This window comes from Thermostichus sp. MS-CIW-37 (assembly GCF_054060065.1).
Genome location: NZ_JBSSCV010000009.1, coordinates 1 through 57671, shown reverse-complemented (window position 1 = coordinate 57671; position 57671 = coordinate 1). Strand labels below are relative to the sequence as shown.

Genomic DNA, 57671 nt, shown 5'->3' with positions numbered 1-57671 from the left:
ATCTGGTGGTTCATTCAAGATGTTCGGGGGTTTTCTCGCCCAAATCTTCTACAACACAGATAGGTACGAATGAGGGCAAAGAAGAAAGGAACTTTGAGTCGAAGGAAGATGGGTCGAATGAGTCAAAGTTAAGCTGCTTCTGTCTTGTGTCCCTCTGTTAGCCATCTGGAGGAAGCCGATATGTTCAGCAGGATTTTGGTGGCAGTGGATCGGTCGGAGCTAAGCCAAGGAGTGTTTCAAAAGGCCGTCCAAGTGGCCAAGGCCATGCAGGCCAGCATGATGATTCTCCATGTTCTGTCTCAGGAAGAGCCGGGTGCCCCAGAGCCGCCGATGATCCTGGGGGTAGATTACAGCTCCACCATCAGCGCCGAGCTGTGGCAGTCCTATCGGGAGCAATGTGCCATCTTCGAGCAAAACCAGATCGACTACCTGCGCTCGCTGGTGGGGAAAGCGGCTGAGCACGGGATCCGTGCTGAGTACAGCCTCAACTACGGCAACCCCGGTCGAGTCATCTGCGATCTGGCCCGCTCTTGGGAGGCGGACTTGGTGGTGGTGGGCCGCCGCGGCCACTCCGGCCTGAGTGAGCTGTTTCTGGGCAGCGTCAGCAACTACGTGCTCCACCGCGCCCCCTGCTCGGTGCTGACGATACAAGGGGAAGCCCTGAAAAAAGAAGCCCAAACTGCGGAAGAGAAGACAGCTACCCCTGCTGGCTAAGGCTCTAGGGACTCTAGGGAGAGGGAGTGGGATCTGGTCGCTTGAGCGGGGCAGAGTCCTTGCTCTCCGGCTGGCCCTCCAAGAGGCGATTCACTTCGGTTTCCAGGCTGTTGAAGGTGCTCAGCTCGATCACGGCAATGTCCGGCTGGCGGCTGCTTTGCACATAGGCCCGCAAGCCAGAGGCGGCCAAGGTCAGGGTTAAGGGATCCTGCTCGGCGTCAGGCTTGGGCTCAAAGGTCAGCCGTAGGTCGGGCTCAGACAACACCCTTTGGGCTTCCGCGTCGGCCTGTTCCACAAACTCCTTGGCGCGGGCAGCATTCAGGCTGGAGAACAGAGAGCCGAGATCCACAGGCTGGCCCGGTCGCTCCGGGTTTTCCCAGCGCAGCTCCAAGGATCCCTTCTCTGAAGGCCGAGGGGTGAGGGTGACCTTTTCCCCTTGGGATTCTAAGGTGACTTGGCCCACTTGGTTGGCGTTGAGGCGGGCAATGCGGTGATCCCGCAGCTCTTCCAAGTCGGAGCGGAGAATATCGGCGGTGGAGGTGAGCAAGGTGGCTACTGCCGGGTGCTCAGAGGTGATGACGTACACCTGGCCATCTTTCTCCGATCCCAAAGCGACCTTCAGGGTTTTGCCCTCCTCCAGCTCTACCGTCAGCCGGGCGGAAGGCTGCTCCAGGCCATAGGGGGCGAGCTCGTCTTTGGTCTCGGCGGGGAACTCCACGGCCTGCAGGCGGGCCAGAGTATTGAGCAAGCGGTTGACGTTGATCTCATCGGCAGGCAGCTCGCGGGGCTGGACAATCTGCCAAGTAAAGTGCTCCGCACCGCTGGCGCGAACGTCTTGCCGCTGCAGGCGAACAACTTCCGGCTCCGCCTCTGCCAACTGCACTTGAAGGGCCTTCACCTCGGCAGTGTCAAACCGAAGCAAGGTTTTGTCCCGCAAAGCCAGTAGGGAGGGCAACAGGGATCCCTTCTGGGCACTGCTTAGAAGCACCACCTGTCCCCCTTCGGGCTGGGCGTAGAAGCCAGAGCCGTCGAAGTTGTCGTTGCCGATGGCCAGGCGGTAGGGGTCCCCTTCTTTGGGGAAAAGGGCGATTTGGTGTCGCGGCTGATCCAGGCCAAAAGCGGCCAGGTCAGTGACCCCCTCCAGAGTGATTTGGGGGGTAAGGCGGGAGAAGGTGTTGAGCAACTGCTCAATGGGGAAGTCCAGCGCCGCTGACTGAATGGGACTGACAATCCGCCAGCGGGATCCCTCTTCTTCCGGAGTGCGCTCCAAAAGGATTTCCAAGTGCTCCGCACCGCTGCCGCGAACGGGTTCCCCCTCTTTCTGTTGGCGGATTTCAATGCGGGCAATGGTATCGGTGGCAAAGTGGAACAGCCGCGCTCGCTCCGCCTGTTGCTCCTGGCGCAGTTGCTGGATGTTGTCCAAGAGGAAGTAGCCCAGCAAACAGGCCACCGCCAAACCTAAAAGAATCCAGGTGGTTCGCTTGAACATGCCTGCTTTCCTCCAGCTCTACCGTCTTTGCCACCACAGGGCAGCTCCGGATCCCAGGGCCGCCAAGGGCAAAAGCACCGTCGATCCCAGCACCAGCCAGCGGAAGGTTTGACCGGTCAGGGTGAGGCGGCGATCCGTGATGGATTTGGGGCGGATGGAGATCTGCTCCGTTTGCTCAGTCAGCCAGTTGAGGGTGTTCAAGAAGAGATCCCAGTTGCCCTGCTGCCGCAAGTTGCCGTTGAGGGCGAAGTTGACATTGCCGATCACCACCAGGCGGGCCTCCTGCGGGGATCCTGTGTCGGCCTGGTCGGCGTCCAAACGGCGGGTTAAAGCAACACCCAAGGTGAGGGGGCCGGGCTTGTCCTGATCCGGATCGAATTGCAAGGGGCCACGTTCCAGCTCAGGACTGGTCTCCCCCCAACTTTGCGGGCCGGTGCGCAGCAAGGGCGTGGCTTGGATCCCTTCCCGAGCTTGGGTTTCTACCGAACGAGCTAAGGGAAAGAGGGTCATCAGCCGCTGGGCGGCCAAGGGGGCGGTAATGGGGTGATCCCCGTAGTCAGTAACCAAAGCTACGGCTGGCCCTGTCCCCAGAAGCTGGCTGATGCTGCTCGCCTCCAGGATGATGTCATCCCCCAAGACCACGCCCCACTCTTCCAGCAAGGGATCCAGGCCGGCATCCACCCGTGGCCCAATCAACAACAGCAGCCGTCCTCCCTCGGCCAGGTAATCCTGCAGTTTCTCCACCTCGCCGGGGAACAAAGCCCGCTGTGGCCCCGCCAGCACCAGGACATTCGCATCCTCTGGGATCTCCGCTTGCACCAAGTTGAGGGGCTCTACCCGATAGCCTTCCTGGCCCAGGGCTGCCGCCGCCTGAGCCAGAGTTGGGGCGCCTTCCCTCGCTTGCAGCCCCACTTCCCCATGCCCTTGCACGAAATAGGCCACTAACTCCCCTCGGTTGACCACTTTGGACAAGACAGGGGTCAGTCTGCTCTCCAGGTCAGGAGCAGGGGGCTGGGGCAGTTGTTGTCGGCTTTCTCCGGCCTCCACCACCAGGGTGTTGTTTTGCGTCACCTGCAGCCGTTGAATGGTCAAGGGATCCCGATTGGGATCCACAAACTCAAACTGAAAGCGGTTGGGGTTAAGGCGGCGATAGCGCTCCAGTTGTTCCCGCAGGTTGGGATCCGGCGCAGTGGTGACCACCCAAACTTTGACCGGTTGCACCAATCCCTGCACCAATTGCCGGGTTTGGGGCGACAGGGTAAACAGACCCTCCTCGGTGAGATCCAGCCGCAGGTCGTAGCGCACCGCCACCACATTCACCAGCACCAGAATGACGGCCATCGCCGCCACCGCCACCAGGATGTTGGCGTTGGTCTGGGTGGAACGCAAACCGAGGAAGACCCCCACCTCCTGCCGGTGGGTGATGCCCCAAGCCACCAGCAGGGCCAAACCTGTTTCCAGCATGCTCAGGGGCACAGCCGTCCAACCGGTAAAGGCGGATCCCACCACCAGGCCAATGGCGATGACGCCAATGCCCAGGATCCCTGTCCAGTCCAATAGCGCGCGCCAGTCCTTCATAATGCTCCGCACCGCTGCCGCAAACACCGCACTCCTCCCATCTGACCCTAGCTCTGTTGCCAGCGCAGGCTTTCCACCGATTGCACCGTGGCAAACAGCCCCAGGACGATGATGCTCAAGAAAAGAATGAGGCTGCTGCTGCTGAGGATCCCTTGCACCCAGTTGCTATATTGCTGCAGCAAAGACACATGCCGCAGCGTTGCAGCAATCCAGTTTTCCTCCTGGCCGGCTGCCGCGTCGATCACCCAGAGCAACAAAATCAAGCCAAAGGTGGCCACTGCTGCGATGAGGGTGCTGTCTGTCAGAGAAGAGATAAACAACCCCAAGGCCATAACGCTACCCGCCAGCAGGGTTAGGCCCACATAGCCCATCAAGGTCAGGCGGTAGTCCACTGCCGGGTTGGCGCTGCTCAGCACCAGCACATGGTAGACCAGCGGCGGCAGCAGCAGCGTGATGAAAAACACCCAGACCGCCAACCATTTGCCCAGGGCCACCTCCAAGTTGGTGATGGGAGAAGTAGCCAGCAGCTCCATCGTGCCTCGCCGCCGCTCCTCGGCATAGGAGCTCATGGTGAAGATGGGCAATAGAAATAAGGAGAGGGTGCCCAAGAGGTTGAGAAACTGCTGTGACAGGATGGTGGCCGCGTCGAAATTGTTCTCCTGGCCGAACTGGGCGAAAAGATCCACCTGCTGAGAAAAGCTGATCACCCGCACCAGAATATTAAAGAAGAAAAACCCCGCCAGTCCCCAAAACACCGCGGCCACCACATAGGCAATGGGGGAGGTGAAGTAGCCGCGCAGCTCTTTGCGAAAAATGGCAACCACTCCGTTCATGCCGCTTCCTCCAATGCGCCCTCAGATCCCTCTTGCGTAGTGAGCTGCAGGAAAATCTCTTCCAAAGAAGCCTGCGGGCGGCCTATCTCGTAGAGGTCGATCCCCGCCTGCACCAGCGCTTTGGCTGCCTCCGGGATCCAGCCGTCCGCGGCAGCGTTGCTCTTGAGCTGCACCTGCCAGCGGGAGGGATCCGCCGCCAAGGGCTGTAGGCTCACCACCTCCACCTGTGGCAAAGGCTGCAGGGCCAACCGGATGGCCATTTCCTCGGTTGCCCCCACCACCAGCTTTGCCTGCTGCCGATCCTGGAGCTGGGCTGTCAGCTCAGCGGGGGTGCCGATGGCCGCCACCTGGCCGCGGTTGATGATCACCACCCGGTCGCAGGTCATGCTCACCTCGGGCAGGATGTGGGTGGAGAGGATGATGGTGTGCTCCCCCGCCAGGCTCTTGATGAGCTTGCGCACCTCGATAATCTGCTTGGGATCCAGCCCAATGGTAGGCTCATCCAGGATGATCACCGGCGGGTCGTGAACCAGAGCTTGGGCGATGCCCACCCGCTGCTTAAACCCCTTGGAGAGCTTGCGGATGAGGGTGTGGCGCTTTTCTTCCAGGCTGCACCGCCGGATCGCCTCGTCCACCCGCCTGGGCCGATCGCCAGCGCTGACCCGCTTGATCTGGGCCACAAAGTGCAGGTACGCCTCCACCGTCATGTCGGGGTAGAGGGGTGGGTTTTCCGGCAGATAGCCAATGCGCTGCCGCACCGCCATCGAGTTTTCGTGAACATCAAACCCGGCCACCCGCGCCGTCCCCTCGCTGGCAGGCAGATACCCCGCCAAAATGCGCATGGATGTGGTCTTGCCAGCCCCATTCGGCCCCAAAAAACCCATGATCTCGCCGGCGTTCACCTGGAAGGAAACATCGCGGATGGCAGTGAAGCTGCCGTAGGTTTTGCTCAGATGCTCAACTTCGATGGCACCCGCGGTTGCACGAGCAGTGGGTAAACCTGTCATCAGCAACTCCTAACCTAGAGGGTCAGCAGCGATTAGCAAACGGTCCAAGGCCGAGTTACCCCTATTCCCAAAGAGGACAAATGTCGGGAAGCAGGCTCGGGCAAGAAGGCGGGCAACAGCGCTGAGGCCACATGCCAACTTAGCATAGCGACGGCGAGGATGAGTCGAGGGAACTGGGATCCCTTTCCCCCTTTTGGTGGGGATCCATCGGTTGGCTAGTCGGCAGGGCTTGTGAGGGATCCCCACTGTTCCAGTCCCAGAACCCGGCTCTCCCCTGGACAGGCCGCCACCACCTCCCCAATGGGGAAGGCTTCGGGGAGCAGGGATCTCACCTGATTTTCCGCCTCAGGGGGGATCACCAGCACATAGCCCACCCCCAGGTTGAAGGTGCGGAACATCTCCAAGGTCTCCACCTGGCCCTGTTCTTGGAGCCAGAGAAACTCCTGTGGGATGGGCCAGCTATGGGGCTGCAGCCGTGCCGCCTGGTTCGGGGCCAAACAGCGGGGCAAATTTTCCGGGATCCCGCCGCCAGTGATGTGGGCCATGCCGTGGATGGCGATCCCTGCTGCCTGCAGCCGCTGCACCGCCTGCACGTAGATGCGGGTGGGGGTGAGGAATACTTCCGCCAAAGGCCGATCCCAGCCGGGAGGCCGGTGATCCCAGCGCCAACCCCGGTCGGCCACAATCCGCCGCACCAAGCTGTAGCCGTTGCTGTGTAGGCCGCTGCTGGGCAAAGCCAACAACCGATCCCCAAGCTGTACCCGCGACCCATCCAGAATGGCCGCCTTCTCCACAATTCCCACACAAAACCCGGCCAGGTCGTACTTCCCAGGGGGATAAAACCCCGGCATCTCCGCCGTTTCCCCGCCCAGCAGTTGGCAGCCCGCTTCCTGGCAGCCCGCCAAGATGCCATCGATCACCTGCCACAGGGCTTCCGGCTCCAGCTTGCCGGTGGCCACATAGTCCAAGAAAAACAGCGGCCGGGCCCCCACCGTCAGCACGTCGTTGACGCACATCGCCACCAGATCAACACCTACCCCCCGGTGCTGACCCCACTGCTGGGCAATGTCCAGCTTTGTCCCCACCCCATCGGTGCCCGCCACCAACACCGGCGCTTGATACCCTGTCGGCAGCTCAAACAGACCGGCAAAGCCGCCGATGCCGCCCAAGGTTCCTGAAGAACCTGAAGACGGAATTTGAATCCGTTCAACGCGCTCGCGGATCCCCCTGACAAAGGCCTGGCCCAGATCGATGTCAACCCCTGCTGAGCGGTAGTCCAAGATGCCGAAACCCCTTATGCTATCAAGACTTGAGCTCCTGTGTCCGACCGTACAAACGGGTCAACTCAGAAACCTATGGTACATTAACTTCTGTTTTAACCGTCGCCTTGGAAGTTGTACAGGATTGGAGAGGAGCGCGGCCTCATGCGAAATTGGAAACAGCTTGGACAGGGACTGGATCCCGCCCGCAAAATGGGCTTGGTCAGCTGTCTCTGTGTCACGGCTTTGGGCTTGCCGGTAGGCATGTTGGGCAGCTTCGCCCCGCGAGCACAAGCCTCGACGCGAACCGGATCCCCCAACACCCGAGCAGCGGAGCTGTCATCTGACTCCCAATTGCCCTCCCCGGCCACCGACCTCGTTCCCCCTTCCCAACCCGCCACTGCTGCCGCAGCCCCAGTCAGAACGCTGCCGAGAACCCCCCAAACCCCTATCTCCGGCCACGAGGGTCTTGCCCCTGCCAAACTGGGTACCCTGAACTTGGATCATCCCTTGAACCGATCTCGCCAGGCGATCCTGCCCCGTCGAGCAGAAGAACCCATTCTCAAGATCGGCGAACAACAGCAGCACACCAACCAGCCCATCTCCACCCTCTACGACTATCAGATGGACGGGCAACAGGTGGTTACTGTCTATGTGCGGGATCTGCCCATTGTCAGTTTTGTCGAGCACCCTGGGCTAGAACCACCGCTGATGCGGGCCAGCACCCTTGTGGCCCAGCTCAACCAAATGGCCCAGGGATCCCTGAAAGACACCACCATCACCCTAGGTTGGGCAGGTTTGGAATTGGCCGAACAAGGCTTGGGTGTTCCTCTCTACACCATTCAGGTCAACAACAAGGAATTGCTGCGCATCGACGATGGAGTGCTGTTGATCGACAACCAGCGCCCGGTGGATGTGGCTGTTTTGGCTGCCAATCGTCTGCGCCGTCTGCTGCTCGATGCCCCGCCCATTTCAGCTCCGGCCCTGCCTCAACCGGCTGCTCTGACCGCCAAAGCCGCTGTTGCAGGTTCCAAGCCGAAAACAGCCCCTCAACAGGAACCCGCCCCTGTCCGCGTGGTTGGGCCTGTGCAAGAGGGCATTGCTTCTTGGTATGACCTGCACCCAACCCGCCATGAGATGACGGCTGCCCACCCCACCCTGCCCTTTGGCACCGAGGTACGGGTGACCAACCTGAAAAATGGCCGCCAGGCCGTGGTGCGCATCAACGATCGCGGCCCTTTTATTCCCGGTCGGATCATCGACCTTTCCCTGCGGGCGGCAGAGGTGTTGGGGATGGTGCGCTCAGGGCTGGCGCCTGTGCGGGTGGAAGTGGTGCAACGCTAGCTAGGGCACGGGTGAAAAGCGCTTGGAATCGGGGGAATAGCGCCAAGAAATGCCCTCGGGATCCCGGCTGCGGCTCCACTCCGGAAACCCGGTTTTGAATTTCCAATAGGTAATGGCGGAAACCACCACCCCCAAACGTTCCGCCAACTGAGTCTGGTTGAGGGGGCGCAGCGGTGCCCGTGGCGCCGTAACGGCGGTGGGGCTGGGTGTGGGGGCAGAGCCTGCCGACTCTTGGGGGGCCGTGGCTGCAGGGGTGGGTGCTTCCTGCTCCAACCGGTGACCAGGGCTGGGCTCCTGGGGACGCAGCAGGCTGAACTGGCTCAACAGGCCGACATTTTCCAGGTTCAGGAGATTTTCCAGGTTAGAGGTCTGGTGGATCAGCTCCAGCTCACGGCGAAACTCATCCTCCAGCACCTGCAGGTAGTGCTCCCGCTTCTGCTCCGACTCGGCATCCTTGAGCAGACCCAAGGCAAAGCTGAGGTTCGAGAGGGGCTCGCTCAGATCCTGCAAGAATTTCTTGAACAGAGTGCCCTTCACCTCCGAGAACTGCTGCAGCTGCTGCAGTTTTTGCCGCAGCTCTTCGATTCTTTTTTCTTCCAGCTTGCGGTTCTCAAGGCTCTGGCGGTGGTTGTGCAGGGCAATTTCGATGGTGGTGTAGAGTTCCCGCTCTTTGAAAGGCTTGATGATGTAGCCGAAGGGCCGGGTCTCCTTGACGCGGGAGAGGGTGTCTTCGTCGGCGTAGGCCGTCAGATGCACCACCGGAATGTTGAAGCGCTCGGTGATCCGCTTGGCGGCTTCTATGCCATCGATATCGCCTTTTAGGACGATATCCATCAAGACCAAGTCCACCGGCATCTCTTCCAGCCTTCGGATCGCTTCTTCCCCGGAAGAAGCAATGGCGGGCACAGCGTAGCCAAATTTTTTCAGAACGTTGGCAATGTCCTTGGCGATGATCTTCTCGTCCTCGACGACCAGAATACTGCCTTTGACAAGGGGTGGAACTCTCTTCAAGGCTCGCTCCTCGGAAAGGTAATGATGAAGGTGGTACCCGGTTTGCTCCTCAATTGTATCTTGCCCTGTAGCTGATCGGTGAGGGTTGCAACCAGTTGTAAACCCAGAGATTGAGTTTCCTTGAAGTCAAAGTTCGGGGGCAAGCCAACGCCATTGTCGGAGACTCGCAACTGAGTATATTTGCGGGTTTGGCTGAAATGAATCTCTATCTCCCCGCTGCGGCCCTTCGGGAAGGCATACTTGAGGCTGTTGGTCACCAACTCGTTGATGATCAGGCCACACAAGACCGCATCGTCCAGGTTGAGGCGGATCCCTTCGGCGCGGATGTTGGCGCGAATGCTCTCGGGGTTTACCCCGTAAGAGTGAAAGAGGTTGGAGATCAAATTGTGTAGGTACTGCTTGAGATCCACAGCGGCCAGATTGTTGGATTGGTACAAACCTTCGTGGATCAAAGACATGGCTTGAATACGGCTGCCGGCATCCTTAAAAACGCGGGCGTACTTGCGGCTTTTGATTTGGTCAGCTTGGAGCCGCAGCAGGCTGGAGATGATTTGCAGGTTGTTTTTGACGCGGTGGTGAATCTCCCGCAGCAGGACTTCTTTTTCCTGAAGGGCAGCTTGGATCTGCAGCTTTGCCCGTTTTTCTTCGGTAATGTCTTCGCAAATGCCGATGATGAAGAGGTTTTTGCCCTCGGGATCCCGGACTGCAGAGACTGCCAGGCGGCACCAAACCACCTTTCCGCTGCGGTGGATGTAGCGTTTTTCCAGGTGGTAGCGATCCCGTTGGCCGTTCAAAACCTCCTGGAAGAGTTGCCAATCTTCCTGAATGTCCTCGGGATGGGTGAGGTCGCAGAAGCTCATGTGGGTCAGTTCGGCAGCGCTATAGCCCAAGATCTCTTCCAGAGCGGGGTTCACTTTTAGGTAATGGCCCCGATGATCGACGATGGAAATGCCCAGGGCTGACTGCTGGAAGATGCCCCGTAAACTCAGCTCACTTTGGCGAAGGGCTGCCTCGGCTTGCTTGCGCTCGGTAATGTCCAAAATCTGGCTTAGAAAGTAGCTGGGATCCCCTTGGGCCGTGCGCACCAGGGTGATGCGAAGAATGGCATAGACTATTTGGCCGTTCTTGTGGATGTAGCGTTGTTCCTGTTCGCACTGATGCACCTGGCCGGCCAGCAGGCGGTTGCTGTTTTCCAGAGTGGTGGCGATGTCGTCGGGATGGGTGATGTCGAGGACGGTTTTCCCTTTGAGATCCTCCAGGGTGTAGCCCAGGGTTTCGGTAAAAGCGGCGTTGATTTGCAAATAGGTGCCATCCACGTGGGTCATGGCCTTGGCAATGGGGGCCCATTCAAAGGATTGGCGGAAGCGTTCTTCACTTTCTTTGAGGGCAATTTCTGCCTCCACGCGGGCGCTGATGTCGATCACCTGGTTGAGAAACTGGGTGGGCTGTCCTTCCTCGTCGGTGAGCAGGGTGGCCTGAAACAGCACATGAACAACCTGGCCGGAACGGTGGGTGTAGCGAATCTGGCGCTGGCTGACAGAGACCTTCCCTGCCAGCAAAGCCTCATTGGCCCCCAGCAGTGGGTTGACATCTTCGGGGTGGAGAATGTCCAGTTGTTGCCGATGCTTCAATTCTTCGGGGGTGTAGCCGACAATCTGGGCAAAGGCATCGTTGACCTGGATAAATCGCCCCTGCAAGTCCACAAGGGCAATTCCATTGGGGGCCAGCTCAAAAATCTGCCGAAAATGGTTGGCGCTTTGTTGCCAGGCTTGCTCTATACGACGCCGTTCGGCTTCCAGTTGCTTGGACTCAGTGATGTCTTCGACGATCCCTGCCACCCGATAGATTTTGCCCTCTTTGTCGGCGATGGGAAAGGTGCGTTCTCGCAGCCAAATCAGGCGGCCATCAGTGTGATAAATGCGGAAGACAACATCGGTGGATTTGCCCTCCGATTGGGCTTTGAGGATGGTGGGGAACAACCAGCGATCGTCGGGGTGGATCTGGCGCATCCAGGCTTGGGGGTTGGCGTAGGCCTCTTCGGCGGAGCGGCCCCAAATGGCTTCACAGGCTGGGCTGACGTAGATCAGCTCTTTGCTGTAGAGTGTTGTGATCCAAAACAGTTGCTGCGTATTCTCTGCCAGTTGCAGAAAACGATGCTCGCTCTCTCGGCGGGCCTCTTCCAATTGTTGTTGTCGTTCTTTCAGTTGACGGGATGCTGTGATGTCGGTAACAAATCCTTCAAAATAGAGGGGATCCCCCTGGTCGTTGTAGATGGTGCGGGCATTTAAAGAAATCCAAATCAGTCTGCCATCTTTGCGGCAAACTTGGTGTTCAAAATTCACAACTTGACCTTCTCTCAGCATGCGCTGAATGAATTCGGCTCGTTGCTCTGGATCGCTATAGATTTGGGTGCCAATATCGGAGACGTTGTGCATCAAATCCTCAGGGGATTCGTAGCCGAAAATATGGGCCAAGGCCGGGTTGGCAACCAGATATTTGCCCTCTAGGGTGGTTTGAAAAATGCCTTCGACGGCGTTCTCGAAGATCTGCTGGTAGCGGGCAGCAGTGCTGCGGCTGTCTTGCAGTTGGGATTGGAGCTGCTCAAGGGTCTGCCGATGCTCCTGGGCCTGGAGAAGGATTTGCTTCAGGCTGAGGCCAACGAGGTCAATCTGTTCCCGTTCAGAGGAGCTCAATTGGCGAGGGTGGCAGTCAAGCAGGTGCAGATCGGCCAACCGGATCCCCTGCTCAGTTTGCAAGAGAAAGGACTCATGAAAAGGCCATTGCTCAGAGCCGACATCGGGGTTGAAAGGTTCTCCGGCTGGGATCCTTTGCGGATCCCGGTAGAGGATCCCTTTTGAAGGCGAGTGGGGATCGGATCCCGGCTGGGCCAGTTCTAGATAGACCAAAGGTACTTTCAACAGTTGACCCAACAATTGCAACAGCGGGTATAGCGCTGTACCCAGTTCGGTTTGAAGGGACTGCCCTTCCCTGGGAGCAGTCCGCGGGAAAGCAAAACCGTGCACAACGGATCTTGGCGAGCGAGAAATGGGAGGTGACATGGGAAAACCTGGCCGAGGAGCTGGCTCAACCCAGTCCATCACGACAGATCGGGGGTGCCTGGTTGGGCTGATCTCCACAGGGAAAAGGAGCAGGCGCGCCCACCCTGCACCCACTATACTTTAGCGATACTCTGGAGAAACTTTAGTGAAACATGCTGCTGACGGAGCTATCTTCATGAATGCGCCAGATCGCTTCCCCCAGCACATTGGCTACCGAGAGAACGGTTAATTCGGGAAAGTGCTGCTCTGGAGGGATGGGGATGGTGTTGGTGACGATCACCTCTTCAAACAGGCCACCCCGCAGGCGTTGAATGGCCGGCTCAGAAAAAACAGGGTGAATGGCGCAGGCGTAAACCGCCTTGGCCCCCAGCTTGCGCAGCAATTTTGCCCCTTCCGAGATGGTGCCTGCCGTATCGATCATGTCGTCCACAAGGATGGCAGTTTTCCCCCGCACATCCCCAATCAGATTCATGACTTCCACATCGTTGTGGGCTTGGCGGCGCTTGTCAATGATTGCCAGAGGGGCTTCCTTGAGTTTTTTGGCAAAGGCACGGGCACGAGCCACACCCCCCACATCGGGAGAGACGACCACAATGTCTTCGTCGAGCAAGCCCTTTTCCTTGAGGTAAGCCTGTAATACCGGCTGGGCGTAGACGTGGTCGAGGGGAATGTCGAAGTAGCCTTGAATCTGGGCCGAGTGCAGATCCATAGCCAGCACGCGGTGAGCTCCCGCCTGGGTAATCATGTTGGCCACCAGCTTGGCGGTGATCGCTTCTCGTCCTGCCGTTTTGCGGTCGGCACGAGCGTAGCCGTAGTAAGGCAAGACGGCGGTGATCTGCCGGGCAGAGGCGCGGCGACAGGCGTCAATAATGACCAGCAGTTCCATTAGGTGGTCGTTGACGGGGCGGCAGGTGGGCTGCACCAAGTAGACATCGGCACCCCGAATCGACTCCTGAATTTGGATGTACAGCTCGCCATCGGCAAAGCGCTTGCGCAACATCGGGCCCAGATCCATGCCCAAGTAACGCGCCACCTCTTGAGCCAGAGCCGGGTTAGCGCTGCCTGAGAAGATTTTGAGGCGGTTGCTATCCGAGATGGGTGGCAGGGGGGAAGGGCGGAGAAGAGGGGCAGGGCGAACCACAGATCGATGCTGAACTCGTCCGCAGCCAACGCCTAACGGCGAGCTGTCGCTATCGTAGCACCAGCACTTGCAACCTCAGCAACTGTATTCTTGGGGATTTTCTGGGGAGGCAGGTTACTATGAGCAGAATGAAGGTCGAGCTGCTGCACATCCACAAGCGTTTTGGGGCGGTACAGGCGAACCGCGATGTGTCCTTACGGGTGGAGGCGGGCACGATCCACGGCCTGCTTGGGGAAAACGGGGCCGGCAAAAGTACCTTGGTCAAAATCCTGAGCGGCTTTCTGCGCTGTGATCAGGGGGAGATTTGGATCGATGGGCAACCGGTTCGCATCGACAGCCCTGCAGCAGCCATTCGCCTGGGCATTGGCATGTTGCACCAGGATCCCTTGGATTTTCCTTCTCTGACGGTGCTGGAAAACTTTATTGCCGGGCAGCGGGGGCGCTTGGGTTTGGGGCTGCGAGAAAGCCGGAAACGTCTTGAGAAAGCCTGTGAAGAGTTTGGTTTCAACCTCAACCCCGATGGAGCCATCGGCAGCTTGACGGTGGGGGAACGGCAACAACTGGAAATGCTGCGGTTGCTTTCCCTGGGGATCAACACCTTGATTTTGGATGAGCCAACGACGGGCATTTCTGCAGCGCAAAAAGATCTTCTGTTCGCGGCTCTGAGAAGGTTGGCGGAGCAGGGCAAATCGGTGATCTTCGTCTCCCACAAGCTGGCCGATGTGGAGTGCCTTTGCGATCGGGTGACGGTGATGCGGCAGGGGGAGGTGGTGGGGGAGCTGCCTGTTAGAGGTGAGGACATTGCCCTGCTGGAACAGCGGTTGATCGATTGGATGTTCGGGCGGGAGTTGGCACCCCCGGCTCGGCCCCATTCTCCGCAAAGGAGGGCGGATCCCCTGTTGGAGTTGCGCTCCCTGGTGGTGCGGCATGAGCCGTTTGCCTTGGCTTTGCCAGATCTGGCGGTGCAGCCGGGGGAAGTGATTGGGTTGGCTGGTTTGGAGGGCAGTGGGCAACGCTCTTTCCTTCTCACCTGTGCAGGGTTGTTGCCGCCCAGGCGGGGCCAGATCTTGTTGAGGGGGCAGGAGATGACAGGCCGTCCTTACGGCGACTACCTGCGCTGTGGGGTGGGGTTTTCTCCGGCGGATCGGCTGCGGGAAGGGCTGATCCCCGGCCTAACGTTGCAGGAGCATTTTGCCCTCAAGCAGCAGGATCCCTGGATCAACTGGGCTCTGGCCCGTCAACAGGCCCAAGCGGCCATTGAACACTTCAGCATTCGCGGTCACCCCTACAGCCGGGTGGAGCAACTCTCGGGGGGCAACCAGCAGCGCAGCCAGTTGGCTCTCTTGCCCACACCCCTGACCCTGTTGCTGATGGAGCACCCAACGCGAGGGTTGGACATCGAGTCGGCGCTGTGGGTCTGGGGGCAATTGCTAGAACGCACCCAAACGGGTACAGCCATTCTTTTTGCCTCTGCAGATTTGGACGAGATCCTGCTGTACAGCAACCGGGTGATGGTGTTCAGCGGCGGACAGGTCTCGGAGCCCATTCCGGCGGCGGAGCTCACCGTTTCACGCCTGGGACAGATGATGACGCTTCCCGTCTTGCGCAGCACTCACAGCAGCGAGATCCCAGGGATCCCAACTGAGGTTTAGAGGGCTGGTCGCATCAGCAGGAACTGACACTCTGCCGGAGCAAGAGAAGGATTTGAGAACAGCATGGCAACCGGACAGAGCAAGGCTTAGAGTAGCAGTGGCCCCAAGCCTTTTTGCTCAAGGAGTCCGGCCATGGGATCCCAGGATCGCGCTCCGCCCTCAGGAACAGAGGAGCCGCAATCTGACCGTTCGCCCTCCTCGGACGACGTCCTTTTGCAGCTCACCGTTCGGGGATCCCGGCAGCAGGTGTTGCGAGGTTTGCGAGCTTGGCTGGAGCTGGGCTTACTGACCCCAAAGCACTTTCGCCTGCTGGTGGAGCAGTATCGGCTGGAGGCGGAGGAGAGAGAAGCAAGGCCAGGGGCAGTTTCCCCTGGCGACGAGATCCCGGCCCGTCTTGGCTCGGCCTACGTGCTCTGGATTTTGGGTTTGTTTGGCATCTGTGGCCTGCACCGTTTTTATCTGGGCCGCTGGCGGACGGGTTTGCTCTGGCTGTTGACCTTTGGGCTGCTGGGGATCGGACAGCTCCTGGATTTGATTTGGATCCCGGGGATGGTGCGGGAAAGAAATGCTCGCCTGGCTGGATCTGGAGTTGAGGCGGGAGAAGAGCCCCAAGCTGCCCCTCAACCTGTTCGCGCCAGCGGTGCGGAGCACTATCGCGCTACTCGGACGGAGTCCTTGTCCCCCTCTCCCCCGGCACTGGCTGTTTTGCTGCGGAACTTGCTGTCCGAGCTAAGCGTGACTTGGCTGTTGCTGCTGGGCCTGTTTTTGGTGGTGGTGTCCTCCGGGGTGCTGGCGGCCAGCCGCTGGGAGCAATTTTCCCCAACTGCCCAGTATGGGGTGCTCTTGGCCTACACGGCGGCTTTTGGGGTGGGCGCTGGGTGGGCTCAGCGGCAGGAAGGGCTGCGTCTAACCGGCCAGACTCTCGAGGCCATTGCCTTGCTGCTGGTGCCGGTGAACGTGTGGGCGCTGGATGGGCTGGGGATCCCTTGGGGGATCCGTATCCTGGCGCTGGGCTTGCTGCTGGGGATCCCGTTGGCGGCTGGGCGGCAGGTGCGCTCGCTGGGTTTGTTCGCGCCAGCGGTGCGGAGCACTAGTGCCGGATACGCCTTTTATGGAACCTTGGTGAACTTTTTGTCCCTCTCCGGCTTGCACGCTTTCTGGAGCCTGGGGCCGCAGGAGCTTCGCCCCACGGTTGCCCTGGGGATCCTGTATCTGGGGATCCTCAGCACCGTGATTTACACCTGGAGCCGCCGGTCTCTAGAATTACGGGGCTCCAGGCTCTGGCTAATCGGGGCTGCCGGATCCCTGTTGATCCTGCGGGGGCTGCTGTCTGGGCATGTCCAAGTGTCGCAGTTGGGGTTGGCGGTGGCCCTGTTGGGTTGGCTGGCAGCGGAATGGCCCCAGGGATCCCCGTACATCGTAGCAGAAGGCGCTCAGGAGGGGATGCTCTCCCGCTGGTGGGATGGAAGCTGGGTGCTGTTGGTGGTGGGCTGGCTGCTGGCCGCCATTGGCTTGGCGGAGAGCCGTTTCAGCGGCTGGCAGTTGCCGGGCATTAGCCTGCTGGGGATCCATGTTCTAACCGGGCGTCTGCGCCGACACACCCAGTCGCGTCAGCAGGACGAGATCCTCAGGGTGCATTTGACGTTGCTATTCTTGCTGGGCCTGGAAACTTGCTGGGCTTTTTGGCAGGTGTGGCCCCCAAGCTGGCGGCAAGCAGTTGTGGCTACAGTGATCAACTGGTTTCAGCCCCTTGATTCCCCCTGGGGATTGCTGGGGTTGGTGCTACTGCCCTACGAGGTGCTGTGGTTGGGGTTGGCGGCCCGCTGGCAGAGGAGCACTCCAGAAGCCGGCGAGACAGACTTTTCTGGGCTGGTGGAACCAACAGAGCGCTTGGTTTTGGGGCTAGGGGGATCCCTGCTGCTCTTGAGCCTTCCCTATCCGGCCATTCGCTTTTGGCACTTGCTTTTGAGCGCCGGGATCCTGGCCTGGTGGCTACAACAAAAGTCCAGATCAGGAGAAACTCCCAACTTTCTTTGGGTACTCCTGACCCACGCCTACGGAGTGGGGGCACTGCTAGCCGGGATCCGCTGGCTTTTGCCCGACTTGTTCGCGCCAGCGGTGCGGAGCACTAGCTTGTCCGCTTGGGGAGTGGTTCTGCTGTTGGTGGGTCTATTGGAATGGGCAGGGCGGGTGGCTCTGGGTGGGTCAGGGCGCTTTTGGGGATTGCCCGTGGGGCTGTGGCAGCGAAGTGCAGATGGCATAGGGTCGGTGTTGGTGGGATCCAGCTACTTGGCGTTTTTGCTGCAACGGCTCCCCGAGTTGTCTGCGACGGGTGAACAATCCTTTGGCTGGCTGTGGCTGCTGGTGCCTCTTGTTTTGACGGCAGCTCAGGTATTGGCCCTGCCCCCCCTGGAGTTCATGCCCCGCTGGCTGCAGATCCCAGAGCAAGGGGAGGTGGGATCCCTTTCCTGGCAGCAGGGGATCCCGGAGCGCGGGTCTTTGCGTTTCCCGGCAGTTCTCTCCCTTTTGCTGGCCCAGTTACTCACCTTTGGAAGGCCGGGGGTTGAGTTTCTGGGTCTGGGCTTGGGGTTGCTGCTGATGGCCACTCAGGTGTGGGTGTGGGCCTCTTTCCCCTCCGCCGACCATGAGCTCCACACCGCCAACGCAGTTGTTCCAGCAGAGGTGCTGTTGACAGTGACGTTTGGCTGGGGGTTCGGTCTGGTGGGAATCCATCGGCTGTTCCCCGCTTTAACGGAGTCAGAATGGCTGACGGCCTTGGGGGTGCTGCTGTTGTTCGCGACAGCGGTGCGGAGCACTAGCGGCTGTCGCTACAGCCTAGGGACTCCGTTCCACTACCTCTCTCCCCGCCTTCGGGCAGCTTACCGACCGGTGCTGGATGGCTTTGGCTTTCTGCTGGGGATCGTACTTTTACTTTCCCTAACGTTGCAGACATTGCAGCCAGAAGCAGGTCGCATCGGTGGTGGAAAGTACCTGGATTCCCCAGTGGCTCTGACCCTGGCCTCTGGGACTGTCCTGGTGGCCATTGTTTTGCGGCTTTGGGTGGAAGTGGCTCCCGCTTTTTATCGCGACGGCGGTGTCCATCCTGCTGGCTTGGAGAGCGAAAGCCCGTCTCCTTCCAGGGCGGAGGATGTCTCAACTGGCGGCAGCGGTCAGGAGGCTTCGTCGGCCATCTCATGGTCTGTAATGGAGGGGCTGTCCTATGGGCTGATCTGGGCTTTGGAGCTGTTGGTGGCCAGCAGCCTCTTGTGGGTGGTACAGGGATCCCGTCCTGTTGCCCCTCTGCTTGCCGTCATCAATCTAAGCCTGGGGATCCTCTTTTGGATTGGGCCGGAGAAACTCCTCTTTGAGCGGCCCGATCGCGCTGGTGGGACGGAGTCCTCAGGGGGACAACTCCTGCAGCGGGTCAAGGCTCTGAGTTGCTGGGGGACAGCGCCGCTGATCTATGCCGGCTTGGGCTGGCTGGGATCCCATCTCGAACTCGAATGGAGCGAGCTGACAGGTCTGGGCAGCTTAGGTCTCTCCATCGTGCTGCTGGGCGTGGGGCGCCGACAGTCACCGGAGCAGCACCCCTGTCGCGAACAGGAAGGCCCTCCTCCTACCAACCGGAAGGGGATCCTGGGAGCTTTCGGAATATCGCTGGCGGCCTACGAGAGCTGGGTCTACTTTCTCGGCCAGCAAACTGGGGAATTCTGGGAGGACGAAGCGGCGGTGCTGACAGCTTTGCTAGGGCTGCTCTTGGCAGTGGGCTACTGCCTCTGTCCATCTTGGCTGGTGGCGACCCTGCGGCTGAAAGCGGCCTGGCTGCAGCGGATAGGTGCCGGCAACTGGGGCTTGGCCAGCCTCGCCCTTTGGAGTTTCGCTCTCAGCCCTTGGGGGAAGGGGCTCTGGGTGCTGACGGGATCCGGCCTGGTGGCCTATGCCGCCGGACAGGCGAGAACCTCAACTTCAGAATCTCCGACAGAGCGAAATTGGGCGCCAACGGTCTGGGGTTACCTCAGTGCTTGGCAGGGGGCTGGGGTTCTGCTGGGCAGTGTGTTCCTGGGGCTGCCGCAGCTATCCATAGCGCGATGGGCTGGATCCCTGCTCTGTGGGCTGGGGCTGGTTTACCATGGCTTGCCCTGGCGAGGGTGGGGCTGGCCGTCGGATCCCTGGCACAATACGGCCTTGGTGCTACCCCTGACTGCGTTTCTGGTAACCGGGGGAGGAAACAACACCCTTAATCTGCTGTTGGGGGCAACCTACTATGCTCTGCTGTCCGTCTGGAGATCCCAGGTGCGCCTGGGCTACATCAGCTTGTTTTTGAGCAACTGGATCCTCTGGGATTACATCCAGCAACAGGACTGGTCTTCTCTCACGTTCTCCGCCCTACCCTTGGTGGGATCCCTGCTCTATGTGGCTCAGGTGGATCCGGGATTACAGGAAGCCAGCGGGCGACAGGGGCGACATTGGCTGCGGCTGGTTTCCTTGGGCACATGGCTGCTGGTGGTGATGGTGGAAACCCACGGGCAACTGTGGGCGGGATTTTGGCCGGTGGGGCTTGGCTTAGCTTTGGGTCTGCTGGGCTTGGCCTTGCGGGTAAGAGCTTATCTCTTCGTGGGCACGCTGGCTTTTGGGCTGGGGATCCTGCGGCAGGGATGGCTACTGGTGACAGCTTATTCGCTGCTGTTCTGGGCCACTGGGATCCTGCTGGGCCTGCTCCTCATTTGGACGGCAGCCAATTTTGAACGGCGTCGAGAAGAAGTGGGATCCCACATCTCCGCTTGGCTAGGGCAACTGCAGAGCTGGGAATGAAAGAATCCTGAGTCCAGCCAATCTGAGCAGGATCAACTTGAGGAGGGCTGACCTGTTCGCGACAGCGGTGCGGAGCACTACTGAGGCCCTATCAGAGGAGGCGAACACGCCAGAAAATGGATCGACGAGGAATCGACACTCAACGCGAGTGATGAGAAAACAAGTCGGTAGGGCAGGGGGTATGTCAAACTGAGGCTGGCCTTGCTTTGGAGGATCGGGTCTATTGCTGGGCAACGCTGACCCAAAGGTATCTTCTCAGCCTGGGTGGAAAAAGCTCCTGCGGCAGATCTTGGCTCCTTGGCGGGAGTTCGATGGCATTTTGCTGGCCACAGTGCTGGCCTTGACGGGCATCGGTATTGTTGCTATCCGCAGTGCGGTCTGGGAGCGGCCCATCAGCCACTACTGGGTACAGCAGTTGATCATGGCCGGGATCAGCCTGGCGTTTTTGGGAGTGGTGGCCCGGATTCCATATGAGCGGCTGTTGCGCTGGCACTGGTTCACCTACTTCTTGACCTTGGCGAGTTTAATTGCAGTGCTCTTTTTCGGCACAGCAGGCGGAGGAGCGGAGCGCTGGCTCTCCATCGCCGGCTTTCAGGTGCAGCCTTCTGAGTTTGCCAAGCTGGGGGTAATCATCACCCTGGCCGCTCTCCTGCACCACTGGCCGATCAAATACTTCAGCCAGATTTGGGTGGCCGTTGCCGTCATTGCTCCTCCCTGGATCTTGATTTTCCTGCAGCCCAACCTGGGCACTGCCCTGGTGTTTGTGGTGATTGTCCTGGTCATGCTCTACTGGGCCGGAGCCAAGGGCAGTTGGATCCTCTTGCTCCTGTCGCCGGGGGTGGGAGCCATTCTCTATGGCTTACACACTCGCCCAGAGCTGAGCTGGATGCTTTGGGTTTGGCTGCTCTGGTGTCTGGGAATGGCGGGGTTGGCCGCTTGGCGTCTCCCCTGGCAGTGGACGGGGGCCGTAACTTTTGGGGTAATCAACCTGCTCTCGGGGCAGTTGGGTCAGCTAGCTTGGCACCTTCTCAAGCCCTATCAGCGGCGGCGGCTGGAGATTTTCATCGATCCCATGCAAGAGCCTTGGGGATCCGGCTATCACCTCATTCAATCCCGCATTGCCATCGGGGCCGGTGGCCTCTGGGGACAGGGCATCCAGCAGGGCACCCAAACCCAACTGGACTTTATCCCCGAACAGCACACGGATTTCATTTTCTCCGCCATTGGGGAAGAGATGGGCTTTGTGGGCACCCTGACGGTGCTGATCCTGTTCTGGATCCTGTGTGCGCGGCTGATCTGGATTGCCCAAGGGGCCAAGGACAATTTTGGATCCCTGATCACCATTGGGGTGCTGGCAATGATCCTGTTTCAGGCAGTGGTCAACATCGGCATGACCATCGGCCTGGCCCCCATTACCGGTTTGCCTTTGCCTTTTTTGAGCTATGGCCGCTCGGCTCTGCTGACCAATTTTCTGGCCATCGGCTTGGTGGAGTCGGTGGTGATGCACCGCCAACGTGCCACCTTTTTCACCTGAGCCCTGCCTGGGAATACCCCTGAACCACTTCTCATTCAAAAAATCTTCAGAATCTTTACAATCAATTGAGATTGCCTGCCCATCCCTTGCCCTACCCTCGCCGGGATTTGTATTCTACTGCAATTCCATCCCCTCGCCCTTCTGTGGGCGTTGCAGAACTTCTTTTCCTCACTCATCTTTGACCATGTCTCAACCCGCCCTCGAATCCATCCTGCAGGAAAAGCGCCTTTTCCCCCCGCCCCCTTCGTTTGTGCAACAGGCCCGCATCACCCCCAGTCGCTACCAACAGCTTTGTCAGGAAGCCGAGGCGGATCCCTTAGGTTTTTGGGAACGGCTGGCTCGGCAGGAGTTGCACTGGTTTCAGCCTTGGCAGCAGGTGTTGCACTGGGATCCTCCCCAGGCGCAGTGGTTTGTGGGAGGACAGCTCAACCTCAGCTACAACTGCTTGGATCGCCACCTGGAAAATGGCCGCCGCCAAAAACTGGCCCTGATCTGGGAGGGAGAACCGGGGGACATTCGCACCTTGACCTATGAGCAGCTCCATCGCGAGGTCTGCCGTTGGGCCAACGGCCTGAAGGCCCTGGGCATTCAAAAAGGGGATCGGGTGGGGATCTACATGCCGATGATCCCGGAAGCCGTCATGGCCATGCTGGCCTGTGCTCGGCTCGGGGCAGCCCATACGGTGGTGTTTGGGGGCTTTAGCGCGGAGGCTCTCAAGGAGCGGCTGCGGGATGCGGAAGCCAAAGCCGTGATCACCGCCGATGGGGGCTGGCGCAAAGATGCGATTGTCCCCCTCAAGCCGCAGGTGGACTTGGCGCTGGCAGAGGGAGTGCCCACTGTCGAAAACGTCTTGGTGGTGCGGCGGACGGGGCAAGCCGTGCCGATGACCCCAGGCCGAGATGTTTGGTGGCATGAGCTGGCTCCTGGCTTGGAGGAAGCGTGCCCTGCCGAGCCGATGGACTCGGAGGCGATGCTGTTTATCCTCTACACCTCCGGCACCACCGGCAAGCCCAAAGGCGTTGTCCACACCAGCGGCGGCTACAACCTCTACACCCACATCACCTGCCAGTGGATCTTCGATTTGCACGAAGAAGACATCTACTGGTGTACTGCCGATATCGGTTGGATCACGGGACACAGCTACATCGTCTATGGCCCCCTCTCCAACGGGGCAACGGTGTTTATGTACGAAGGGGCGCCGCGACCGTCCAAGCCCGATTGCTTCTGGGAGTTAATCGCCCGTCACCGCATCTCCATTTTTTACACTGCTCCAACGGCCATCCGGGCCTTTATGAGAAGTGGCGACGCCCTGCCCCGTCGGCATGATCTCTCTTCGCTGCGCCTGTTGGGCACGGTTGGCGAGCCGATCAATCCCGAAGCTTGGATGTGGTACCACACCGTCATCGGCAACGAGCGCTGCCCCATTGTGGATACCTGGTGGCAGACCGAAACCGGCGGCATTATGATTTCGCCCTTGCCGGGGGTTACCGCCACCAAGCCGGGATCGGCTACCCGTCCTTTTCCGGGCATTCAAGCAGATGTTGTCGATATGGAGGGGAACCCGGCACCCGAAGGGGGGTATTTGGTGATCCGTCGCCCCTGGCCGGGCATGATGCGCACTATCTATAGAGATCCGCAGCGGTTCCGCACCAGCTACTGGGAGCGGATCCCTCCCCAAGATGGGCAGTATTTCTACTTTGCCGGGGATGGGGCCCGCCGGGATGAAGACGGTTATTTTTGGGTGATGGGCCGGGTGGACGATGTCATCAATGTGGCAGGACATCGCCTCGGCACGATGGAACTTGAATCGGCCTTGGTGTCTCATCCTGCAGTTGCCGAAGCGGCTGTGGTCGGTCGCCCAGATGACCTCAAAGGCGAGGTGATCGTGGCCTTTGTCATCCTGTCGGAGGGCTATGAGCCCAGCGAAGCGCTGCGCCAAGCGTTGATGCAACATGTGGTCTCCGAAATCGGGGCCATTGCCCGCCCCAGCGAAATTCGCTTCACCGAGGCCCTGCCCAAAACCCGCTCCGGCAAGATCATGCGCCGTTTGCTGCGGGATTTGGCGGCTGGCGCCGGCATCAGTGGCGATACCTCCACCCTCGAAGATCGCGGGGTGCTAGAACGGCTGCGCCAAGGGGTATGAGCCGACCACAACCCCGCACTAAGATGAGGACATTGAGTCCTGGGTTGTGAAGTCTTCATGTTGCCTCTGGATCCCACCCTGTACTTCGACCACAGCGCCACCACTCCCCCCCGGCCCGAGGTCATTGAGGCCATGCGGATGGCGATGCAGGAAAGCTGGGGCAATCCCTCTAGCTTGCATGGGTGGGGAGAACGGGCCGCCATGGTCATGGAGCGGGCGCGGCAGCAGGTGGCCGAGCTGCTTAACTGTGAGCCGGAGGCGCTGCTGTTTACCTCGGGGGGGACAGAATCCAACAACTTGGCCCTCTTTGGGGTGGCCCAGCGCTACTCTACTCCCCAACATCTCATCATCTCCAGCGTCGAGCACGCCTCGGTGGAAAATGCTGCCCGCCAGTTGCAGTCCCAGGGTTGGCAGGTCACCCGTCTGCCGGTGAACGCCGCCGGCCAGGTGGATCCCCGGACTTTAATCCGAGCCTTGCAGCCCAACACCGTTTTGGTCTCCATCGTCCACGGGCAAAATGAGGTGGGATCCCTGCAACCCATTGCCGAGCTGGGCCACATCTGCCGCCAAGCTGGGGTACTGTTCCACAGCGATGCTGTGCAGACGGTGGGGCGGATCCCGTTGGATCTGACACAACTGCCGGTGGATCTGCTCTCCCTTTCCGGGCACAAGCTCTACGGGCCGCAGGGGGTGGGGGCACTGTACGTGCGCCCAGGGGTGGAGCTGCGACCGCTGCTGCGGGGGGGCGGGCAAGAACGGCGGCTGCGCGCCGGTACCCAAGGGATCCCGGGAATTGTCGGCTTGGGAGTGGCGGCGGCTCTGGCGGCCCAGGAGCTGTCCCAAGAAACGGCCCGCCTACGGCAATTGCAACGGCATTTGGCCCAGTTGCTGGCGGAGGTGCCCGGTTTGCGGCTGACCGGCCCTGTGGATTTGGAGCAGCGTCTGCCCCACCACCTCAGCTACTGCACCGCAGGGATCCCCGGGAATGTGCTGGTCAGGGCTCTGAGCCGCCAGGGGATCGCCATTAGCGCCGGCTCCGCCTGTAGCAGCGGCCAACTGATCCCCAGCCGCATCCTCTTGGCCATGGGCTATTCGGAAGCCGAGGCACTGGGATCCATTCGCCTTAGCCTTGGCAAAGCCACCACCTACGCTGCGGTCGAGTATGTAGCCCGATGTCTACAAACGGAGCTTGCCTCCATCTCCAAATCCGTAGCCTTGGGGAATGCGGCAACTCAATCCCCGTTGTCGATCCCCGTCACGTAGCCGGATCGAAGGTTGGGCAGGCTGGGTTAAGGTGATAGAGAGTTAAAGGGCTGGTCGCTATGGCTGAGATGAGTCCGTATCAGGTGTTGGGAATTAGCGAAGAAGCCTCTTTTGAAGAGATTCAATCGGCGCGGGCTCGGCTCCTGGCCAGCTTGGGCGCCGATGAACAGCAGCAAGAGCGGGTGGAGCAAGCCTACGATGCCATCCTGATGCAGCGCCTGCGCCTGCGCAAAGAGGGCAAAATCGCCGTTCCCGATCGCATTCGCTACGCCGAACAACGGGCTGCCCATCCTGAGCCGGAGCTGAGTTTGCCTCGCCCTGCTGCCCAAAATCCCCCCTGGGTCAGCCGCTGGTTGGATACCCCCTCTACCGCCGATGCCCTCTGGCCTGCGGCGCTGCTGGGTGGGCTGGGGGGTTGGGTTATCCTGGCTCCCGATGAGTACCCCTCGCTGCAACTGGCCTTGGGGCTGATGGCTTGTATCTATTTCCTGTACCGCAAAGAGCGCCGCTTCATTCGCGCTTTTCTCTTGGCCCTGGCGGGCCTGAGCCTGGGGCTGATGTTGGCCTACGGCATTGCCCTTCCTCTCACCGGTGGCGATGCTCCTGGCGCGCTGTTGGTGGGGATCACGTTTACGGTGATGTGGTTGGTGACCAGCTTTTTGCGCTAGCTGCCGGTTTGCGACAGATATTCAACCTGGAACCTCACCTGCCAAACCGCCGCTGCCGCGACTGATAGCTAAGCAAGGCTTGGTGAAAAGCGGCTCGGTCAAAATCCGGCCAGAGAATGGGGGTGAAATACTGCTCGGTGTAGGCCATCTGCCAGAGCAGGAAGTTGCTGATGCGCATCTCGCCGCTGGTACGGATCAGCAGATCAGGATCCGATAAGCCGGTGGTGTAGAGAAATTGGGAAAAGAGGGCCTCGTCAATCTGATCCGGCTGCAGCAGCCCCTGCTGCACCAAGGTGGCAATGGAGCGGCAGGCCTGCAGGATCTCCTGTCTTCCCCCGTAGTTGAGGGCCACCGTCAGGCAAATGCCCTTGTTGTGCTGGGTGCATTCCACCGCATGCACGATGGTTTCCTGCAGAGAGTGGGGCAGAGCCGACAACTGGCCGGCAAACTGGATGCGCACCCCCTGCTGCACCATTTCCCCCAACTCCCGCCACAGCACCTGTTCGAACAACGTCATGAGGAAATCCACTTCCTCGCGGGCACGGCCCCAGTTCTCGGTGGAGAAGGCATAGGCGGTAAGGGCCGGGATCCCCCAATCATTGCAACAGCGCAGCAGCTCCTTCAGGGCCGCTACCCCTCGCTGATGCCCAACGCTGCGGGGTAAACCCCGTTTTTGCGCCCAACGCCTGTTGCCATCCATCACCACCGCCACATGGCGGGGCAACAACTGGGGATCCAGGTCGGCAGGCAAGTGCAGAAGATGGGCAGGAGAAAGGGTCATGGGGATCAGTCTTTCGGGAGGGTTTTCTCAGGTTTGCGAAAGAGTTTAGTTAGATCGGAGAGGGATCCCCACCAGCGCAGCGGCCCATTGCGAAACCAGGGGTGGGCCCACAATCCCTTTAGCGGAGCATCTCGTTTTTTGGCATCGCGGGGATTGCGCAACCGCTGTACCAGCAGTTCGTGTAACTTGGCACTGGTCAGAGGTCGCTCGATGCGCCCACCCTCCGCCAGCGAGATGCAGCCCGTTTCTTCTGAGACCACAATACACAAGCAATTGGTCTGTTCTGTGATCCCCATCGCAGCACGGTGCCGTGTGCCCAGTTGCCGAGAGGCGGCCCGCTCCGAAACCGGTAGGATTACCCCCGCTGCGCGAATGCGATCCCGATGGATGACCACAGCCCCATCATGCAACAAAGTTGAAGTCTGGAAAATGGTCTGCAGGATCTCCCGCGACACCCGCGCCTGCAGAGGTACCCCTTTGTCGGTAAAGACCCGCGAGTCAATCGGCTGCTCTGGCTCGATGACAATCAGCGCTCCTGTGCGGTTTTGGGAAAGTTCTCGCACCGCTTGCACCAGTTCTTCCACCAAATCTTCCTCAGGATCCTCCTCGTCGTCGCCTGCGTTGCTTGGCCACTCCATGCGGATAGCTCTTGCCAGTTGCTCCAGCAGCCGGCGAAACTCCGGTTGAAAGAGCACGCCCATGGCTACGGCTGCGCCCAGGAGCAGGCGATCCAAGATCAGGTGAACCAAGGGCAGAGAGGCTGTGGCCAGGTACAGCACCAACAGCACTATAAATCCCCGCACCAGCACCCCAGCACGACTCTCGCGGGTGTAATAGAGAGCCAAGGCCAACAGAAAGACGGCCAGAGCCCAGTCCAAGAGGCTGAGAAAGTTAAACTGCTGTAGCCAAGCCCATAAGGCCGCCAGCATGGCGAAAAACCCCGTTCACGCTCCCCTCATTGCGGGCCTTCTGACTGTGCCGTTCTGCACCTCAGAACCCCTGTTGGACTGCGGCCCCCAGACCAGCCTACCACTCACCTCCTGGCTGTCTTCCAGTCTTTCTCGCATGAGGTGCGTTGGCTGCGGTCGGCGCTGCCAGGAAAGGCTGTGCCTCTAGTAAACTACCCGGCTCCGACCGCTAAGCGGTACGGAGCGGGCTTTCAGTAGCCCTGAGCCTGTTCTGCTCTACCAGAGAACAAAACAAGCCCGGACCTCTAGGCTGGTTTACGGCAGCCCCCAAGAGCGCAATCACATTCGCACCATTCAAATCCGCATCCCCTTCCCATCCACAGTGCCCACACTTGAACGACTTGCCACTGCGATAGGATTGCGCAGGATCGGGATGGATATGCAAACACTTGTGGCAGGTCTGCGACGTGTAGGCGGGCGGCACAAGAATCAGAGAAACCCCTGCAACCCTCGCCTTGTACTCCAGAAACTGACGTAGTTGGTAGAACGCCCAACTGTTGGTCCTACGCCGCTCGGCTTTGCTGCGTGGCTGTTGATTGACCCTTTCCCGGATCCCTGTCAGGTCTTCCAGAGCAATAGCGCTGTTGGTAGCTTTTGCCCTAGAGACAATAGCTTTGGAGATGCGATGATTGACCCACACTTGAAAGCGTCTCTCCTTGCCAGACAGCCGTTGCAACAGTGCTCTGCATCTGCGCCGCGAACTGCGGGTGCCCTTACTGGCTTTGCGTTGGAGTACCGCCCTCAACCGGGAGTAGTGGTCGCGGACTCTGTTCAACTGCTGTCCATTCCAGTTGTCCCCCTCTGACGTATGGGCAATATCTGTCCTTCCAAAGTCCACCCCGATCACCTTGTCGGTATCTTGTTGCTTGGGCGGGTTTTTCTCTACGCAAATCTGGATGTAGTAGGAGCCGTCCTTCCGCTGGACTAGGGTGGCCGATTTGGGGTTAGAACCAGCCAGCATCCCACGCTGGTAGTTGCCAATGGCTAGCTCAAAGCGTTCTCTCCCTTCCACCGTGGTCAGCGACACCGTCCAGTCTTTCTCGCGGAATGAAAAGATACGTGCGTCGTAGGTAACGAACCTACGCTTGAACTCTTTAACCGGACGGTTGCGCTGTCTCGCCACTTTGCGAGCGCCTGCCACCCGTCTGCACACCTGTTGAGCCGAGTTACTGGACAAGCCGAACCGGGCTCGAATCTCGTAGTAGCAAAGGGATTGCAGTTTGACCGCGTTGACGATCTTCTCCGGCGTGTTCTGGTTGACCCAGTTCAAGGCTTGGCCAAAAGCCTCCATCGTCGCGTCCAATTTGGCGGCTTGCGACTGGGACGCCTTGAGCTTACAGGAGACGGTCAGGACTTGGCCCATAAGTTCATTGTACTTCATCAAAGCGCATTCCTCCCGGCACTGACCCTACGGGTACAGTGCGGGGCTCCTGCGATTTCTAGCTGACCAGATGGGTATGGGCAAACTTCCCCTTCAACGCAGCAACCGCTCTGGCAGAACATCCTGACGGATTAGGTCGGCATAAGTTTCTCGCCGCACAATCAACTGGGCCTCTCCCTCGTTGACCAGCACCGCGGCTGGCCGAGGGAAGCGATTGTAATTGGAAGCCATGCTGTAGTTGTAGGCTCCCGTCGCCAAAACCACCAACACTTCTCCTGCCATTGGAGCGGGCAGAAGCACATCCTTCAACAGCACATCCCCCGACTCGCAGTGCTTGCCGGCCACCGTTACCCGCTGCGTGGCCTCTGCCTCTGGTCGGTTGGCCAGAAGGGCGGTATAGCGGGCTTGATAGGTGATCGGGCGCGGGTTGTCGGACATACCACCGTCGATGGTGATGTAGGTGCGTCCCTGGGGCAGGTCATCGCTGGGAGGGATCCGCTTTTGCCCCCCCAGGGTGTAGGCGGTCACGGCAGCCGGCCCAATCACAGATCGTCCGGGCTCACAGAGCACTTTCGGCAAAGGGATCCCAGCCTGGGCAAAGGCTTGTTGCACCGCCGTCGCCACAGTTTCCACCCACTCCGGGATGGAGGGGGGATCATCGGATTCGACATAGCGGATCCCCAGGCCCCCACCCACATTGAGCTCTTGTAGGGGCAGCCCTCTGTCCAGCCCTTGCCGCCAGATCTGGGCCAGCACCCCCGCCAGGTCTCGGTGGCCCTGCAGATCAAAAATCTGCGACCCAATGTGGGCGTGGAGCCCGACGCACTGCAACTGAGGATGGGCGGCCAAAAAATCCAGCACTTCCGGCAATTGCCATCGCCCGATGCCGAATTTGCTGTCGGTTTGCCCGGTACGAATGTACTCGTGGGTGTGGACGTCGATACCGGGGTTAACCCGCAGGAGCAGCCGCGCTGGCCGTTCGGGTGTGGCCAGGGCCGAGACCTGCTGCAGCTCGTACAGGCTATCCGCCACCACAGTACAGCCTGTCTCCAGGGCTAAGTTCAGCTCCTCAAGAGACTTGGCGTTGCCGTGCAGATAGAGATCTTCACCTTTGGCCCCCGCCTGCAGGGCTGTGTACAGCTCCCCGCCGGAAGCCACATCCAACCCCAGCCCTTCTTGCAGAGCCAGAGCACAAATGGCCAGGCAGTTCCAGGCTTTCGTGGCGTACAAAACCCGGGATCCCCCGGCGTAGCAGCGGGCCCAGGTGTCGCGGTAAAGCTGGCAGGCGCGGCGCAGCGTCCACTCGTCCAGGATGTAGAGAGGGGATCCGAACTGGCGCACCAGCTCCACCACGTCGCACCCCCCAATTTCCAAGTGCCCCCGGCTGTTGATACGGCTGGTCAAGGGGCGCAAAGACTGGTTGGGAGAAAGGGTCTGCTCTGGATGGGTAGGAGTGCCGAGGGTAGAAATCATGGTCAGGGGCCGAAGGACTGTTTTCAACGATATCAAGTTCCGCGTTCAGCTTGTCTTGAAAAATGTCCAGCCCCGACCCGATCCGGCTTTTTCCGGCAGCTTCCCTCTGTAGCTAGCTCTGGCGCCACCTCATTGTCTGCACGAGGATCCGATGGCTTCCCAGCTCTGGCCTCTCGATTAAGGCGGCTGATGATGGGAGCAGGTCTGATTTGGGCAACACCTTCTGCTATGATGAAAGACCGGTGTCAATGGGTCGATGCCCGAGGGGTTAAAGGGGGCGGACTGTAAATCCGCTGGCTTACGCCTACGTTGGTTCGAATCCAACTCGGCCCACCATCGGGTTTGCCCACGTGGCTCAGTGGTAGAGCACCCCCTTGGTAAGGGGGAGGTCACGAGTTCGATCCTCGTCGTGGGCTTGGCAATTTAGAGATAATCTTCAGCCGATAGTGCCAACGGCAACTGCCTCGCCGGTCAACGAAAAAGCCCGCGTGGCGGTAATGCGCACCGGCACCAGGGATCCCTTCAGTTGCTCTGGATCCCCTTCGAAGAACACCAAGCGATTGCCGCGGGTACGCCCCATCGCCTGGCGGGGGTTTTTCGGGTTGGGGCCTTCCACCAGCACCTCTTGCACCTGGCCTAAGAGTCGGGCGCTGCGAGCGGCAGCCACCTCGGCCACCAGTCGGTTCAGCCGTTGCAGGCGGTCGCTTTTTTCCTCTTCAGGCACCTGGTCGGGCCACTCGGCGGCAGGGGTGCCGGGACGGGGGGAGTAGGCAGCAGTGTTCACTTGGTCAAAGCCGATATCCTGCACCAGTTGCAGGGTTTCTTGGAACTGGGCTTCTGTTTCTCCCGGAAAGCCGACAATGGCATCGGCGCTGATGGCCGCTTCGGGCATGTATTGGCGGATGAGCTGGATGATCTGGCGATAGCGCTCGTGGGTGTAGCCGCGCCGCATCCGCTTGAGCACTTCGTTGCTGCCCGCCTGGAAGGGAATGTGGAAGTGCTCGCAGACTTTGGGCAGCTCGGCGCAGGTGGCGATCAGCTCCTCGGTAAAGTAGCGCGGGTGGCTGGTGGCAAAGCGAATCCGTTCAATACCTTCCACCGAATGGACGAAGCGCAACAAGCTGGCCAGGTTGGTTTTCGGATCCAGATCCCGTCCGTAGGCGTCGATGTTCTGCCCCAGCAACGTCACCTCGCGGTAGCCCGCTCTGGCCACGTCTTCGATTTCGGCGCGAATGGCCTGGGGCTGTCGGGACTGCTCTTGCCCTCGCACCCGCGGCACGATGCAGTAGGTACAACGCTCGTTGCAACCGTAGATGACATTGATCCAAGCAGTGACCTGGCTGTCGCGGCGGGGCTTGGTGATGTCTTCTGGGATCTCAACCGGATCGGTGGCCACCACCTGGTTTCCGGCTTCCACCTGCGCCAGCAAATCCCCAAGGCGGTTCACGTACTGGGGGCCCATGACCAGATCCAGCTCAGGGACGCGGCGCAACAATTTCTCCCCCTCTTGCTGGGCCACACAGCCGGCCACGATCAGCTTGATGGCCGGGTTCTTGCGCTTGCGCTGTGCCTGGATGCCCAGGTAGGAATAGACCTTCTGCTCAGCGTTGTCGCGGATGGTGCAGGTGTTGTAGAGAACTAAGTCCGCCTGCAACTCATCTTCGGTGGCCACATACCCCAGGGACTCCAGGATCCCGGCCATGCGCTCGGTATCGGCGCGGTTCATTTGGCAGCCGAAGGTGATGGTGTGGTAGGTGGGAGCAGCCATGGGAAGTAACAGCACAAAGAACCACCATCTTCGAGCTTAGCGGATCCTTAAAATGGCTGCGGGGCTTGAGACTCCAACAGTTAGTCTAGATAAAAGTTCCTACACCGGAAAAGGTTATGTTGCCGAAGCATCGCCCCAAGCAACTATCGCTGGGCCCTCTGGAATCGGAAATCTTGGAGATCCTCTGGGATCTGGGCAGCGCCAGCACCCGTCAAATCCACGAGCGCATCTTGGCCGATCCGGATCGGGAGCTGGCCTATGCCTCTGTGACTACAGTTTTGCAGCGCTTGAGCCAGAAGGGCTGGGTGAGCTGTGAGCGCCGCACCGATCCCCAAGGGCGGCATTTGCCGATGCTGTGGCGGCCTCGTCTTTCTCGTCAGGAAGCGGCCAGCCTCAGGGCCTTCACCCACCTGCAGCAATTTTTGGCCGTGGGGGATCCCGATACGGTGGCAGCCTTTGCCGATAGCCTGGATCAGGCCAGCGTGTCCCAGTTGCGGGCGATTGCCGAACGGCTGCGGGCGGCCCGTCAAGCCAGGAGGGATCCGCGATGAGCCACTTGGGCATGTTATTGCTGGGCTTGGGCCTCAGTTGCCTGTGGCGAGCCCAGGTGCGCCTGGACAGGAGTGGGGGATGGGGCCGACGTTGGCAGCGGGCTTGGATCCACTTCTTGCTGCCCCCGCTGCTGTTGCTGACCACTGCTTTGGCCTTGGCCTGGATGGGGCCGTGGGGACAAATGGCCGGGGTGGGGGGCTGGTTCTGCTACGGCTGTGCTCTGCTGTTGCTGGCCGTGGCCGGCGGCGTGGCCTTGCACTGGATTTGGGAATACTGGCGCTCCTATCGACGTGCCCATCTGCAAGCTTTAGCCCATGTGGATTTGCATGGCTCTCCGGCCTATGTGCTGGATTTGGAGATCCCTTTTGCTGCCCAAGTGGGGGTGTGGAATGCCCAGTTGGTGGTCAGCCGCGGCCTGCTGGAGCAGTTGGATGATGAGCACTTGCGGGCTGTAATCGCCCACGAAGAGGCCCATCGCCACTACCGCGATACCCTCTGGATGTTTGGAGTGGGCTGGCTGCGACGCCTCACCGGCTGGCTGCCCAACACCGAGGCCCTCTGGCAGGAATTGCTCACCCTACGGGAGCTGCGGGCGGATCGCTGGGCGGCCCAACGGGTGGATCCCTTGCTGTTGGGAGAGGCCCTGCTGCAGGTGGTGGGCTATGGCGTGGTGGAGCAACCGGCGGCGGCCTGGGTTGGCTTTGCAATGGCCGTGAGTTCAGACTCAGGGCAACGGCTGCAGGAGCGTATCGATGCCCTGCTGCAGCAGGCAGAGTCAGGGCCCGTCGATCCCCTACCCCATTCTTCTTCCATTCGGGGTTGGGCCTGGTTGGGGTTGTCCCTATTGCCTTTGCTGGCGATCCCGTTCCATACCTGAAGATTGACGGCGATTCCTCAACCAAATTGTCCTTGGGTTGGGGAAGCGAGCTTGAAAAAAAACCACCAGTTGACGCCCAAAGCCTGAGATCTGCTTTGCAAGCAGAATGGGATACTCTAGGTCAGGTTTTCTGGACTTCTAGGGACTTACAGCAGTGCAAACCAACTCTTCCCTTTCTGAGGCGACCGGGTCGGCGTGTGATCCCCTTACGCGGGCGCAGATCCTCATCGAGGCTTTACCCTACATTCAGCAGTACCAGGGCCGCGTTATTGTCATCAAATATGGCGGCGCAGCCATGGTGCACCAAGAGCGACGGGCCGAGGTGCTCCGAGACATCGTCTTTCTGGCCTGTGTGGGGATCCGCCCGGTGTTGGTGCATGGGGGGGGGCCGGAGATCAACAGTTGGCTACAAAAACTGGACATTCCCTTCAAGTTTGTGGATGGCTTGCGGGTTACCGATGCCGCCACCATGGAAGTGGTGGAGATGGTGTTGGTGGGCAAGGTTAATAAGCAGATCGTCCAGCTCATCAGCTTGGCCGGCGGATCGGCGGTGGGGCTGTGCGGGCGGGATGGCAACTTGATCAAAGCGCGATCCCAGGGCCGGGCGGAGATTGGCTTTGTTGGGGAAGTGAGCAGCATCAACCCCCAGTTGCTGCAAACCCTGTTGGAAGGTGGACAGATTCCGGTGATCTCCAGTGTGGCTGCCGATGAGACGGGCCAAGCCTACAACATCAACGCCGATACGGTGGCGGGAGAACTGGCGGCCTCTCTGGGGGCAGAAAAGCTGATTTTGCTCACCGACACCCCTGGCATTCTCCGGGATCCCCAGGATCCCAGCTCCCTGATTACCCTGCTGGACATCGAGATGGCCCGCCAGCTTATCCAAACAGGTGTGGTCAGGGGCGGCATGATCCCTAAGGTGCAGTGTTGCATTCGCGCCCTGGCACAAGGGGTGCGGGCGGCCCACATTCTGGATGGGGGATCCCCTCATTCCCTATTGCTGGAGCTGCTGACCGATGCCGGCGTGGGCACCAAGCTGGTTCCTTCTCAATTTGCCGCCCAGTTGGAAGGGCTGAACAACGGATCCCGCTAGGCTTCCTTGATGAAGCGCAGGATCTCCCGCACATGGCCGAGAAATTGGCTATCCACACTGAGCTGAGTCACAGCTTGGCGGGTCTCTTGGCGCAGTTGGCTGTGGTCTAGCTCGTTGCTGGCCCGCAACTGTTCCAGTTGGGCCTTGAGCGTAGCCAGCTCCTGCCGTAGGTAGCGCCGGGTTTCTTCCTCTTGTTGGGCCCAAGAGCCAGGTTTGCCGGGATCCCATTGCTCCTGCAACTGCTCGACTTGGCGTGTCAACTGCTTTATCCGCTCGGCCAACTCGATGGCATCTTCGCGAGGGATCTGGATTTGCCCTTGCAACTGGGCCAAGCGGTCGGCCAAATACTCGTAGCCCCGGATGGCCGGGCGCAGAGCTGTTAACAACAGGGCAGCCACAGCGCTGGGGTAGCCGAGGGGGGTCACCTGCCCAGCCGCCAGGCCGTAGAAAACCAGAGCCGACAGCCCATGCAGGGCAATGGCTATGCGCAACGACCAGCGGCTGAGCTTTTGTAGGAAAGCCAAGGTTGAATCTTCCACCGGGATCCCTCGTTCCTGAGACACAACCGCCTCCTGCTGAACGGCCTTGGCCTGAAAGTAGAGGTTCCAGGGAAGGGTGACGATCACCACCAGCCACCAAAAGCTGGCGATCCCAATGGCCCAATCGGCCAGCTCCCCAATAGGTAGCCCAAAAGCCCGCAACAGGCCAAACAGGATCCCGCCGCCGATCAACAACAGCAGCCCCGCCACCCAAACTGGGAAAAAGATTTTCGAGTAAGACACGGAGTAAGAGGTTGAGTAAGACATTGCCGGTTTCTCCTCATCAAGCTGCCTACAGCCTGCCCGAACCGAGCGGCCAGAAGCTCCTGAAGCGGCCAGTTTTCCGTCCGTCCCAGAGCCATTAGGGGTGCAGCTATAGCCATTCCCAATGGCGAGGAAACCCTTGCGGATCCCAAACTCCCTCTCCCTCAGGGAGAGCGCTTAGAGTAGATCAGTGCTCTCTATGAGTTGTCTTTGTTGTTCTCGGGTGTAAGCCTGTGAGCCTTGCCGCCTCTCCCCCCGATACCGATTTAAGTAGGGATCCCCGCCCTCGGCGAGAAAGCGATTGGCGGCTGCTGCGGCTGCTCTGGCCCTATGCCCGTCGGCACCTCAGGCTGGTGTTGGCGGCCTTGGCCTTTCTGCCCCCTTTGGCCTTGGCGGATGCGGTGCAGCCTCTGATCCTACAGCGGGCTCTGGATGGCCCCATTGCCCGAGCGCTGGAACGAGGTGAGGCCGGGATCCTCTCCGACCTTTGGCCCTATGTGGGGCTGTTGATCCTAACGGTACTGGTTCGCTGGCTCTTCCAAGCCCTGGAAGGGTATGTCAGCCAAAAGCTGGGGCAGTTGATGACCCGCGACATCCGCGACGATCTCTTCGCCCACATTCTGGCCTTGCCGGCTCAGTTTTTCGACCGCACCCCGGTGGGCAAGTTGATCACCCGCATCACCAGCGACGTGGAAGCCTTGGGGGATGTCTTTTCCACCGGTGCCGTCGGCATTGTCAGCGACCTGTTTACTCTGGGGGTGATCGCGGTGGTCATGCTCAGCCAACGCTGGGATCTGGGCTTGCTGCTAATCCTCATCGTCCTGCCCATCAGCGCTGTTGTCCTCGAGTTGCAGCGCCGCTTTCGGGATGCCAACTTTCGCGTGCGCGAAGAACTCTCCAAGCTGAACTCCTGGATCCAGGAGAACATCTTGGGCATTACCGTGGTGCAACTGTTTCGGCGGGAGCGGCTCAATAGCGAGATTTTTCAAACCATGAACCGCCGCTACATCCGGGAAGTGGATCAAACCATCCTTTATGATTCTGCCCTTTCTGCCGTTTTGGAGTGGGTGTCTTGGCTGGCCGTGGCGGCTTTGCTCTGGGTGGGCGGGCAGCAGGTGATGTCAGCCGGTAGGGGCTCACTTGGAGGGGGATGGACGGGATCCCTGCCCCTGCCCAGGGAACCCCTCACCTTCGGTAGCCTCTACGCCTTTATTCTCTTTTCACAACGGTTTTTTAACCCGCTGCGGCAGTTGGCCGAAAAGTTTACGGCCCTACAGGCGGGGTTCACCGCCGTCGAGCGCATCGACGCCATCCTCAGCCTGCCGGTTGCCATCCGGGATCCCGCTCAGCCCCGCCACCTACCCCCCGATGCTAAGGGAGAGGTGCAGTTTGAGCACGTCTGGTTTGCCTACAACCCCGGGGAGTGGGTGCTGAAAGACCTCACCTTCACCATCCGCCCCGGAGAGAAAGTTGCCCTGGTGGGGCCCACGGGAGCCGGGAAAAGCTCCATCATTCGCTTGCTCTGCCGTCTCTACGACGTAACCCAGGGATCTATTCGCATTGACGGTGTCGATATTCGCGATCTCCCCCAAGCTGAGCTGCACCGCCACCTAGGGGTAATCCTGCAGGATGGATTTTTGTTTTCCGGGGATATCCAGCAAAACATCACCCTAGGAGAGAAGGCAGATCTAGCGGCAGTGGAGCAGGTCGCCCGCCAACTCAACCTGCATGACTTCCTCCGCAATTTGCCCCAAGGCTACGCCACCCCTGTGCGAGAGCGGGGCAGCAACCTCTCCAGCGGCCAGAAACAGCTTATCAGCTTTGTGCGGGCCATGTGGCGGGATCCCAAAATCTTGGTTTTGGACGAAGCCACCGCCAGCCTGGATGTGGGCACCGAAGCCCTCCTGCAATCGGCTCTAGACACCCTGCTGCGGGATCGCACCGCCCTGATCATCGCCCACCGCCTTTCCACCATCCGCGATGTGGATCGCATCTTGGTTCTGCAGCGGGGGGAACTCAAAGAGCAGGGATCCCATGCCGAGCTCATGGCCCTCAGCGGGCTCTATGCCAGCCTCTATCGGCTGCAAGATCTGGGCGGCTAGCAGGGTGCTTCTGCCCAACCGTCAGCGACTGGCGCCAAAGCGAGACCGAATTGCCTTTAGGGTGGTGAAGCTGGCATCCGCGAACGCGATGCGAGCCTTGCAGAGTAACAGATTGCCGTTATCCACGGCAGTGTCTCTCAAGCTGGCCAAACCATCGCTGGCCTGCACCAGGGCACGGCGGCCCCAGCTAGAGAAATTTTTGCTGAGGGTGTTGATCAAGCGTTCCATAGGGATTGGACATTCCGCTCCTTGTCTTCCACCTAGCCTACTCCCCCAGCCGCAGGTATCCACAGAGGGCCATCAAGAAAATTGTTTGTTACAGATTGTTAAAAACTTGCCGTCAAGCCGGCAGACTGGCTATGATAGTCCCCAAGTTTGGCAAGCAATTCAAAGAAAGCGGTTAGCCATGAATCATCGGCCAGAGGTAGTGGAAGGCACAGAGTCCAAGCAGAAGGTGACCCTGTATCTCTCACCTGAGCTGCACCGGAATCTGAAGATTCGGGCTGCCGTGGAGCGGGAGCCGATGTCGGCAGTGGCAGAGAAGGCCATTACCTTCTATCTGCTTCACCCAGAGGTCATTGAAGGGGTACAAGGTAGCGCCTATCGTGTCCATCAATGTCCCAAGTGTAGTCACCCATTTGTTATCCGCGATGGAGAGGTGGTTTCCCTGCACCAGACATCGGCTGCCGAAGCCATCCTTGAAGAGGTGGAGCCAGAATACTGGGGATCGGCTGCTGGCTCGGAAGAGCAACGGCAGGATGCTCTGGTACCCTGCTAGAACGCTCCCAAGCGGGCCCCCTTCAGGAACTTGAGCTGATAGGAGCAGACAGCAACACAGAAGGCTTCTAAAATCCTCTCAAAATCCATCCAACAAGGGCGTACTCCCAAGTGCAATCCAATACCTAGACAACTCGAACCCCATTTTTCAACCGTCCTGGCGGCTCCTGAAATTTCCCCTCTGCAGTTGGTGTTTCCCATGCAAGAGCTAAGCATCCTCATTCAAGCTCAATACCCACTGCTGTACCTGCTGACTCCAGAGGAGGAACGGGCAGAAGCGGCTCTGGCAGCAATTGCCCGCACCCTTAAGCCTCAGCGTCGCCTATTCATTTGGACAGTTACCCACGGCATCGTCGAATACGGCAACCCCCGCAGCCTCACCCAGCACAACACCCAATCCCCCCAGCCCGCCATCCAGTGGGTCATGGAGCAAAAGGATCCCGCCATCTGCGTCTTCAAAGACCTACATGACTTCTTGGACAACACCGAGGTGAAGCGCTGGCTGCGGGATGCTATTGCCAGCCTGAAGGGATCCCACAAAACCATCCTGCTCATGTCGCCGGTGCAGGTGATCCCGGTCGAGCTGGAGAAAGACATTTGCGTAGTGGACTTCCCCCTGCCGGACATGGCCACATTGGAGCGCGCCCTCAACCGCCAGCTGGAGCAGATCCCGCGCTCCCTGCCTTTGGCTCCTGATACCCGCGAAAAGTTGCTCAAGGCGGCCCTGGGCCTAACGCAGGACGAGGCAGAAAAAGTCTACCGCAAGGCCGTGGTGATGCATGGTCGCCTCACCGAGGCAGAAGTAGACATCATCCTCTCTGAGAAGAAGCAACTGATCCGGCGCAACGGCATTCTCGAGTTTATCGAAGAGGACGAGACCATCGACGCCGTGGGCGGTCTGGAAGAGCTGAAGCGCTGGCTGCTGCAACGCTCTGAAGCTTTTACCGAGCGAGCTCGCGCCTATGGACTGCCCCAGCCTAAGGGGATGCTGATCCTGGGCGTACCTGGCTGTGGCAAGTCGCTGATCGCCAAAACCACGGCTCGTCTCTGGGGCTTGCCTCTGCTGCGTCTGGACATGGGCCGCGTTTATGATGGCTCCATGGTGGGCAAATCGGAAGCAAATCTGCGTAGTGCCCTGCGGACTGCTGAATCTCTTGCCCCTGCTATCCTTTTCATCGACGAGCTGGACAAAGCCTTTGCCGGGTCAGCAGGCTCCAGCGATTCCGACGGGGGCACCTCTAGCCGCATCTTTGGCTCCTTCCTGACCTGGATGCAGGAGAAACGCTCGCCGGTTTTTGTCATGGCCACGGCCAACCGTGTGGATCGTCTGCCGGGTGAATTCCTGCGCAAGGGCCGTTTTGACGAAATCTTCTTCGTGGACTTGCCCAACATCAACGAGCGCATCGAGATCTTTCGGATCCACCTGAAGAAGCGGCGGCGCGACATCAGCCGCTTTGATCTGCGCCAGTTGGCCGCAGCCTGTGAAGGCTTCTCCGGCGCGGAGATCGAACAAGTTTTGATTGCTGCCATGTACGAAGCGTTTGCCCAGAACCGCGAATTTACCCAACTGGACATTTTGGCAGCAACGAAAGCAACTCAACCGCTATCTCGCACCATGACGGAGCAAGTGGTAGCGTTGAGGGAATGGGCCCAGCAGCGGGCTCGGCCTGCAGCGGCCTCTGTAGCCGAGTACCAGCGGCTGGAGTTCTAGGAGGAGGTGAGGATCCAAAGCTACCTTGACAGAAGCAGGGACGGCAGGGCCCAAACCTTCCCCAAAGAACAGTGCCCATTGTTTGTGTCGATGTTCCAACCCCTACACACAGGAGAGAAACACCATGTCTCATTTTAGCACCTTGCGTACCAAGATCACCGATAGCCAAATCCTGATCAACTCTCTGCGCGATCTCGGCTACACCGTTAAGCTGAACGCCGACGTGCGTGGCTACAACGGCCAGCGTGTTCGCGCTGACATCGTGGCTCAGTTGGAAGGCGACTACGATCTGGGCTGGTCGAAGAATCCCGACGGTTCCTACGACCTGATTGCCGATTTGTGGGGCGTGGCCAAGAAGCACAACCAGACCGAGTTGATCAACTCCATCAACCAGAAGTACGCCGTCAACAAGACCTTGGCCGAGGTGAAGCGTCCTGGCTTGAACAACGCCAACGTTAAAGTGGTGATGCACTAAGCCGGATCCTGTCTCGCCATCGCTGCAGCGATCTACACCGACTAAAGTTAGGAGGGGCTGAATCCAGCCCCTACTTTTTGGCTTGGTTTTTGGATTGGAGGGGCTGCGACCCGAAGGAGGAACCTACGCTTCTGTGAGAGCGGCAATGCCGGGCAGCACCTTCCCTTCCAATAGCTCCAGGCTGGCTCCGCCACCGGTGGAGATATGGGTCATTTTGTCGGCCAGGCCCACTTTTTCCACGGCAGCCACCGAGTCTCCCCCGCCGATGATGGTGGTGGCTCCCGCTTGAGTGAGATCGGCCAGGGTGCGGGCAATGGCTTCTGTGCCCAGGGCAAAGCGGTCGAATTCGAACACGCCCATTGGCCCATTCCAGACCACGGTTTGGCACCCCTGCAGGGCGGACTGAAAAGCTTTTACCGATTCTGGGCCAATGTCCAGACCCATCCAGTCGTCGGGGATCTGGTGGATGGAAACCGTCTGGGCGTTGGCGTCTTTGTCAAAGCGATCCGCTACCACCACGTCCACCGGCAGCAACAGCTCCACCCTTCGCGCTTTGGCTTTCTCCATCAGGGAGCGGGCGAGATCCAGCTTGTCGGTTTCTACCAGGGATTTGCCGGTCTTGAGGCCCTGGGCTTGGTAAAAGGTGAAGATCATGCCGCCGCCGAGGAGGAGCTTATCCACCTTCTCCAGCAGCCTCTCGATGACGCCGATTTTGCTGGACACTTTGGAGCCGCCGATGATGGCCGCCAAGGGGCGCCGCGGATTCTCGATGGCGCCCGAAAGAAACTGCAGCTCCTTTTCCACCAGGTAGCCAGCCACAGCAGGCTGGAGATAGGCGGTAACGCCGGCAGTAGAGGCGTGGGCGCGGTGGGCACTGCCAAAGGCGTCGTTGACGAACAAGTCCGCCAGTGAGGCCAACTTGCGGGCAAATTCCGGGTCGTTGTCTTCCTCTTCTGGGTAGAAGCGAACGTTTTCCAGCAGGGCCACCTGCCCGTGGGTCAGGCCGTTCACCACTGCCTCGGCCTCGGGGCCAATGCAATCGGGGGCAAAGGCGACCGGCTGGCCCAGCAACTGAGAAAGACGGGTGGCCACGGGGGCTAGGCTATTGCCCTCGCGAGCGATCTTAACCGCGCCTGTCTCTTTGTCTTTTTTGACGGGGCGGCCCAGGTGGCTGGCGAGGATCACTTTGGCGCCCGCTTGGATGAGGGCCTGGACGGTGGGCAGAGCAGCCCGAATGCGGGTGTCATCGGTAATGTTGCCCTGGGCGTCCAAGGGGACATTGAAATCGGCTCGCACCAGCACACGCTTGCCGGCCAGATCAAAGCCGGATGACAGCAGGGATCCCAGTGTTTGTTTGGCCATCGTTGTCTTTCCCCCCGGACTGCGGAAAATCTTTACTTTTTCTTCCGTATGTATCCTACCAGCGATTGGGATCCCGGCAGCGAGACCGATGGGCTCAGGGATCCCCTTGTTCCGCTGCTTTTGCTGGGTCGGCCTTCCGTCTGCCCCTTGGCCCCGGCAATTGTAACGGTTTGCAAATAGAATAAAAATGTTGCTTTGTCGTTACCCTCATGCGTGTTGCCATTGCTGGTGGCGGGCTGGCCGGGCTGGCCTGTGCCAAGTATCTCTGCGATGCCGGGCATCAACCGCTCCTCTTCGAGCGGCGGGATGTTTTGGGTGGCCTGGTGGCTGCCTGGAAAGATGCCGACGGCGACTGGATCGAGACGGGACTCCACAACTTTTTCGGCGCCTACCCCAACACCTTGCAACTGTTCGCGGAGCTGGGCATTTCCGACCGCCTGCAGTGGAAACAGCACAGCTTGATCTTCAACCAGCCGGACAAGCCGGGCACCTACTCCCGCTTCGACCTGCCGGATATTCCCGCCCCCTTCAATGCCATTGTCGGCATCTTGCGCAACAACGACATGCTCACCTGGGGGGAAAAGGTGAAGTTTGCCCTGGGGCTGGTGCCGGCCATGATTCGCGGCCAGCGCTATGTAGAGCAGATGGATCGTTACAGCCTCTTGGAATGGCTGCGGCGACAGGGCATCGATGAGCGGGTCAACACCGATATTTTCATCGCCGTTTCCAAAGCCCTGGCTTTCATCAACCCGGATGAGATCTCGGCGATGGTGCCCCTGACGGCCTTGAACCGCTTTTTGCAGCAGAAGGATGGCTCCAAAATTGCCTACCTAGACGGCGCTCCCCCAGAGCGGTTGTGTCAGCCGATGGTGGACTACATTGTGGCCCGTGGGGGGGAGGTTCATCTAAACGCGGCGTTGCAGGACATTCGTCTCAACCCTGACGGCAGCGTGGCCGGGTTTCGCTTGGCCACCCCCTCTGGGCCGGTGGAGGTGACTGCCGATGCCTATGTCTCGGCCCTTTCGGTGGATGCCCTCAAGGAGCTGTTGCCGGCGCAGTGGTGGGGGATCCCCTTTTTCCAAAAGCTGCGTGAACTGGAGGGGGTGCCAGTAATTAGCCTGCAGATCTGGTTTGACCGCAAGATCACTCACATCGATCACTCCTTGTTTTCCCGCTCGCCGCTATTGAGCGTGTATGCCGACATGAGCAACACCTGCCGGGCCTATGCCGATCCGGAGCGGTCCATGTTGGAGCTGGTGCTGGCTCCGGCTGCCGAGTGGATTGATCGCGGCGATGAGGAGATCTTTGCCGCCACGCTGGAGGAGTTGAAAAAACTCTTTCCCCAGCACCTTACCGGCCCCAACCCCGCCCGCGTGCGCAAGTGGGTGGTGGTGAAAACGCCGCGCTCGGTCTACAAGGCTACCCCTGGCAGACAGCAGTATCGCCCCACTCAAGTTACCCCTATTCCCAACTTCTTCTTGGCGGGCAGCTACACCCTACAGCCCTTCCTGGGCAGCATGGAGGGAGCGATTCTCTCCGGCAAATGGGCGGCTGAAGCCATCAACCAAGGGATCCCGTTTCAACGCGCTTCTGTCTCGGCCTCAACTCTGGCAGCTGCGGGGGTCTAGCTCTCCGCCGTCCGCCTCCTATGCCTTTTGAATCTTTCTTTTCCCCACAACCTCTTCTAGGCTATCCGCGGCGTCCGCTTTCCCGTAGTGTTGATATGTGCCCTCGCCGTTCCTCTTCCTTCTCTATCCTGGCCCTGTGCTCCTGGAGATAGCCAGATGAGTCCGCTTGAGCAATCTTTTGCCCTCTGTCGCCAGATTACGGCCAAGCACGCCAAGACATTTTACTTGGGATCCCTGCTCTTGCCCCGACCCAAACGGCGGGCCATCTGGGCCATCTACGCTTGGCTGCGGCAAACGGACGAGTTGTTGGATGGGCTAGAGGCCAGCCAGGCAGAGGTGGAGGTCACCCGCAGCAAGTTGGAGCAGTGGGGATCCCATCTGGAGTCGCTCTTCCAGGGAGGCGAGCCGCAAGTCCCCACGGACCTCGCTTTGATCCACACCATCCGCACCTACCGCCTTTCCATCGAGCCGTTTCGCGAGATGTTGCTGGGGCAGAGCATGGACTTGGATACGCGGCGCTACGCCACCTGGGAAGATCTGCGCGTCTACTGCTACCGCGTGGCCGGGGTGGTGGGCCTGATGTGCTCGGAGATCATGGGATTTGTGCCGGGCCGGGATGGCCGCGAAGAGGCGGTGGCCTTGGGGATCGCCATGCAGCTCACCAACATTTTGCGGGATGTGGGGGAAGATGCCCGCCGCGGACGGATCTACATCCCCCTCGAAGATCTGCGCCGCTTCAACTACTCTGAGCGGGATTTGTTTGACTATGTTATCGACGAGCGCTGGATGGCTCTAATGGACTACGAGATCCAACGGGCCAGACAGCTCTACGCCCAGGCCGAACGGGGGATCCCCACCCTGCAACCCGACTCCCGCTGGCCGGTGGCCGCTTCTCTGATGCTCTACCGGCAGATCCTCAACGCCATCGAGCGCAACCACTACCAGGTTTTTCGCACTCGCGCCTACGTATCCACCCTAAGCAAGGCGTTGGCGCTGCCGGTGGCTTGGTGGCGTTCCAACTACTACGGCTATTAGCCAACGGTGCCCAACCGGAGTGGTGGCAGAAAATCGGACACAAGACGGCAAGCCCAAAACCCGTGAACGGCGAGGAAAACGTATGGTGAACCGTGCCCTGACCCTACCCTATCAGCAAATTTGGGAAGACAGTTTAACCATCTTCTGGCGGGACTGGCTGGATCTGCGGGGGCGAGTTTGGCAGGTGGTGGCCTCAGGTCTGGTGGCCCCCCTCATCTACATTGTCGCCTTTGGGGTGGGCTTGGGGGGATCCCTGCGGGCCGAAGCTTTGGCCGAGGTGGCCGGATCCACGGCGGCAGGCTCCTACCTGCGCTTTATTTTGCCGGGGATGGTGGCCCTTTCCGCCATGACCATCAGCTTTGCCGGCACCACCTTCTCCATCTGTGGATCCCGGCTCTTCACCAAAAGCTTTGAAGAACTGCTGCTGTTGCCGGTGCACCCCTTGTCTTTGCATCTGGGCAAGGTACTGGCGGGCATTGCCCGCGGCCTGCTGACAGCCCTGGGCGTCTTGGCGGTGGGGGTGCTGGGCACCGGCGCTTGGGGCCTTCTCCACCCTCTATCGCTGTTGATTCTGCTGCTCAATTGTGCCGTTTTTGCCGGCATTGGAGTGATTGCCGGGTTGAAGGTGCCCAGCCTGGAGAGTGTGGGAGTGCTCACCAACTTTTTGATTACGCCCATGTCTTTCCTAGGGGCCACCTTTTTCGATCCCGCCCAGTTGCCAACCTACCTGCAGGTGCTGGTCTACTGCCTGCCCCTCTCCTACGCCAGCATCGGCATGCGGGCGGCTGCCTATCAGCTCCTCTCCCAGTTTCCCTGGTACACGGTTGGGGTTTTGGGCAGCTTGGCGGTGATCTTGGCCTTTGTGGGCGCTTATCAATTTTCCCACCAGCAGGACTGAGGGTTTTCTCAGTTCCCCTGGCCAAACACTTCTGGATAGCGAGCCAGTTGCTCCTGAAGATTCTGGTCGTAGCGCAGGACAATCACGCGGTAGCCGCCTTCTAGGAGCTGAGCCCGCAGTTGGCGATCCTGCTCGGCTCGAGTTGGCTCATCGTGGACTGCGCCATCACAAAAGACGCAGATATTGGGGTCATAGAAGAAATCGACAACACAGCGGGGCTCACTGATGGACTTCTGGGCATCGTCAGGCAATCGATACCCTCCTTCTGCCAGCGCCTCGAGAAACCTGCGCTCCAGTTCAGAGCGAGGGTCCAGGAGCTGGCGCAGCCACTCCAGGTGCTCTTGGCGGGAGCGACCCAGGGAGCGCAGCTCGGTGCGGCTGTTGGCCAGCAGGCCCAAAAGATCCCGGATCTGATAGCGGTCAAGCTGCAGCGCTTCCCGTTGGTTGGCATAGCTGAGCAGGCATTCGTAGCAGGCTGCTCGGCATTCGGGCCACAGGTCTTGGATCCCGGCCTCTGAAAGCTGGAAGTGACAGATCTCCAGCGCCACTTGGGCCACTTCCGCTAGAGCCTGGGGCTCTTCCACCAGGCGCCGCAGGACGCCAGCGCCCCCTTCTGCTGTTTCGTAGAAGAGCATGGCCTGATGGGATCCCTGGCCGATGCACTCGGCGGCCAGCTCTGTCTCTTCTAGCTCAAAGGTCTCTTCGATCCCTCGCTTGAGGGCATAGCGCAGGGTAGTCTCCAGGGCCTGCGGATTCTCCACCCCTGGCTGAACCAGGCGCACCAGCAACAGGTTTTGGGTACTGCGCACCGCCAGGCGAATGGACTGCAGGGGGACTGGGTTGGACGAGCCTGCCCTGTTCCGCTCAAGCTGAGCTCGCGAGGGAACTTCCCCATTTTCAAAGTTGACCAAAAAGCCGCGCCCTCCACTTCCCCGCCAGCCGTGGTTGATGCGTAGCAGGGTGGCCGCCGGGGCATAGCGCAACTGCAGCAGGGGAGTTTGTCCGCTCAGCACATCAGCTTCTTGGACGCGGTAGCCAGAGCTTTCGGGAGCAAACTGGAAGAAGGTCTGCAGCTCGTAGCCTTGCCGCCGCCGCTCCTCTTCGTCAGCTGTGATGCGATCCCGCCGCCGCATGCGCACATTGGGCATTTCCAGAAGCTGGGTAAAGAGGCTGTTTTGCCCATCGAACTGGGTGCCGCAGACGGGGCAGCAATCCAGGTGGGGATCGGCAAAGGCCCCACAGCTAAAACAGAGCTTGTGGCTACTTTTGCGCTCCTCCAGGCCGCCGGGCGGAGCCTGAAACGCCACTGCTTCCCACTGGCAGCCCTCATGGTAGAGGAAGTTGTGGGGAGCAAACTCGCGGATAGCCAAAAAGCGAGGCCGGGCGATGAACTCGCCCTCGCTGCCGCGGGGCACCCAGGCCCGCACCGGCAAGGCAGGGAAGTTGTAGCCGGGCAAGAAGCCTTCGCTAGCCAAATAGCGGTAGGGATAGAAGTCGCTTTCCTCCCGCTGGGTTCCAATCTGCAGCAGCAAGTTGCGCTGGCGCAGGGCTTCTTGCTGGCGGCGCTCGGCTTCCTGTTGGTCTTTCTTTTGGCGAGTCGTCTGGAGCTGGCGGTTAGCGGCTTCCAACTGCTGCGTGGCAGCCCGATAGAGCTCTCGCCAGCGATCGAAAGCTCGGTCAAAAGCCTGGGGTGCCTCTTCAATGACCTGCTGAAGCCAGCGCTCGCTAAACCAGCCGCTTTTATCTAGGAGTTGGCGATCGGCGGCCAGCAGCTTCTGCACCTGCTCCTTCACTTGTTGGCGGGCAGACTCCTCAAGTTGGATTTGCTGGGCCACTGTCTCCCTGAGGGGCAGCTCTTCCCGATCCGCGTCGATGACGGTTTCAATGGAATTGCCTAGGGGCAGGCGCACCTGAGCCAACCAAACGGCGTGGATGTGAGCGCGCAGCAGCGATTCGTTGGCTAGATCCAGGCGGGGAGGGCGCACGCGACCGGCCACCATCTCGGGGCGGCGGCGGAAGTAGTACTGGTCGTGGCTATTGAAAGCCCCGCAATAGGTGATGATGAGTCCCGGCTGCCCCTGGCGGCCTGCGCGTCCACTGCGCTGGGCGTAGTTGGCCGGCGTTGGAGGGACGTTGCGCAGATGTACCAGATCCAAATCGGCAATATCGACCCCCAACTCCAGGGTTGGCGAGCACACCAAATAGGGAAGGCGTCGAGCTTGATCCTCCCCGCGAAAGCGCCTTTCTCGCTGCTCCCGCTCTCCTGGCCGAACCACCTGAGCCGTGTGCTCTCTGGCCTCCAGGGATCCCAGCCCTGCTGCCCCGGCCTGGTAGAGGCGCTGGAAAAAGAGATTAACGGGGCGGCGGGCAGAGGAGTAGCCGCTCTGCTCGGCCCGGCGGGAATACAGAGGATCTGGCGGCGGCGAGCCATCGCCCAGGCACCAGCGCAGACAGCCAGCGTTGAGCTGGTAGGCTTCCTGGCTATTCTCCGAGTGGCGCCGCAGCAGGTCGTAGCTAACTAGGAGAGAAAGCAGGGATCCCAAAAGCTCATCGTAGGTTTCCCGGGTTAGCCCAAGGCGCTTGGCAAGAAAGCGTCCGAGGGCGCTGCGGGGGCCCAGGCTGAAAGTTGTTATGTCCTTTCCGTCGCAGCTTTGGCGGACAAAGCGGGTGGCCGTCCGCAGCTCGTCGTACTCTTCTAGGCCCCAAAACTCGTTGAGGTGTTGCTCGGCCCGTCGGCGCAGCGTTCTCTGGGACTCGGCTTTGAGCAGGCGCACATCGATGGCCAATTTGCGCCGAAACTGATCCAAAACAGCCCGCAGCAGGCGTTCCCGCTCCTCAACCTCGGCCTGGACAAACCAGGGGTGGAGAGGGGCCAGGGCCGAGCCTTGGCAAAGCTCCCTGAGGCTGCGGTATTCGATTTTCAACAAGCCCACCTGTTCCAGGTTGGGGTGGGTAACCCGCCAGCCGCGCCGCAGATCTTCGTAGAGACGGTATTCTGTCAGGTCTGTAAAGGTCTGCCAAACGTCCTGAGCAAGGGAAGACTGGGGATCCAAGGAGGGGTTCTGGGCAATGTCAGCAAGGCTAAGACCTGAGGCCCGCACTACTTCTCGGGCCACTTCAGCGAAGCCCAACTCTTTTTTCTGCTGCAGGGCGGCATACAGCGAGGCCCGCAGGAGGGCCACATGGACAAAGTCGTTGAAGTGGCCGGCTTGTAGCGAGGCATCTTGGCGATTGTCAGTAAAAGTCAGAAGCTTGTCGCGAGCCGCTTGCGTCTGGGCCGTATGGCGCAACAGAGAGGTGGCAAGGGTGGTGGTGGCGCTGGAGCGGCCTTCGCTGGAGAGGGAAGCCAGCTTGACAAACTCCCGCTCGCGGGCGGTGTAGTACTCGCCGCAGGCCAAGCAGAGGGAAAAAGGCTGGGGCTGCCACCACATCTTCTGGGCCTCCGCCTGGGGTTGCTCGGAAAAGGATCCGTCGGGGCGCACCCAGACTGCTTGGGGGACGCGGCTTTTCCAGTTGGGCTTGAGCCTGCCCTCAGGGGTGTACCAATCTTCAGGGATCTGCTCTGGCGACCACTCGTTTTCAACGGGATCCAGGCTCAGGTAGCCGGCTTGCTGGTCTTCAGCCTCCTCCATCTCTTCTCCGATGGGATAGGGCAAAAACTGCCCCCTTGCCTTCAAGACATGGTAATAGTCGTGCCCGCACTGGCGGCAGAACTTGACGGGGAAAAACAGCTTCCCTTCCCCAGCTTGCATTTGCCCTTCCAGGGAAAATTGCCGCTTTTCCCGGCTCTCCAAGGTGGCGTACAGGGTGCGGCCCTGGGAGATAAACTGGTGCAGCTTGAAGGCGACTCCCCAAGTGCTGCCCTCTTTGAGGCTGCTGGCATGGGCCAGAAACTGGCGCAGGGATTTGGCGCAGGTTGCGGGATCCCTGGCGGCCACCTCGGCCAGTTGGGCGGCTACCTTGGAAAGCTCCCTGGGCACGCGGCGCCTGAAGCTGCCATCGGGACTTTGCTCCAGGCCCAGCTCATACTCTAGCCAGCGCATCAGGGGATGGCGGCGCAGATCGGCCTGGTTTGTAGGCCAAGGCAAGTCCAGGGCGCTCTTCAGCTCTGCCACCGTGGGTGGGCCGCCCTCGGTGAGGGGGGCCAGGGTTTCCTCAATGACGTGCTCCGGCCCAAAGGGATGGCCGAAAAAGCGGCTGGCAAAGGCGGCTACAGTCTGGCGGCGCTCCTGGGCGTCGGCTTCTGGTCGGGAGATCATGGTGGCGCTGGTGCCAATATGCACCAAGTTCTTGGCCCCACAGCGTCCTTTTAGGCGGCGAACCAGCATGGCCACATCCGCCCCTTGCCGACCCCGGTAGGTGTGCAGCTCGTCAAAGACCAGAAAGCGCAGCCCTCCCATCTCGGGATTCAAAAACCGCTGATCTTCAGGACGAACCAGGAGGAGTTCTGCCATCACATAGTTGGTGAGCAGAATTTGAGGTGGATCCCGCCGTAGCTGGTCTCGTTCGTTTTCCGAAGTTTCCCCGGTGTATCTGGCAAAGCGCACCGGAAAAGGGCGATGGTAGTTGCGCTCGTACCGCTCGCACAGGGCTTGCAAAGACTGGTATTGAGAGTTCACCAAGGCATTCATGGGGTAGACCACAATGGCCACCACCTGATGACGGGATCCCCCCTGGCGAATCCAGTTGTCAATGATGGGCAAGAAGTAGCAAAGGCTTTTGCCAGAGCCGGTGCCGCTGGTAACGACAAAACTCTTGCCTGCTAGGGCCTTGGCAACAGCTTCCTCCTGGTGGCGGTAGAGGCGAAAGGGTCTGCCATCCTCAAAGCGGAAAATGCGGGCTGTTTCTTGGGCAATGCGCCCCGCCTCGGCCAACTCGTCAACGGTTGGACCAGATACATAACTAGGGCTGAGCTAGAGGAGGGGTTCTGGCCAGAGGTGGATCCCTTCTTCCAGAGCTTGGTCTACAAACGCCTGTGCCCGTGGGTCGGCAATGAGAAAAAAGGAGCGGACAAAATCGCGATAGTCGTCCAGAACAGTGGCGTGGAGATCAAAGATGGTGGACATCGAATCTGCCCTTAAGGCCCGCTTGGTTAGCTCAAGCCTAGCTTGAAGATGCCGCAAGTGGTGTTTGAAACCGCACCCACCAAGATCTACGGCCCGCTGAACGGCAAAAAGATATCTCCGAAGTGGGATCGGCAATGCGCCAGCTTCCCCCACACCTCCAGTACCCGCCGACGGCTGCAGCGTTCTCCGAATGCAGGAACCAGAATCCCTTGCCTTTAGGCAGGGGGTATGTCAAGAGAAAACTGGTCTGCAGAAGGCCACCTCTGCCTCATGGACGAATAACCCGCAATCCTAGATGCGCCTCGTAGCCATCGAAGTCGCTGTCGTGGTGGAGGAGCGGAACATTGTTCTCAATGCACCAAGTGGCAATCAAACTGTCTATTGTTTTGCGCACCGTCACGCCTTTGCGACGCAACAAGCGAAAGTTCTGCGCACTTTTCACCGCCAGGGAGGGGTTAACCATTTGCACCTGATGCAATTTCACCAGAGCACAGCGAGCCTGCTCGAAATCGGCATCTTTGCGAAAGCCCTGCAAGACTTCTGCCAAAATCAGGTCGCCCACCAGGATAAGAGTTTGATCCAGGGCCCAATCCAGATAGTCGGTGTGAAGCGATGAAATGCCGTTGAAGTAATCAATCCAGATGGTGCTGTCCACCAGGATCATCCTCAGTCCTGCAGGCACGACAGGCGTTGCTGCTGCAAATTGCCCTCCCATTTCAACTTGCCGCGTAAGTTGCGGATCTCAGCTTGCTCGTGTAGGCGAATCAGGACACGCAGCGCTTCGTGAATCACCTCGCGCTTGGTCTTGAGGCCGGTTACCTGGCGGGCACGCTCGATCAGGTCGTCATCCAGGACGATGTTGGTGCGCATGAGGAGCCACTTGTGTGTATAGAAATGCAGATCTATGTGTATTCTAAGCTTTTATTGAGTGCTGCGCCAGCTTCTCCCACGCCTCCAGTACCAGCCGCCGGGTGCGGTATTCGCCGTATTGACGTATCTCCTTCTCCTTCAGCACGCGAAAGGTTTCGCCGGGGAAGGTGCTAGCAGCAGCGCGGGTAGCGTAGCCAGCCGGGTCGAGCGGGTCTGCCACCTCTTCCCGCGGGTCGAGTATGTCTTCCAGTTCGCGTTCGGTGAGGTCTGCCGGGTCGAGGATGTAGCGCAGTTGCTTGCGCGTCAGGCCGTAGAGCCGGGCGTAGTACGCATCCAGTTCAGCGCGGAGGATGGCGCAGCGTTCCTCGTTCCAGGTGAACGGCGGGAAGGGGAAGCCCTCACCCAGTGCTGCGGGCAAGGGGGTCGGGGGGTGAGGTCTAATCACAGCCCGCAATCCTTCGTCTGCCTCTCGCCATACGTCGTCGGCGAAGGGTTTCATGTCCCAGGAGGTGTAGACCAGCTCCAGCACGCGCGGGACGATGAAGCGCAGGTCTTCGGCGCGGTAGGCGCTCGGCGGCAGGACAGGGAGTTGGCGGAGGATGAAGAAAGTAAGATGCGTCCCACCAATTTTCTGGCGCAATGCCCAATCAAAAATCAGGACATTTAGATTGGCTAGAAAACACGAGAGATGAATAGCCGAAATCTCACCCGTAAGGACTATGGGCATCGTATGTCCTACCCCAACTCTGGGCAGCAGGCTGAAGATGGCAGTGCGCTCATCCGTAGAACGTGCCACATCCCGGAAGCCCAGCAGCCAGCCGCGCCGCCAGTCGCCCAGGCGGGCTTGCACTTCTTCGGCGGGCACCCAGTACCAGGGCTGGACAACAAAGTGCGGGTCGGCGTGCTGGTGCTCATCAAGCGTGGGCAGTTGGGTGCTGGAGCGGTCGCGCACGCCCTCATAGGTGCCGTAGCGGTGGTCATAGTGCCAGATCATCTTGGCTTCGTAGAGGGGGAGGTAGCGGCCCTCACCCCCGGCCCCTCTCCCCAGGCTTTGGGAGAGGGGAGAAGGATGCTCGTAGGAATGGGCAGTGACATAGGCAGCAATCTCTTGGAGGACTTGTTCTGTGCGGTCGAGTATCTGGTCATTGGTAAAGCGCAGCATGGCAAAGCCATGTTCGCGCAGGATTTCCTCCCGCAAACGGTCGCGTTCCTGCTGAGTGGGTTCACGGTGCACGGCGCCATCTATCTCAATGATCAGGCGGGCATCGTCACAGAAGAAGTCGGCGATGAATTGTCCAATCGGATGTTGACGTCGGAATTTTCGGCCTAGCAGCCGACGGTCACGCAACAATTCCCAGAGCAGGCTTTCGGCGGTCGTCGCCTCGCGACGCAACTGCCGCGCCCTGGCAATCAGTTCCTGGCTGGCCTTGGGTAATTCGTACCCTCCTTCTCCCGCAGCGCGAGAAGAGAGGTCGGGGGCTGCGATCCTTCCCCCCTCTCCCGCAGCGTGGGAGAGGGGGCTAGGGGGTGAGGGCACAAACACATTCCCCACCAGCCGGTAACCTTGCTTTTCCAGCTCTGCACGGGTGCGGAAGAGGTGCGAGTCGTTGGACATGTGGAACATCGCCATGAAGCGCACGTCCCAAGGGTTTTCACCCGTGCGTTCGTTCACCAGTACCGGCACGCGCTGATAGATGGCGCGGGTCAGGTCGGCATCTTGCCGGGTACGGAAGACCGGCAGGGTGCGGGTGTTGGGGTTGATGCGGGCAATGTCGTCCGCTGTGAGGGTGAAAACGCGACGCGGGTCGCGCAGGTGATCGGCATGGGTGGCAAAGAAGGCGAAGACCATCGGCGCTGCTTCGCGCACGCCGGCTGGCGTCGGTTGCCACGATCCTGCCAGGGTGAGGAGGCAGAACTTCATGCGGCTATCCACTGCCGGAAAGAGTCGCTGGCGGTTCTCAAAATCGAACAGACTGGCCAGTTGTCCCTTGCCTGCCAGATCGGCGAAGAAGAACTGGTTGGTCGCGTCGGTGGCGATGCCGGTGGGGACGATGATGCCCGCCCGCCCCCGGATATTGAGCAGGCTACGCACGCGCTCGGCAAAGACGGAATAGGTGTTGATGTCGCCGCGGCCGGTGAGGGGATATTGACCACTGCCCCGTAAAAAGCGGCTGGTGCTTTCGGCGCCGTGCAGGGCACGCTGGTAGTCGTGCCAGAGGGCGGGGTTGGTCTGCGGCAGGGCAGCGATCAGCCGTTTGCGGGCAGCGGCGTTGGCAGCGCGGGCAATTTGCGGGTCGCGGACGGCGAAGAACTCTTCTTCCTGCAATTTGATGCGCTCCCAGGGCGGGTTGCCCAGGATAACGTCGAAACCGCCCCGCTCAAAGATTTCGGGCAACTCCAGCGGCCAGTGGAAAAAGCGATGCTCTAAGGCTAGGGCTGCGGCGGTGGCGAGGGCCTGGGGGTGGTTTCTATTCTCCAGCCGATCAACCACCACCTTGGTGGTAATGGCTCTGGAGAAGTCAGAGGTCAGGAGCTGGAAAAAGGCTGCCGTCCACAGGTTGCAAGCTTCCACCAGCCTTTGATGTTCCTGGTTTTGGCAGTAGCGGCCATAGAGCTCCTGTTTGCGGCGCACATCTGCCGGGGAATCGTCTTGAATGGCCTCTAGCTTCTGTCGCTCTTGGCTAAGCTCGGCCACCACCTGCTCAGTGCCAAGAGGAAGGGAAAGCTGCCCCGTCTGCAAATTTTGGCACTCTGTGCGATTTCGCCTCTTCAGAGAGCGGGCAGCCTCCCTAGAGTCGGCGCTTGCAGGATCGAAGGCTTCATGGGGGATGCCCCTTTCCAAAACCTTGAGATCCACCACCCCCACCAGCGAGTCGCCGCACTTGATGTGGTGATCCAAAAAGGTTAGAGGCTTGCCGGCACAGTGGGCCTCCAGCCAGAGGGCCACACGGCAGAGTTCCACTGCCAAGGGGTTTTTGTCTACGCCATAGATGCAGTGGCTCACCACGTCGCGGATGGCCTCGCGGACGCACTCGGGGGCAGGCTCCTCTTCCCCGGTGCGGATTTTGGCCAGCTCTTTGCCCAACCGTCGGGCAGCAGCCAGCAGAAAGTGTCCCGATCCGCAGGCGGGGTCAAGGACGCGGAGGGAGAGCAGGGCCTGTTCGGCATCCGCCATTGGCTTGGCTTTGGCCAGCCGCTCTGCTAGAACCGGTTCCAGCGCCGAGCGGATGAGTTCTGCCACCAGCTCCGGCGGGGTGTAGTAGGAGCCGGTGCTCTTGCGCTCTGACCCGAAGGCCAACTCAAAGCGGGGGATCCTTCCCGAGGTGTCAATCTGAGGGTGGTATTCGAGCAGGCTTTCATAGACCGAGCCCAGTTCCTCCACATCCAGCGCCGCATAGTTCACGCGCCGAGGTGAGGCGGAAGCATCTTCCCGATAGTAGGATAGATGCCAAAAGGCCTCCAGCAGAGCCCGATTGCTGAGGCTGTAGGTATCTAGATCGAGGGGAGCAAAAAGCTCGCCGTTAAGAGGAGAGACCTTCAACAGGTTGGCCAGCTCTTCCTTCGAGAACACCCTCCACAGCACCCGCAAGCTGCACCAAAGATCCTCGTGTTCGGTATAGGCACTCTGCCGATCCAAAAGCCGCCGCAACCGCGTCACGCTGTAGTGATCCCGGTAGAGAGGATTGTCGCTAATCAGCCCCCGCTCCTCCGAGACCAGCAAAAACAGAAAGCGATAGACCAAGCGCAACAGTTGCCGATAGAACTCCTCTGGGGTGAGAGGCTCTGAGCTGCCGGCTTTCGGGTCGATCCGCCTCCGCAGGTCAGTGTTGTTGGAGCGCTCCAGAAAGCCGTTGGCCAAGCGCTTCAGACATTGCTCCACACCATCCCGCAGCCGATCCCGTACCCGCCCCCCCTGTTCCAAGGCGTCCCGGTAGTACTGCTCCAGCAGGCAGGTTGGGGCATCTTCAGCCCTGTGCGGCAGCCGACTGCGGTGCAGCAGCCGGTAGAGGATGGCAAAGTCGTTAAAGCGCTGCTCCTCCAGGATTTGCTGCAGGTCAAACTCGGCGTAGGCTTGGCGACGCACGAAGGTGCAATCTCGCAAAAGGCGCAGCCTCAGGCCGTTGCTCACAATGCCCCAGAGGTGATCGCTGCGGTTGAGGTACTCCTGCACCAGCGAATGGGGCGCAAGTCTTGGTCGACCGCTGGGAGCCAGACGCCCCAGCTCCTGCCGAACCCCGACAATGTGGACTGGCGGTGCATCCTCCGCCTCTCCGGCGCGATGCGAAATGGCAAACGTGGCACCGTCTATTTCGTAGGCGCGCGCGTTGTAGCGCAGCTCGTACCCCAGCAGGCTCAGAAACGGGATCAACCAGACATCGCGAGTAACCGAGGTGGCCAAGTCGCTCTCCGGCAGGCGCTCTAGGCGACGCCGGAAGATCTCCCACTGGGCGCGGGCCTCGGCAAAGACGCCGGCAATCTCATCCGTCAGGCTGCGCCGGTTGTCCAGCCCAAAGTCTTTCGGCTTCTGCCCAGTAAGCTCGCCGGCAAGGAGCTTTTCCAGCGTATCGGGGCCCAAAAGCCCCCCTTCAAGGCGTACGGCAGGGAACTGGCTCATCGCGACACCACAGGTTGCAAGACAAGGAGTCCCAGAAGATCGGGAGGAAATTGCGGCTTGACCGCCAGCCCCCGCACCTGCAGTGCCACCGCCTGACGGACGCGTTTGTGAGCAGCAGTCAGTTCGTCCGCGCGGCGGACAATTCGATCCCGGATGGCTTGTTGCAGCAAGTGCCCTGTGCCCCAGGCTTCAGGGGGATCCCTGTGCCAGTCTCCAAGGTTGCTGAGCACCCGTCGGATTAGCTCCTGCTTCTCGGCCAGAGGGGGATTGTCATCCGGCTGGGCTTCTGCCAGCAGCCGCAAGGCATCGCCGGTCTCCAGCCACTGGGGATTGCTGCCTCCCAGGCCAACATAGGCAAGCACCAGGACTTCTTCCGATAAAAGGGATCGGGCAGCAGGTTGCTCGACCAGGTAGCGTATACGCAGCAGCAGGATGGTCGTGAGTTTGGTTACGGCACGGGTGCGCAGGACGCCGCAGCGGGAGACCACCCTGCTATTGGGGCTGGGATCGTTCAAGGCTGCCTCGAAGAGGTAGCGGGCCAACGTGGCTACGAAGCGGTGGTTTCGGCCAATGTATTCCGCCCCTTCAGGCGTGGGCGAGTCGAAGCTGATGAGCCACCGACCGTCCTTGGGGGAGGGCAGGGCCAACTTGACCAGTTCAGGCAGGGTTCTGGTCGCCTCTGGAGTGATGCTCGCCCGAAAGACACCCGGTCGGTTGTCCGGGGAAACAGGCAGACCAATGCGCTCTGCTGCCGCCAGGAGGAATTCGCGCACAGCCGTGGGATCCCCTAGCACAGCATCTGTGGCCTCAACTTCCCGCTGCACTTCTTCGGGCTTGAGCGCCCGCTGGGCAAACCGGGTGCGATTGATCTGCTCGCGCTCGGCGTACTGTTGCCACTGCCGATGAAACTCTTCCACTTCTGGCACGCCAAGGTCGAGCACAAGCTGGCGTTCGGCAGACCAGCGTCCCCTGCGCAGGAAGAGGGCTTCAAGAACGGCCTGCGTGACGCTCTCGCTGGCTTCCGGCACAGGCACATGGGTGCCCAAGGCGCGGTGGATCTCCCGCGCTTTGTTGAGCAGCACCTCAAGCACCACGCCGTCTATGGGGTTGTCGCGCCCAAAAAACCGAATGACCCTGACCCGCCCGGCCTTTTGGCCGTAGCGATCTACTCGGCCCTCCCGCTGCTCCAGCCGATTGGGATTCCACGGCAGGTCGTAGTAAACTACCCGGCACCCGCGCTATGCGCAGGGTGCGGGCTTTATCCCAATCCCTAGCGGCCCCAGAGGGCAGCTAAGTTTCGGAATTTCAGGCGAGTTTACAGTCGCCCCAAGGAGAGAGATTACCTGAGCAGCGTTATAGTCAGCATCCCCTTCCCAGCCACAATGTCCACACTTGAACGACTTGCCGCTTCGGTAGGACTTGCCCTGCTCAGGGTGGATGTGCAGGCAGTTATGACAGGTCTGACTGGTATAGGCGGGCGGAACCAGTACCACAGGCACTCCAGCAATGGCAGCCTTGTAGGCCACAAACATCCTGAGCTGGTAGAACGCCCAGCTATTGGCTCTACGGCGTTCAGTTTTACTCCGAGGTTTCTGATTCAAGCACTCTCGGATGCCTGTCAAGTCCTCAAAAGCCAGTGCTGCACCAATGGCCTGGGCATCCCTGACCAAGGTTCTGCTGATGTTGTGGTTCAGCCATGTCTGGTAGCGCCGTTCCCTCCCAGAAAGCCTACGAAGCAGTCTTCTAGACGACCTCGTGCGTTTGGATTGAACCTTGGCGCGTACACGGCTGAACCGGTCACGGACGGCCTGGATGTGTTTTCCACTCCAAGAACGCCCGTTACTAGCGGTGGCTATATCCCGCCTGCCCAAGTCAACTCCGATTACCTTTGGAGTTTTGCCAGTTGGGGGAGTGTCCAACTCAACCGCA

42 protein-coding genes and 2 tRNA genes are annotated in these 57671 nt (G+C 60.0%); 21 read left to right on the top strand and 23 right to left on the bottom strand.

Annotated features, from left to right (window positions below; all coding sequences use genetic code 11):
* The first annotated feature begins 180 nt into the window (after positions 1-180).
* Positions 181-714: a universal stress protein gene (locus ACVWYZ_RS05885; RefSeq protein ID WP_457466494.1), complete on the top strand. Its 534-nt coding sequence runs from the start codon at positions 181-183 to the stop codon at positions 712-714.
* Between the two features lie 13 nt (positions 715-727).
* Here the strand turns inward: ACVWYZ_RS05885 and ACVWYZ_RS05880 are convergent, their stop codons facing one another.
* From ACVWYZ_RS05880 to purM, 5 genes are all read right to left on the bottom strand, one after another.
* Positions 728-2203, bottom strand: a complete 1476-nt coding sequence (locus tag ACVWYZ_RS05880) for a DUF4340 domain-containing protein (protein ID WP_457466493.1) — start codon at positions 2201-2203, stop codon at positions 728-730.
* Between the two features lie 18 nt (positions 2204-2221).
* Entirely contained in the window at positions 2222-3781 is a 1560-nt protein-coding gene (locus ACVWYZ_RS05875; protein WP_457466492.1) for a GldG family protein, read from the bottom strand.
* 47 nt (positions 3782-3828) lie between these two features.
* Entirely contained in the window at positions 3829-4614 is a 786-nt protein-coding gene (locus ACVWYZ_RS05870) for an ABC transporter permease (RefSeq protein ID WP_011433262.1), read from the bottom strand.
* Positions 4611-5621, bottom strand: a complete 1011-nt coding sequence (locus ACVWYZ_RS05865) for an ABC transporter ATP-binding protein (protein WP_457466491.1) — start codon at positions 5619-5621, stop codon at positions 4611-4613. The genes ACVWYZ_RS05870 and ACVWYZ_RS05865 overlap by 4 nt, the downstream gene beginning before the upstream one ends.
* Positions 5622-5836: 215 nt before the next feature.
* Positions 5837-6901 carry a phosphoribosylformylglycinamidine cyclo-ligase gene (gene purM, locus ACVWYZ_RS05860; protein ID WP_457466490.1) on the bottom strand — a complete coding sequence of 355 codons (1065 nt, stop codon included), beginning with the start codon at positions 6899-6901 and terminating at the stop codon, positions 5837-5839.
* A 144-nt stretch (positions 6902-7045) separates the two neighbouring features.
* Between purM and ACVWYZ_RS05855 the strand changes: the two genes are divergently transcribed.
* Positions 7046-8224 carry a septal ring lytic transglycosylase RlpA family protein gene (locus tag ACVWYZ_RS05855; RefSeq protein ID WP_457466489.1) on the top strand — a complete coding sequence of 393 codons (1179 nt, stop codon included), beginning with the start codon at positions 7046-7048 and terminating at the stop codon, positions 8222-8224.
* Here ACVWYZ_RS05855 and ACVWYZ_RS05850 read toward each other — a convergent pair whose 3' ends face one another.
* The 3 genes from ACVWYZ_RS05850 to ACVWYZ_RS05840 all read right to left on the bottom strand — a co-directional run bounded on the left by ACVWYZ_RS05850 (position 8225) and on the right by ACVWYZ_RS05840 (position 13435).
* The gene (locus tag ACVWYZ_RS05850; protein ID WP_457466488.1) at positions 8225-9235 is read right to left on the bottom strand and encodes a response regulator; all 1011 of its coding nucleotides are present in this window, start codon (positions 9233-9235) and stop codon (positions 8225-8227) included.
* Positions 9232-12153 carry a PAS domain S-box protein gene (locus ACVWYZ_RS05845; protein WP_457466487.1) on the bottom strand — a complete coding sequence of 974 codons (2922 nt, stop codon included), beginning with the start codon at positions 12151-12153 and terminating at the stop codon, positions 9232-9234. The genes ACVWYZ_RS05850 and ACVWYZ_RS05845 overlap by 4 nt, the downstream gene beginning before the upstream one ends.
* A gap of 283 nt (positions 12154-12436) precedes the next feature.
* Positions 12437-13435: a ribose-phosphate pyrophosphokinase gene (locus tag ACVWYZ_RS05840; protein ID WP_011433256.1), complete on the bottom strand. Its 999-nt coding sequence runs from the start codon at positions 13433-13435 to the stop codon at positions 12437-12439.
* 119 nt (positions 13436-13554) lie between these two features.
* Between ACVWYZ_RS05840 and ACVWYZ_RS05835 the strand changes: the two genes are divergently transcribed.
* The 6 genes from ACVWYZ_RS05835 to ACVWYZ_RS05810 all read left to right on the top strand — a co-directional run bounded on the left by ACVWYZ_RS05835 (position 13555) and on the right by ACVWYZ_RS05810 (position 25507).
* Complete coding sequence (locus ACVWYZ_RS05835; protein ID WP_457466486.1) at positions 13555-15087, top strand: ABC transporter ATP-binding protein; 1533 nt, start codon at positions 13555-13557, stop codon at positions 15085-15087.
* Positions 15088-15219: 132 nt separating this feature from the next.
* Positions 15220-19899: an NINE protein gene (locus ACVWYZ_RS05830; RefSeq protein WP_457466485.1), complete on the top strand. Its 4680-nt coding sequence runs from the start codon at positions 15220-15222 to the stop codon at positions 19897-19899.
* A 223-nt stretch (positions 19900-20122) separates the two neighbouring features.
* Positions 20123-21433 carry a rod shape-determining protein RodA gene (rodA, locus tag ACVWYZ_RS05825; RefSeq protein ID WP_414418018.1) on the top strand — a complete coding sequence of 437 codons (1311 nt, stop codon included), beginning with the start codon at positions 20123-20125 and terminating at the stop codon, positions 21431-21433.
* 184 nt (positions 21434-21617) lie between these two features.
* Positions 21618-23576 (top strand): acetate--CoA ligase, encoded by a 1959-nt coding sequence (gene acs, locus ACVWYZ_RS05820; protein ID WP_457466484.1) that lies wholly within the window; start codon positions 21618-21620, stop codon positions 23574-23576.
* A gap of 57 nt (positions 23577-23633) precedes the next feature.
* Positions 23634-24839 carry a cysteine desulfurase family protein gene (locus tag ACVWYZ_RS05815; protein WP_457466483.1) on the top strand — a complete coding sequence of 402 codons (1206 nt, stop codon included), beginning with the start codon at positions 23634-23636 and terminating at the stop codon, positions 24837-24839.
* 59 nt (positions 24840-24898) lie between these two features.
* Positions 24899-25507, top strand: a complete 609-nt coding sequence (locus ACVWYZ_RS05810; RefSeq protein ID WP_041436527.1) for a CPP1-like family protein — start codon at positions 24899-24901, stop codon at positions 25505-25507.
* Between the two features lie 34 nt (positions 25508-25541).
* Here the strand turns inward: ACVWYZ_RS05810 and ACVWYZ_RS05805 are convergent, their stop codons facing one another.
* The 4 genes from ACVWYZ_RS05805 to lysA form a co-directional block, all read right to left on the bottom strand.
* The gene (locus ACVWYZ_RS05805) at positions 25542-26288 is read right to left on the bottom strand and encodes an isoprenyl transferase (protein ID WP_457466482.1); all 747 of its coding nucleotides are present in this window, start codon (positions 26286-26288) and stop codon (positions 25542-25544) included.
* A gap of 5 nt (positions 26289-26293) precedes the next feature.
* Entirely contained in the window at positions 26294-27217 is a 924-nt protein-coding gene (gene cdaA / locus ACVWYZ_RS05800) for a diadenylate cyclase CdaA (RefSeq protein WP_457466481.1), read from the bottom strand.
* Positions 27218-27425: 208 nt separating this feature from the next.
* Positions 27426-28619, bottom strand: a complete 1194-nt coding sequence (locus ACVWYZ_RS05795) for an RNA-guided endonuclease InsQ/TnpB family protein (RefSeq protein ID WP_457466480.1) — start codon at positions 28617-28619, stop codon at positions 27426-27428.
* Between the two features lie 111 nt (positions 28620-28730).
* On the bottom strand, positions 28731-30110 hold the full coding sequence (gene lysA, locus ACVWYZ_RS05790) for a diaminopimelate decarboxylase (RefSeq protein ID WP_414355719.1): 1380 nt from the start codon (positions 30108-30110) through the stop codon (positions 28731-28733).
* Between the two features lie 250 nt (positions 30111-30360).
* Between lysA and ACVWYZ_RS05785 the strand changes: the two genes are divergently transcribed.
* A tRNA-Tyr gene (locus ACVWYZ_RS05785) sits at positions 30361-30446 on the top strand.
* Between the two features lie 8 nt (positions 30447-30454).
* Positions 30455-30526: transfer RNA gene (locus ACVWYZ_RS05780), tRNA-Thr, on the top strand.
* A 20-nt stretch (positions 30527-30546) separates the two neighbouring features.
* Here the strand turns inward: ACVWYZ_RS05780 and miaB are convergent.
* Entirely contained in the window at positions 30547-31878 is a 1332-nt protein-coding gene (miaB, locus tag ACVWYZ_RS05775; RefSeq protein ID WP_457466479.1) for a tRNA (N6-isopentenyl adenosine(37)-C2)-methylthiotransferase MiaB, read from the bottom strand.
* A 116-nt stretch (positions 31879-31994) separates the two neighbouring features.
* On the opposite strand from miaB, the gene ACVWYZ_RS05770 reads away from it, so the two are divergent.
* From ACVWYZ_RS05770 to argB, 3 genes are all read left to right on the top strand, one after another.
* Positions 31995-32429, top strand: a complete 435-nt coding sequence (locus tag ACVWYZ_RS05770) for a BlaI/MecI/CopY family transcriptional regulator (RefSeq protein WP_457466478.1) — start codon at positions 31995-31997, stop codon at positions 32427-32429.
* The gene (locus tag ACVWYZ_RS05765; RefSeq protein ID WP_414373669.1) at positions 32426-33307 is read left to right on the top strand and encodes a M56 family metallopeptidase; all 882 of its coding nucleotides are present in this window, start codon (positions 32426-32428) and stop codon (positions 33305-33307) included. The genes ACVWYZ_RS05770 and ACVWYZ_RS05765 overlap by 4 nt, the downstream gene beginning before the upstream one ends.
* A gap of 154 nt (positions 33308-33461) precedes the next feature.
* Entirely contained in the window at positions 33462-34400 is a 939-nt protein-coding gene (argB, locus tag ACVWYZ_RS05760) for an acetylglutamate kinase (protein ID WP_457466477.1), read from the top strand.
* Here the strand turns inward: argB and ACVWYZ_RS05755 are convergent.
* Positions 34397-35206 carry a hypothetical protein gene (locus ACVWYZ_RS05755; RefSeq protein ID WP_457466476.1) on the bottom strand — a complete coding sequence of 270 codons (810 nt, stop codon included), beginning with the start codon at positions 35204-35206 and terminating at the stop codon, positions 34397-34399. The genes argB and ACVWYZ_RS05755 overlap by 4 nt on opposite strands.
* Before the next feature lie 230 nt (positions 35207-35436).
* On the opposite strand from ACVWYZ_RS05755, the gene ACVWYZ_RS05750 reads away from it, so the two are divergent.
* Positions 35437-37305: an ABC transporter ATP-binding protein gene (locus ACVWYZ_RS05750; protein ID WP_457466475.1), complete on the top strand. Its 1869-nt coding sequence runs from the start codon at positions 35437-35439 to the stop codon at positions 37303-37305.
* A 21-nt stretch (positions 37306-37326) separates the two neighbouring features.
* Here ACVWYZ_RS05750 and ACVWYZ_RS05745 read toward each other — a convergent pair whose 3' ends face one another.
* The gene (locus ACVWYZ_RS05745) at positions 37327-37533 is read right to left on the bottom strand and encodes a hypothetical protein (RefSeq protein WP_041436551.1); all 207 of its coding nucleotides are present in this window, start codon (positions 37531-37533) and stop codon (positions 37327-37329) included.
* Positions 37534-37711: 178 nt separating this feature from the next.
* On the opposite strand from ACVWYZ_RS05745, the gene ACVWYZ_RS05740 reads away from it, so the two are divergent.
* From ACVWYZ_RS05740 to ACVWYZ_RS05730, 3 genes are all read left to right on the top strand, one after another.
* Entirely contained in the window at positions 37712-38083 is a 372-nt protein-coding gene (locus ACVWYZ_RS05740; protein ID WP_041436554.1) for a hypothetical protein, read from the top strand.
* Between the two features lie 198 nt (positions 38084-38281).
* Positions 38282-39793 carry a stress-responsive protein Ycf46 gene (gene ycf46, locus ACVWYZ_RS05735; protein WP_011433294.1) on the top strand — a complete coding sequence of 504 codons (1512 nt, stop codon included), beginning with the start codon at positions 38282-38284 and terminating at the stop codon, positions 39791-39793.
* A 124-nt stretch (positions 39794-39917) separates the two neighbouring features.
* Positions 39918-40268, top strand: a complete 351-nt coding sequence (locus tag ACVWYZ_RS05730) for a DUF1257 domain-containing protein (protein WP_414355711.1) — start codon at positions 39918-39920, stop codon at positions 40266-40268.
* Positions 40269-40391: 123 nt separating this feature from the next.
* On the opposite strand, the gene ACVWYZ_RS05725 is transcribed toward ACVWYZ_RS05730, so the two are convergent.
* Positions 40392-41630, bottom strand: coding sequence for a phosphoglycerate kinase (locus ACVWYZ_RS05725; protein ID WP_457466474.1), 1239 nt, complete (start codon positions 41628-41630; stop codon positions 40392-40394).
* A gap of 48 nt (positions 41631-41678) precedes the next feature.
* Between ACVWYZ_RS05725 and ACVWYZ_RS05720 the strand changes: the two genes are divergently transcribed.
* The 4 genes from ACVWYZ_RS05720 to ACVWYZ_RS05705 all read left to right on the top strand — a co-directional run bounded on the left by ACVWYZ_RS05720 (position 41679) and on the right by ACVWYZ_RS05705 (position 45191).
* Positions 41679-41810: a hypothetical protein gene (locus tag ACVWYZ_RS05720; protein ID WP_414400357.1), complete on the top strand. Its 132-nt coding sequence runs from the start codon at positions 41679-41681 to the stop codon at positions 41808-41810.
* A 29-nt stretch (positions 41811-41839) separates the two neighbouring features.
* Positions 41840-43258, top strand: a complete 1419-nt coding sequence (gene pds, locus ACVWYZ_RS05715; protein WP_457466473.1) for a 15-cis-phytoene desaturase — start codon at positions 41840-41842, stop codon at positions 43256-43258.
* A gap of 156 nt (positions 43259-43414) precedes the next feature.
* Complete coding sequence (locus ACVWYZ_RS05710; RefSeq protein ID WP_457466472.1) at positions 43415-44293, top strand: phytoene synthase; 879 nt, start codon at positions 43415-43417, stop codon at positions 44291-44293.
* Between the two features lie 82 nt (positions 44294-44375).
* Positions 44376-45191 carry an ABC transporter permease gene (locus ACVWYZ_RS05705; RefSeq protein ID WP_457466471.1) on the top strand — a complete coding sequence of 272 codons (816 nt, stop codon included), beginning with the start codon at positions 44376-44378 and terminating at the stop codon, positions 45189-45191.
* 8 nt (positions 45192-45199) lie between these two features.
* On the opposite strand, the gene ACVWYZ_RS05700 is transcribed toward ACVWYZ_RS05705, so the two are convergent.
* The 7 genes from ACVWYZ_RS05700 to ACVWYZ_RS05670 all read right to left on the bottom strand — a co-directional run.
* Positions 45200-50065 carry a DEAD/DEAH box helicase gene (locus tag ACVWYZ_RS05700; protein ID WP_457466470.1) on the bottom strand — a complete coding sequence of 1622 codons (4866 nt, stop codon included), beginning with the start codon at positions 50063-50065 and terminating at the stop codon, positions 45200-45202.
* Positions 50066-50104: 39 nt separating this feature from the next.
* Positions 50105-50257 (bottom strand): hypothetical protein, encoded by a 153-nt coding sequence (locus ACVWYZ_RS05695; protein WP_457466469.1) that lies wholly within the window; start codon positions 50255-50257, stop codon positions 50105-50107.
* A gap of 268 nt (positions 50258-50525) precedes the next feature.
* Positions 50526-50921 (bottom strand): type II toxin-antitoxin system VapC family toxin, encoded by a 396-nt coding sequence (gene vapC, locus ACVWYZ_RS05690; protein ID WP_011433301.1) that lies wholly within the window; start codon positions 50919-50921, stop codon positions 50526-50528.
* 2 nt (positions 50922-50923) lie between these two features.
* Complete coding sequence (locus ACVWYZ_RS05685) at positions 50924-51127, bottom strand: type II toxin-antitoxin system VapB family antitoxin (RefSeq protein WP_011433302.1); 204 nt, start codon at positions 51125-51127, stop codon at positions 50924-50926.
* A 43-nt stretch (positions 51128-51170) separates the two neighbouring features.
* Positions 51171-55742, bottom strand: a complete 4572-nt coding sequence (locus ACVWYZ_RS05680) for a DUF559 domain-containing protein (RefSeq protein ID WP_457466468.1) — start codon at positions 55740-55742, stop codon at positions 51171-51173.
* The gene (locus ACVWYZ_RS05675) at positions 55739-56824 is read right to left on the bottom strand and encodes a hypothetical protein (protein WP_457466467.1); all 1086 of its coding nucleotides are present in this window, start codon (positions 56822-56824) and stop codon (positions 55739-55741) included. Before ACVWYZ_RS05675 ends, ACVWYZ_RS05680 begins: the two co-directional genes overlap by 4 nt.
* A 156-nt stretch (positions 56825-56980) precedes the next feature.
* A partial coding sequence (locus ACVWYZ_RS05670; RefSeq protein ID WP_457466466.1) for an RNA-guided endonuclease InsQ/TnpB family protein occupies positions 56981-57671 on the bottom strand: 691 nt, incomplete at its 5' end.

Coding starts and splice junctions, on each gene's coding strand:
- vapC (WP_011433301.1), bottom strand. CDS start 50,921: ATGATCCTGGTGGACAGCACCATCTGGATTGATTACTTCAACGGCATT.
- ACVWYZ_RS05770 (WP_457466478.1), top strand. CDS start 31,995: ATGTTGCCGAAGCATCGCCCCAAGCAACTATCGCTGGGCCCTCTGGAA.
- ACVWYZ_RS05725 (WP_457466474.1), bottom strand. CDS start 41,630: ATGGCCAAACAAACACTGGGATCCCTGCTGTCATCCGGCTTTGATCTG.
- lysA (WP_414355719.1), bottom strand. CDS start 30,110: ATGATTTCTACCCTCGGCACTCCTACCCATCCAGAGCAGACCCTTTCT.
- ACVWYZ_RS05730 (WP_414355711.1), top strand. CDS start 39,918: ATGTCTCATTTTAGCACCTTGCGTACCAAGATCACCGATAGCCAAATC.
- ACVWYZ_RS05865 (WP_457466491.1), bottom strand. CDS start 5,621: ATGACAGGTTTACCCACTGCTCGTGCAACCGCGGGTGCCATCGAAGTT.
- pds (WP_457466473.1), top strand. CDS start 41,840: ATGCGTGTTGCCATTGCTGGTGGCGGGCTGGCCGGGCTGGCCTGTGCC.
- ACVWYZ_RS05695 (WP_457466469.1), bottom strand. CDS start 50,257: ATGTCCACCATCTTTGATCTCCACGCCACTGTTCTGGACGACTATCGC.
- ACVWYZ_RS05880 (WP_457466493.1), bottom strand. CDS start 2,203: ATGTTCAAGCGAACCACCTGGATTCTTTTAGGTTTGGCGGTGGCCTGT.
- miaB (WP_457466479.1), bottom strand. CDS start 31,878: ATGGCTGCTCCCACCTACCACACCATCACCTTCGGCTGCCAAATGAAC.
- ACVWYZ_RS05805 (WP_457466482.1), bottom strand. CDS start 26,288: ATGACCCTTTCTCCTGCCCATCTTCTGCACTTGCCTGCCGACCTGGAT.
- ACVWYZ_RS05710 (WP_457466472.1), top strand. CDS start 43,415: ATGAGTCCGCTTGAGCAATCTTTTGCCCTCTGTCGCCAGATTACGGCC.
- ACVWYZ_RS05870 (WP_011433262.1), bottom strand. CDS start 4,614: ATGAACGGAGTGGTTGCCATTTTTCGCAAAGAGCTGCGCGGCTACTTC.
- ACVWYZ_RS05815 (WP_457466483.1), top strand. CDS start 23,634: ATGTTGCCTCTGGATCCCACCCTGTACTTCGACCACAGCGCCACCACT.
- ACVWYZ_RS05685 (WP_011433302.1), bottom strand. CDS start 51,127: ATGCGCACCAACATCGTCCTGGATGACGACCTGATCGAGCGTGCCCGC.
- cdaA (WP_457466481.1), bottom strand. CDS start 27,217: ATGCTGGCGGCCTTATGGGCTTGGCTACAGCAGTTTAACTTTCTCAGC.
- ACVWYZ_RS05830 (WP_457466485.1), top strand. CDS start 15,220: ATGGGATCCCAGGATCGCGCTCCGCCCTCAGGAACAGAGGAGCCGCAA.
- ACVWYZ_RS05875 (WP_457466492.1), bottom strand. CDS start 3,781: ATGAAGGACTGGCGCGCGCTATTGGACTGGACAGGGATCCTGGGCATT.
- ACVWYZ_RS05835 (WP_457466486.1), top strand. CDS start 13,555: ATGAGCAGAATGAAGGTCGAGCTGCTGCACATCCACAAGCGTTTTGGG.
- ACVWYZ_RS05755 (WP_457466476.1), bottom strand. CDS start 35,206: ATGTCTTACTCAACCTCTTACTCCGTGTCTTACTCGAAAATCTTTTTC.
- ACVWYZ_RS05705 (WP_457466471.1), top strand. CDS start 44,376: ATGGTGAACCGTGCCCTGACCCTACCCTATCAGCAAATTTGGGAAGAC.
- ACVWYZ_RS05855 (WP_457466489.1), top strand. CDS start 7,046: ATGCGAAATTGGAAACAGCTTGGACAGGGACTGGATCCCGCCCGCAAA.
- ACVWYZ_RS05885 (WP_457466494.1), top strand. CDS start 181: ATGTTCAGCAGGATTTTGGTGGCAGTGGATCGGTCGGAGCTAAGCCAA.
- ycf46 (WP_011433294.1), top strand. CDS start 38,282: ATGCAAGAGCTAAGCATCCTCATTCAAGCTCAATACCCACTGCTGTAC.
- ACVWYZ_RS05745 (WP_041436551.1), bottom strand. CDS start 37,533: ATGGAACGCTTGATCAACACCCTCAGCAAAAATTTCTCTAGCTGGGGC.
- ACVWYZ_RS05740 (WP_041436554.1), top strand. CDS start 37,712: ATGAATCATCGGCCAGAGGTAGTGGAAGGCACAGAGTCCAAGCAGAAG.
- ACVWYZ_RS05680 (WP_457466468.1), bottom strand. CDS start 55,742: ATGAGCCAGTTCCCTGCCGTACGCCTTGAAGGGGGGCTTTTGGGCCCC.
- ACVWYZ_RS05795 (WP_457466480.1), bottom strand. CDS start 28,619: ATGGGCCAAGTCCTGACCGTCTCCTGTAAGCTCAAGGCGTCCCAGTCG.
- ACVWYZ_RS05810 (WP_041436527.1), top strand. CDS start 24,899: ATGGCTGAGATGAGTCCGTATCAGGTGTTGGGAATTAGCGAAGAAGCC.
- ACVWYZ_RS05720 (WP_414400357.1), top strand. CDS start 41,679: ATGTATCCTACCAGCGATTGGGATCCCGGCAGCGAGACCGATGGGCTC.
- acs (WP_457466484.1), top strand. CDS start 21,618: ATGTCTCAACCCGCCCTCGAATCCATCCTGCAGGAAAAGCGCCTTTTC.
- ACVWYZ_RS05765 (WP_414373669.1), top strand. CDS start 32,426: ATGAGCCACTTGGGCATGTTATTGCTGGGCTTGGGCCTCAGTTGCCTG.